Here is a 55,863-nt window from a genome sequence, read left to right as displayed (position 1 = left end):
CGCCTAATTCTGCGTCTCTCTCCAAGATGGAACCCGCCAGTCCCAAGCCCCATGCGGTATCCGCAGAGGGTGTTCGGGACGGCGGGTTTTTCTTTGTGGCGGATGCTTCTAACCGGGGACGTTTCTAACCGGGAAAGTGGCAGGCCACTCCGTTTTCCAATTGGGGGCGTTTTTCAGTGCATAAGGCTGCCGCTTTGGGGCATCTTTGTGCAAAAGCGCAGCCGAGGGGCGGGTTGATGGGGCTTGGTGGGTCGCCCGAGATGTTCAAAGGCCGTGTGTATCCTTGGGATTTGCGCCGTTTCAAAGAGGGCGCCGCCGATAACAATGCTTGCGTGTAGGGGTGTTGCGGCGCGTCAAACAATTGCTCGACCGGAGCCTGCTCGACGATTTTTCCCAAATACATCACGGCCACATCATCACAAACGTGGCGCACGACGCCCAGATCGTGGCTGATGAACAGATAACTTAATCCCAAATCACGTTTCAGCTTTGCCAAAAGGTTCAGGATTTGCGCTTGAATGGCCACATCCAATGCGGACACCGGTTCGTCGCACACCAAGAGTTTGGGGTTGGTGGTCAATGCCCGTGCGATTGAGATGCGCTGACGTTGTCCGCCGGAAAACTGGTGTGGAAACAGGCTAAGCTGGTCTTCGCGCAGGCCCACCAATGCAAACAATTCGCGGACACGGTCCATCCTGTCCGCAGGGGTGCCGATGTCCAGAAGGTCCAAGGGTTCGCGCACAATGTCACCGACGCGGGCGCGCGGGTTCAGTGACGAATACGGGTCTTGAAAGATCAACTGCACATCGCGTCGCCGCGCACGCATGTCTTCGTCGCTCAGCCCCAACAGGTCGTCGCCTTCAAACAACACTTTGCCGGACGTGGATTGTGTCAGCCGGATTGCCGCCATCGCGGCGGTTGTTTTGCCTGATCCGCTTTCGCCGACGATGCCAAGGGCGCGGCCTTTTTCCAAGGTAAAGGAGACTGCGCGCACCGCCTCAAGATGGGGGCGCGGTGCGAACATGCGGGGGCGGGGCAGTGCAAAGCGTACTGTCAGGTCTTGGACGTCCAGCAAAGTGGTCATAGCCGTGCCTCCTCGACGCCGTGGCAGGCGGCGGGGTGATGGCCATGATCCAGAAGGGCCGGTTTTTCGCGCAAGCATCGCGCATCTGCATGCGCGCAGCGTGCTGCAAAAGCGCATCCATCGCCCAGAAGATGCAAGGGCGGCACGACGCCGGGGATTTCCTTTAACCCGCCGTCCGCTTTGCCCAAAGCGGGAATGCAGTCGATCAAACCCCGTGCATAGGGGTGTTGTGGCGTGTCCAGCACGGCATCGGCGGTGGCGGTTTCAATGACACGACCTGCATACATCACAGACACGCGGTCTGCCATTTCCGCAATCGCGCCCATATCGTGGGTGATCAAAAGGATCGCCGCGCCAAAATCACGTTGGATTTCGTTCAGAAGGTCGAAGATTTGCGCCTGCACGGTAACATCCAGCGCGGTTGTGGGTTCATCCGCAATCAGCAATTTGGGACGGCAAGACACAGCCATGGCAATCATAACCCGTTGGCGCATGCCCCCTGAAAGCTGATGGGGATAGTCACGTGCGCGTTTGTCAGGTTCGGGGATGCCGACACGGTCCAACAGGGCCACGGCGTCTTTCATGGCCTGATCGCGTGTGGTGTTTTGATGCAGCATGATCGCTTCGGCGATCTGGGCGCCAACAGTGAACACAGGATTCAAAGAGGTCATGGGTTCCTGAAAAATCATTGCCGCTTCACCGCCGCGCATCTGGCGCAATCGGGCCTGCGGGGCGCCGACAAATTCTTCGCCTGCCAGTTTGATTGACCCGGCTTTGATGCGGCCCGGTGGCTGTGGGATCAGCCCCATAATCGACAAGGCTGTAATAGATTTTCCACAGCCGCTTTCACCGACGATACCCAGTGTTTCGCCTTCATTGACGTGCAGGGATACGGAATCAAGGGCCGTCACTTCGCCGTGCCGCGTCGCAAAGGTCACGGCCAGATCGTTGATTTCCAGAAGCGGGCTCATCGTTGTCTCAGTTTCGGATTAAAGGCGTCGTTCAGCCCGTCGCCCACAAGGGATACAGCGAAGACTGTTAGAAAAATGGCAAGGCCGGGAAAGGTCACCGGCCACCATGCGTCAAGGATGTATTCGCGGTTTGCGCCGATCATCAGCCCCCATGACATCACATTGGGATCGCCAAGGCCCAAAAAGGACAGGCCCGCTTCAAACAAAATGGCGACGCCGATGGTCAAAGTGGCCGAAACGATCAAGGGGGGTGCCGCGTTGGGCAAAATTACCTTCCAGATGATGCGCTTGTTGCGTGCGCCAATGGCGCGGGCAGCTGTGACATATTCCAGTTCCTTGATTTTGAGAAACTCGGCCCGCGTCAATCGCGCGGTTTGGGGCCAACTTACAACACCGATGGCGATGGCAATGGTCCACATCGAGGGCGAAAAGAGCGTGACCAAAACCATCGCAAACAGCAATGCTGGCAAGACCTGAAAGAATTCGGTGAAGCGCATCAAAAGGTTGTCGATCCAACCGCCATAGAAGCCCGCCAAAGCCCCTAGCGAAATGCCAATGACCATGGTGATCGCCGCTGCCACAGCCCCCACCGTCAGTGTCGGCCCGCCGCCTGTCAAAATGCCTGCCATCAAATCGCGCCCGAGATAGTCGGTGCCCAATGGAAATTCAGGTGTCGCGCCGGGGGGCTCATGGGGGGCCCAGACAATGTCGAACGGGTCGCCGCCATAAAGCAATGCGCCGTAAAGCGTGGCGAGGATAATGGCAATCAGCAGAACCAGCCCGAACACCGCAGGGATATTGCGTCGGAACATCCGCCATGCTTCTAGCCCGGGGCTTTCGGCTGTGAATTCGGTATTTTCAGTCATGGTGTCATCGTCCCCGCAAGCGTGGATCAGCCCAGCGATAGCTGAGATCGGTGATCAGGTTGGCAATCACAACCATGGCGGAGGCAAAAAACAACACACCCAGAATGGTCGGATAGTCGCGCCGCAGAATGCTGTCGAACGCCAAGCGCCCCATTCCGGGCCAGTTGAAGACTGTTTCTACCAGCAAAGCGCCAGAAATCAGATTGCCAAATTGCAAACCTGCAACCGTCAGGATGGGCAGGGCCGCATTGCGCAGGGCATGTTTGAACAAAACGCTGCCTTCGGATGCACCTTTGGCACGGGCGGTTCTGATATAGTCTGAACTGAGCACCTCAAGCATAGAGGCCCGTGACAGCCGTGCGTATTGTGCCAAATAGATAATCGCCAGCGTGAAGGCGGGCAGAACAAGGTGGTGGGCGATATCCAGTGTCTTGATCCAAAGGCTGGCATCGCGCAGTTTCACCGACTGCATGCCCTCCACAGGGAAAACGGGCAAGACGGAAGCAAACAGGATGATCAGCATGATCCCTGTCCAGAACACCGGCACGGCGTATCCGATGGTGGCAAAAATCGACACAAACCCTGACAGGATACCATTGGGTTTCCGTGCAGCGATGACGCCTAGAAAAACGCCCAATGCGATAGACAGGATTTGCGCCGTAATCACCAGAAGTATGGTTGGTCCGACGCGCAATGCGATCAAGGACGATACAGGCTGGTTGAAGAAGAAACTATCCCCAAGATCGCCAGTGGCGACGCCCGAGATGTAGATCCAAAGCTGTGTTGATAGCGGTTTATCAAGGCCGTAGTCGGCGCGGATGCTGGCCAGCACCTCTTCGGTTGCGCCGCCCATTTCGCCCGCGATGACAACGGCTGGATCACCTGGTGCCAAACGGATCAGAAGGAAATTCAAAACCACGACGCCCAGCATCAACAAAAGTCCGTATCCGACGCGGCGTAGGATGTAAGAGGCAGTCATGGGGTAAGCTTTCTAGCCGGGGTGCGTGTTGCAGATGCAAGATGCCTCCGGCGGAGGTTTATTTCGCGAGATGAAGGGATCGGGCGGCGCTTTGGGTCCGCCGCCCGACTGATTTTAATGGCCTATTCGCCCCATTCGATCATATCCATCGGGTGCATTGTGCCCCAGATGCCTGTCGGCACGTTCTTCAGCTTGCTGTTGTAGGCCGTGTGGTAAGGCAGCGCGTTGATCCAATAGACGGGCAGATCTGTAGCCACTTGTTGTTGGAACTCTGCATACAAAGACGCGCGTTTGGCATCATCCAATTCGACCGCAGCCGCATTCAGCAATTCGTCAACTTTTGCGTTGCTGTATTGCTGTGTGTTTGACCAGATCACGCCTTTTTTGATGTTGTCGCTTAGGTATGAGCGGTGCACACCGATCACCGGATCCCCCCAATTGAAGACGATGTCCATCGAAAGTTCAAAGTCATGTCCGCCAACGCGGCCTGCCCATGTCGGGAAATCAGGTGCCGCCCGAACGGTCAGCGCGATACCGATCTTTTTGAGCTGCGACTTCATATATTCCGCAATGGATTGCTGTTGTTCTTTTGGTCCCGGAATATAGTCGATTGTCAGCTCCATCCCGTCGCCGAACCCTGCCTCTGCCATCAAGGCTTTGGCCTTGTCGAGATCGACATCGTAGCTTGGGATCGTCTCGTCAAAGTAGGGCGAGCTTTCGATGATTGGACCACGCTGGGCCGTTGAAACACCGCGGTGCAGCGCTTTGGTGATAAAGTCGCGGTCCACCGCATAGGAAATGGCCTGCCGCACGCGCACGTCGCTCAGTTTTGGGGACGCCGTATTGAAGGCCAGCCAGTTGATCGGACCAACCGCTGCATACCCGTCGGTTGTGATGGACAGCGCATCAACCTTTTCCAGCCGTTTGATTTCCTGGCTACCTGCCATGAACGGATACATATCCGCATCGCCGTTTTCCATTGCGATCAGCAGGGCGGATGGGTCTTTGATGATGCGGATGATGATCTCATCCAGTTTTGGGCGTCCGTCGATGAAGAAGTTGGGGTTCTTCTTCATGATCACAGCTTCGCCGGGCGTAAATTCTTCCAGCATGAAGGGGCCGGACCCGACAGGCGCAGAATTGGCTGGATGCGATTTCGCGTCCTGGCCGTCGCCGTAGATGTGTTTGGGCAAAACCGGCGCCAATGCAGGCGACAGGGCCAAAAGCAACGCGGGGTGCGGTTTATCAAGGTTGATGACAACGGTGTGCGCGTCGGGTGTATCGATTGTGGACACGGGCGCGAACATGGATTTGAAAGGGTGGTTTTCCTTGGTTGTCATGATGGAAAACGCAACGTCTTCGGATGTTACAGGCTTACCGTCGTGGAAGGTCGCGTTCTGCACAAGGTTCAGCGTCACGGACATGCCGTCCTCTGCTACCGTCCAGCTTTCGGCCAGATAGGGCTGTGGTTCCCAATTTTCGTCGTAGCGCAGGGGAGATGCAAAAATCTGAGTCGAAGGCACGGCCGTCGCGATCCCGGACTGAACTGCACCATTAAGATGGCGTGGAACCTGGGTCGAGGCGATCACCAAAGTTCCCCCTTCGGCATGGACAAGCGGGGCAGATGCCATGCCTGCCACGACGATCGCGGCTGCGCCCAGAAGGCGTGTCATTACTGTCATGTTGGACTCCCTTAGAATTGTTTTTTTGGTGTTATTGATTTGAGGCTAGCCAAATCTGATCATTTGGGAACAGTTTTTTTACGTAGGCGTTACAGTTTTTCGCCTTCCGTAGGAAAATGAAATGTATTTCCAGGCCCCCAGAGAGGCGTAAGTTATTAGTTTATATGTTAAATACTTTGTGGCTGCCTTGTGAAAGGCGCTTTACCGCTGCCCATTCCTGATCCGCTGCGCACCACAACACCATTTATCGGTGCATCGTCTTACGTTACTGAATTATGCAACGAAGGGGAGGGGTGCATGACCCAAATTACTGTTTTCAAAGCGAAAAAGATTATCACAATGGATCCGAATCGCCGCGATGCCACGCATGTGGCTGTGCGTGAAGGTAAGGTTTTGGCTGTTGGTGGCGCAACCTGCGCCGATCAATGGGGCGCTGTGACCCATGACGATAGTCTTGCCCACGCGACCTTGATGCCCGGCATGGTCGAGGGCCACGCGCACATGATGGCGGGGGCCATGTGGCGTTATGCGTATGCGGGCTATCACGACCGTATTGACCCGCAAGGCAAGCTTTGGACAGGCATGACAGACATCGACGCGGTGGTGGACGGGTTGACCACATATGCGCAGGGTCTTGGCCCTGATGACCCACTTGTCGGCTGGGGATTTGACCCGATTTTTCTGACGTCCGAGAGGTTAAGCGCCAAGCATTTGGACCAGATCAGCACCGACCGCCCCATCGCAATTATCTTTTCCAACTTCCACTTGATGTGTGTGAATTCCAAGGCCCTGGAAATGGCAGGGTATGACGCTGGCACAAATGCAGAAGGCGTCATAAAAGGCCCGGACGGTGCGCCCACCGGAGAGCTACAGGAAATGGCGGCCATGTTTCCTATCATGCGCCGTTTGGGTATTGATTTCAGGGGGTTGTCACAGACCCCGGAAGCGATTGCCGACTTCGCGGAGGTGGCGCAGCGCGCGGGCGTGACCACGATTACGGATTTGTTTTCATCCATGGAAGATGATGATCTGAAAGTGATGTTGGACATAACCGGCCGCGACACGTTTCCGTTGCGTATTGTGCCTGTGTTGGGGGCGATGGGCGAACCGGTTCAGGTCGCTGACAGGGCTGAAACCCTTGCGAAATCTTCCACCGACAAGCTTCGGTTGGGGGCTGTGAAGTTGATGACAGACGGGTCGATCCAGGGGTGGACGGCTCGGGTGAAATGGCCCCATTATGTTGGCGGTCAGCCCAATGGCATTTGGAACACAGCGCCGGAACAGATTTATGCATTGTGTGACGAGATGCAAAAGCGTGGCATCCAAATGCACATCCACGTCAATGGGGATGAGGCCGCCGAAGTGTCCATCGCCGCGATTGAGGCGGCTTTGCGCAACCATCCAGCACCGGGCCATCGCCATGTTTTGCAACACTGCCAGATGATGGGCCGCGACCAGTATCAGCGTGCCAAGGAACTTGGGTGCTGCACCAACATCTTTGCCAACCACATATGGTATTTCGGCGATCAGCACGTTGAACTGACGTTGGGCCGCGATCGCGCTGAACGTATGGACGCCGCCCGCACAGCTTTGGACGAAGGTGTTCCTGTAGCCCTTCACTCTGACGCGCCTGTGACCCCATTGGGACCGTTGTTTACGGCGTGGTGTGCCGTGAACCGTCAAACGATGACGGGCCAGACCTTGGGGGCTGCGCAGTGCATCACCGTGGATGAAGCGCTGTATGCGATCACGATGGGGGCCGCGTATACGCTGAAACTGGACGCCGAAATCGGCAGCATCGAAGCGGGCAAACAAGCCGACTTTGCCATTTTGGGTGATGACCCCACGGCGGTTGATCCGATGGCTTTGAAAGATGTACCTGTGTTGGGCACGGTGCATGGCGGTCAGGTGCATTTGCTGTGAACCGTTTGCCTTTAACGGTTATCGGGGGCTACCTCGGGGCTGGAAAAACCACTTTGATCAACCGTTTACTGGCGGAAGACCACGGACAACGCGTGTTGGTGATGGTCAATGATTTCGGGGCCATCAACATTGACGCCGCTCTGATCGAAAGCCAAAGCGACGATATGGTCGAGCTGTCCAACGGCTGTGTGTGTTGCACCATGGGGGCGGATTTGTTCATGGCTGTGGGTGATGTTCTGGACCGTCACCCGCGCCCCGATCATCTGGTGATCGAGGCGTCGGGCATTGCGGACCCTGCACGCATTGCTCAGGTGGCCATGGCGGAACCGGACCTAAGCTATGGCGGTGTGGTGACGGTGGTTGATGCGCAAAACTACGACGCCTTGGCGTCTGACATTCAAATCGGGGCGCAGTTGCGCGGGCAGGTGGATGTGGCGGATCTGGTGTTGATCAGCAAGGCAGACGCAGGCCAAGTGCCTGCCGCTTTGGGGGTGCCTGAGGCGCAGGTTCTGGATTTGGCAAGCTTGGATGTAACAGCGCCTTTGATATTGGGTGACGCGCTTGGGTCAGGTCCCAAGGCCGCGGCAGAGGTGCACCCTGCCTATGTGTCGTGGAACACACGAGAGGATCGGGTGTTGTCGCGGGCGCAACTGGATGCGTTGATCCGCAACAGGCCCGCAAAAGCGCTTCGGATCAAAGGGTTCGTGGCCAGCGAACGCGGAATGACCGAATTGCATTGCGTAGGCCCAAGCCACAGCCTGAAACCGGTTCCGGCATCCAAAAACACCCAAACGCAACTGGTGGGCATCGGGCTAAAAGGCCACATCACCCGCGATGATTTTCAAGACTGGTGGGCCAGTGTCTAGTGGCTGCGTCTAGGGCGCGTCCCATGTGACGGTCGCGTCGCCCGCTTGCATGGGACCCTTCGCGCGATCAAAGCGCAAATAGGCGATGGCCAAACCCCCTGCGCGGCTTAACAAGGTGCCAACGGATTTGCCGTTCGCCGTGATTTCTGTACCGGGCGGGGCGTCACCGGTGACTGTCACTTGCGCCAGCCCTTTGCGCAGTTCGGTTTTGTGCTTCATGCGGGCGGTCACTTCTTGACCCACATAACAGCCTTTTTTGAAATCCACGCCGTTCAACCGCTCAAACCCCGCTTCAAGAATGAAGGTGTCGGGGGTCAAATCAACGCCGGACTGCGGCACCAGATGGCCAACCTGAAGGGCAGTCCAATCCGTGTCGTCGCGCCATTCGGTGTCACGGTAGGCACGCCATCCCATCGCACTGTGACGCGGATCGGCGAACCCGTCTTCGGGGGTATCGCCTGTGCCACGGTGCAGGTGCAAAGGGACCTCTTGGATCGTCACGTCGGCCCGTAATTTATACATGCTTAGTCTTTGCACCAACGCATCCGCTTGGTCTGCATCCGCGTCCAGATGAATGTCACCACCTGACAGAAACACAAAAAAGTCAGCGATATACTTACCCTGCGGCGTCAGAAGGGCGGTGTAGACCAGGCCATTGTCTACCTTTGCGATGTCATTTGTGATCAAGCCTTGCAGAAAATCACGGGTGTCTTTGCCCGTTAGGCAAAAGATGCGGCGTTGGGTCATGTTATGTGGTCCTCATGGGCGCTTATCTGACATATAGCGTCTGTGAGAGCAGACAAAAGGGGCCAATGATGCGCGCACCGATATCCGTGGTGATTCCAACCCTGAACGCAGGCACATCCCTGCATGGGAGTTTGGCGTGTCTGATGGAAGGGGTCGAAGCCGGCGTGATCCGCGAGGTCATCGTCAGCGACGGTGGATCAACAGATCAAACGATAGCATTGGCAAAAGACTGGGGGGCGGAAATTGTGTCGGGACCGGCGTCGCGCGGGGGGCAATTGCGACGCGGATGTGCTGCGGCCCAAGGGGCTTGGGTGCTGGTTTTGCATGCAGACACGCAGCTGTCACCGGGATGGGTCGGACCTGTCATGCGGCACATGCAAGGGCGCAAGGCGGGTTGGTTTCAGTTGGCTTTCGACAAAGGCGGATTGCCTGCGAAAATTGTTGCGGGTTGGGCCAATTGGCGCAGCAGGCGCGGATTGCCTTATGGCGATCAGGGGCTTTTTCTGTCGCGGGACATGTACGCGGCGGTGGGGGGATACGCCGACCAGCCGTTGATGGAAGACGTCGCTATTGCGCGGGCGCTTAAGGGGCAATTGGCAGCGATTGATGCCGTGGCCACCACCAGTGCGCAAAAGTACCAATCCCAAGGGTGGATGCGCCGCGGTGGGCGCAACCTGTTGGTTTTGTTGCGATATTACCTTGGCGCCGACGTGGGAAAACTGGCCCGAAGCTATCGCAAATAGCATTGCATTCTAGCCGAACAAGCGTCCGCGTATCCGCGCCAAAAGACCAGCCCTTGGGCTGGGGGCCGCATCAAAATGGGGCGGGTTCGCGGCACTTGTGTCCAGATCGACCACGGCTTTGCCTTCCTTGAACTGCAGGCGGTATAGGTCGGCATACATACCGCCGCGCGCCAACAAGTCCTCGTGGGTGCCTTGATCCACAACGCGACCACGGTCCATCACAACAATCTTGTCGGCCTCGCGAATGGTCGACAATCTATGTGCGATCACCAAGGTTGTGCGCCCCGTCGAAAGCTTGTCCAAAGCTCGCTGCACCACGTTTTCAGATTGCGCGTCCAATGCGGATGTTGCTTCGTCTAGCAGTAAAATTGGCGTATCGCGCAGCAATGCACGTGCAATCACAACCCGCTGGCGTTGCCCGCCAGACAGGGCAGAGCCGCGCGGTCCGACGCGCGTGTCCAAACCGTCAGGCAGCTTGTCCAGAAAATCACTGACAAAGGCCGCGTCCAGTGCCTTGGTCAATTGTTCGTCTGTGACATCTTGGCGACCCAAAACGATGTTTTCGCGCAGGGTCTCGTCAAACAACAAGGCTTCTTGCGTCACCACTGAAAACAAGTCGCGCAAATCGTCCAGCGCCATGTCGCGGGTTTCAACACCACCCAACTTGACGGTCCCTGTCTGGGGATCAACCAAGCGGGTCAACAGGTTGAAAATTGTGGATTTCCCGGCGCCGGATGCACCGACCAAAGCCGTTGTTTTGCCGGGTTCAGCGACCAACGACAGATCGTGCAAAACAGCCGATTCACCATAAGATAAGCTGACGCCATCCAGCGCGATTTCAGGGGTGCCTTCGGGGGCTGGCACGGGGTTTTCGGCGGATGCCAAAACCAAAGGCGCATTAAGCAGCGCCTTGACCCGCTCCAACGCAGCAGCGGCCACTTGCCACAGTCCGCTGATACCGCCCAAACGGCGCAAGGGGTTAAAGGTAAACCCCATGGCTGTGAAAAACGTCATGAACTGACCAATGGATTTTTCGCCTGCGATAATCTCGGAGCCGCCGTACAGGATCACAGCCATAAAACCGATGCCGGACATGATGTCGATCATCGCGGGAATTGCCGCGCCACCAAAAGCTGTTTTGACTTCTGTGCGCACAAACATCTGGGTCAAATGGCGGTACTGGCGGGATTGGTACTGTTCCAGCGCGTTCAACTTGATCTGCACGATGCCGTGAAAAACCTCGTCCAGGCGGGTGCTAAGATCAGCCCCCAAATCACGGGCTTGTCGCGCCTGCACACGCACATACCGCTGTGCCATGGCCGCAGGCAGCACCAAAATGGGAATGCCGACACAGGCCAACAAGGCCCAGACCGGATCGACGCTGATGGCAACACCAAGCAGCACGATCAGCCCCATCAAGTCACGCCCGGCCCCCGTAATGATGGCACGCCAGACATCGCCCACCGCATTCACGTCCGATTGCACACGTTGGATCAAGAAGCCCGGCGGATGCGTTTGATGGAACGCCCCGTCTTGCTTCATCATATGTTCAAGGATGTCGATCCGTAGGGCAGCGGCGGTTTTCTGTGCAATTTGCGTCAGCAGCACCTTTTGCACCACAGAAGATACAGCACGGACCACAAACACCGAAATCAGAACCAGCCCGACCCAAATCAACATATCCGAACTGCCCGCGACAAAGACGTCATCGAACATAGGCTGCATCATGTAGCTAAGGGCACCCAATGTGGAGCCCTCCAGCGCCATGAATACGACGGCAATGGCCAAAACGGGCAGGTGTTTGCGCATATAAGTGCGCCACAGCCACCCCAGCAATTCACGCGAGCTGAAGGTTTCATCGTTGGACGACGGAACGGGGATGGTGGGGGTCTCGGGTGTCGGGGTGTGTTCTGTCACGCGGTGCGCCTGCGCCGTTGGGAAAATCAGATAGTTCGCCTATGTACGTTGCCGCAACAGTCAGAGCAAGTGTTAGGGCAGTTGACGTCGCATCCAAGGTCCGTAGGTTGCGTGCAAAGCGAAAGAGGTTTTCCATGTCATTGCCCCCCAATACCGCGCACGGCCGCGGATATTTGGCCATTCCCGGTCCTTCCGTCATGCCTGACGCTGTGTTGCAGGCCATGCATCGTGCGTCGCCAAACATTTATGCTGGCGCTTTGATTGACATGATGCCGGACCTGACGCGTGATTTGTGCAGGGTTGCGCGCACGCAGCATGACGTGGCGATTTATATCGGCAACGGGCATGCGGCGTGGGAAGCCGCGTTAAGCAACACGATCGCGCCGGGGGACCGCGTTTTGGTGCCATCCTGTGGACACTTCGCCCATGGCTGGGCCGACATGGCCGAAGGGTTGGGCGCACAGGTAGATCTTCTGGAATTTGGCAAACAAAGCCCGTTTGACGTGAACCGCATTGCAGAAGCACTGCAGGCCGACACAGCGCATGAAATCAAGGCGGTTCTCGCCGTGCATGTGGACACCTCCAGTTCTATCCGAAGCGATATCGCGGCAATCCGCAAAGCGATGGATGATGCGAACCACCCCGCATTGCTGATGGCGGATTGCATTGCATCGCTTGGGTGCGACACCTTCGAGATGGACGCATGGGGCGTCGATGTGATGGTTACGGCCTGCCAAAAAGGCTTGATGGTGCCTGCGGGCACGTCGTTTGTGTTTTTCAATGATCGGGCAGGGGCCGTTCGCGCGAAAATGCCAAGGGTCAGCCGCTACTGGGATTGGGTGCCACGGGCAAACCCCGACGGGTTCTGGCAGTACTTCAACGGAACAGCCCCGACCCATCATTTGTACGGGCTGCGCGTGGCGCTTGATATGATACATGCCGAGGGGATGGAACAGGTCTGGGCGCGGCACAGGCGTTTGGCGCGTGCCATCTGGGCCGCTTGTGATGTGTGGGCCAGCAAAGGCGGCTTGCGTATGAACGTCGCCGACCCTGCCCACCGCAGCACCGCCGTCACATCTTTGCGTTTGGATGCGCCGGATGGCACGCGGTTGCGCGATTGGGTGGAAGATAATCTTGGACTGACGCTGGGTATTGGACTGGGCATGGGCGAGGGCCGGGAATCAGATGCGTTTTTCCGGTTTGGGCACATGGGACATGTGAACGGTCAGATGATTATGGGGCTTTTGGGCGGTGTTGAAACGGGGCTGTGTGCTTTGGACATCGAACATGGAACGGGGGCATTGGATGCAGCCGCCAAAGTCATTGCCGGGGGCTGAAGCGTTCGAATTCTGCGGTGCGGCGCATGTCCAGCCAGGTCATCCAGCGGTTCAGGCTCCATCCCAGGGCCGCAACCGCGAGAAGACCCCATAAGGCCCAAAGCAGCAGAAAAACCCACGACAGGTTTACGCCAAACATCACGATGCAGGCTTTGGTGAAATCGGGCGCTGACGGCATGTTGTGGTGTCGCATGTGATCTCCATATCATGCGAAAGTTTACCGAAAATTTTGCCCCTGTCAGCCTTTTGCTGCAGCATCCAGTGCAATTGGCAAGGCTTTGGCAAACAATTGTAGTTGCGCGTCCGTGCCGCAACTGATGCGGATGCAGCGGTTTTGAGGGGCCGCGAAAGGCATACGCACAAACAAGCCGTGTGCAATTAACGCCTCTAGAACGCGTTTGGCAAAGGCGCCGTCCTGACCACAGTCAATCGCAACAAAGTTTGTTGCGGACGGCACGGCTTTCAGCCCGTTTTCGGCTGCTATGCTTGCGATGGTATCGCGGGCCTTGGCGATTTTTCCCAAAACATCTGCAGTGTAATCTGTGTCCAACAGGGCCGCCAATGCGCCAGCTTGTGCCGCGCGGTTCATGCCAAAATGGTTGCGCACTTTGTTGAAGGCCAGGATCAGATCCGGATGCCCGATGGCATATCCCACACGCGCGCCTGCCATGCCGTAAGCCTTTGAAAAGGTACGTAACCTGATCACGCGGGGATCGTCCGCGCTGATTTCTGGCGCAGTACCTGTTGGGGCACATTCGACATAGGCTTCGTCCAGAACCAACAGACAGCCATCCGGTAGGTGGTCTAATGCGTGGCTTAGGGTTGCGCCGTCGTGCCATGTGCCCATGGGGTTGTCGGGGTTGGCCAGATACACCAGCTTTGCACCGACATCGCGGGCTTTGTCGAACAGGGCTTTTGGGTCTTCATGGTCGTCGACATAACCTACTTTATGCAATGTCCCGCCAAAGCCTGCGACGTGATAGTTGAAGGTCGGGTAAGCCCCATCCGATGTGACCACAGCATCACCTTGTGCCACGAACAGACGCACTAGATATCCCAGCAACCCGTCGATGCCTTCGCCAACGACGATATGCTCTATTGTGCACCCATGGTGGGCGGCCAATGCGTGCCGCAGATCAAAGTTCTCTGGGTCGCCGTACATCCAGTGTCCGGCGTCGGCCATAGCCTGGATCGCCTTGGGGGAGGGGCCAAAGACGTTTTCATTGGCGCCAAGGCGGGCCTCAAACGCGCCGCCGCGTGCCCGTTCCTGTGTTTCGGGGCCTACAAACGGGACGGAGGATGGCAAGGTGGTGGTCAGCGGGGTAAAGCGAAATTCAGTCATACAAGGTGCGTACTGCATGGGACCAGAGTTTGCAAAGTGGGCGTTGCGTACATATATGAGAATCGTTCGCAACTGGAGGTGTGACATGACAAAACTGACACGACGCGGGTTTATGGCCAGTCTGGCCGCTGCAGGTGCTGTGCGGGCCGTTCCAATTGCGGGTGCCAAACTGGGAGGACGGCGGATTTTGACGTTGGTGTACGACAAGTCCATGGGGATGATGCGCGCGGTTGAGCGTTGGGTGCCGTAGCGTTTTGCTTTTCAAAGCGGGCATATTCAGACCAAATGTATCAAACATTTGGAGAACCCCATGGCCCGCGTTTCCGTTACCTATGAAGACCACATTGCCCACGTCCGCCTGACGCGCAGCGACAAAATGAATGCTGTTGATCAGGATATGATCACAGCCATTATCGCCGCAGGCGAAGAGGTGGCGGCCTCTGACGCACGGGCGGTGGTTCTGTCTGGCGAAGGCAAAGCGTTTTGTGCAGGTATCGACATTGGCAGCCTTGGCCAGATGGTGGGCGTTGATCCGGCGGGCCAATTGATGCCGCGCACCCATGGCGAAGGCACCACAAACCAGTGGCAAGAGGTCGCCATGGTGTGGCAACGCGCCCCGATGCCGGTTATCGCGGCCTTGCATGGCCCTGTGTTCGGCGCGGGATGCCAATTGGCGTTGGGCGCAGACATCCGCATTGCGGCCCCTGACACCCGGGTGGCTGTTATGGAAATGAAATGGGGCATCGTGCCGGATATGGGCGGCATGGTGTTATTGCCCAAACTGGTCCGTCCTGACGTCATGCGCCAGATGACTTACACGGCCACCCCTGTGGACGCAGCCCAAGCGCTGGCGTGGGGTTTGGTCACTGAACTGGCAGATGATGCACTGGCGCGGGCGACTGAGCTGGCCATGGAAATTGCCGGCAAAAGCCCATCGGCGATCCGCACCGCCAAGCGGTTGTGTGCCTTTGCCGAAACGGGATCAGAAGCTGAAGTTTTACTGGCGGAAAGCCGCGAACAGGCCGAGTTGATCGGCAAACCACACCAGATGGAAGTTGTCGCAGCCGCCATGCAAAAGCGAATCGCAGTCTTTAAGTAAGGCGGCGAAAAGGCGGCCCTTTGGAACGGTTCCGAGGATTCTAGAACAAAGTAGGCGGCCATCTGTGCCGTCAATTAGCTTGACGTGACGCCTTGGACGCGGCTTTGTCGTGGTTCAACGTTTGATCGTCTTTTATTTATTCAGCCCAAATTATTTTCGCAAAACCATTATCAGGTCAAACACACCGCCAAATTTTTTTAATTGATTGGAATACCATGTCTGACCCATCCATTTTTGACTTTAACGGCTACAAAATCAAAGTCCCACCAAAGGGTAAATTCAACCAAGACGTCCCGGCCATTGGCAATGTCTGGCCCAACGCGCAAGGCACGCCGATTGTGTCGTCCTATCTGGTCTATGATTTTGCCTATCCCAAAGTCACGCCGTTGGTTCTGGTCCAAAGTTACACTGGCGCTCAAGAGCCGGTTGGTGCTGCAGGTCATGTCGATGGCACTTTTCGCAAGGACTCAGTGTCACCGGTCAACAAGACCATGAGCGTGGTCCGTGAAATCGTGATGAGCTATCAGTGGCGCGCCGTGATTGTAGAATTGAACACCGCTGGCGGCTATGCGCAGGAAAAAAGCTTTGTGACCGGTGTGCAAACTTCGGAAGAGGCGTCTAAAACCTTTGGCCGTGTTCTGAGTGCCGAGGCCAGCACCAACATCCCGCTGTTTAAGGGGATCGATGTGAAGCTGACAGCGGCTTACAACACAGGCCATAGCACCCAAAGCAAAACAGTGCTGACCTCATCCTCGACCATTACGGAAAAGATCACAGCACCGGCAAATCAGACCTTTGTGCAATGGCAGCTTTTTATCGCACATACGATCAAAGCGCCGAGTTTAAGTGCCAATAATGTCAATCCGGATGATTTTAATGCCTATCAAAAATTGTTCGACACCTACGGTGGCACCGGTATTCCGGCACAATTTCCTCAGGTCTCGATTGAAAACGCGCCTCAATTGTCCGGTGGCGGGGCGATTTATTCGGCGACACTGTTTCCTGCGACCTAGGCTTAGGACCCTAATTCGGGCGACCTAATGTGTGAACGGTGTCTGGCGCAGCGCTAAGCTGCGCCAGAGTGTCACCCCAATTCTGCAAGGCGGGCAAACGCCTCTTTCAATTTGGCCTCTTCCGCTTCGCGTAGGGCAAGGTTGGCTTTCGTTTCCTCGATCACTTCTGGTGGCGCACTGTCGGCAAACTTCGGGTTTTTCAACCGCCCACGCAGCCCGCCCAGTTCTTTCCCCAGCTTGCCCAGCGTTTTCTCCAAACGGGCTTTTTCCGCCGCCACGTCAATCACCCCGTCCAAAGGCAGCCCGAAGGTCCCGCCGCTGGCCGCCAGCGTCACGGTGCCTTTCGGCATCCCGTCCACTTCTTCAAGGCTTTCAACCCGCGCAAAGCGTTTGATCAACGCCTCGTTTTGCGCCCAAGCGCTGCGGGCCGCACCGTCCATGCCTTGCACCACAAGCGGTATGAAATCACCTGCGTTGACGTTCATCTGGGCGCGCGCTGACCGGATTGCTTCAATCATTGCCACGGTCCACGACAGTTCCGCATCCGCTTCTGGCACCACCAGATCGGCAGCGCTGTATGTGGGCCAATCCGCGTGCGCCAACATTTTGGGCCGCTCTTTTGCGCCCCAGATTTCCTCTGTCACAAAGGGCATGATCGGGTGCGTCAGGATCAGGATCTGATCCAGCGCCCAAGCGTAGGTTGCTTTTGTTTCTGCGGCCGCATCTGCGTCGTCACCGTCCAGAACAGGCTTGGTAAATTCCAGATATTGCGAACAGAACGTGTTCCAGACAAAGCTGTAAAGCGTGCTTGCCGCATCATTGAACCGGTAGGTGTCCAGTGCCGCGTCCACGGCTTCGCGCGTCTTGCCGATCTCGCCTTTGATCCATTGGTTCAGGGGCAGTTTTGTGTCGGGGGCGGTATCGCTGTGGGCCACGTCAAACGTGCCTTTGAAGTCGCCGTAGGTCGCGGCGTTCCAAAGTTTCGTGACAAAGTTGCGGTAGCCCTCGATGCGTTTGGTGTCGAGTTTCAGCGCACCGCCAAGGCTGGCCATCGCCGCATTGGTGAACCGCAACGCGTCGGCGCCGTATTCGTCGATGATGTCGAGCGGGTCGACCACGTTGCCGACGGATTTGGACATTTTCTTGCCTTTGGCGTCGCGCACAAGGCCGTGCAGATAGACGTTTTTGAACGGGATGTCGTCAACCACGGCCAGCTGCATCATCATCATCCGCGCGACCCAGAAGAACAGGATGTCTTGGCCGGTGATGAGGTCGGAGGTGGGGAAGTATTTGTTCAGTTCAGGCGTGTTCTCGGGCCAGCCGAGCGTGCCGATGGGCCAGAGGCCAGAGGAGAACCATGTGTCGAGGACGTCGGGGTCGCGAGATAGAGTAACCTTTTGATGCTGCATGTTACCAGGTAATCCAACGCTAGAAGCAGCCGGGTTAGGCTTTTTTTCTTGACCCTCAACCGGCGGAAGATGGCCAAACTTGTCGAAAACAACTTCTAGGGTGTCACCGTAATACGCTTGGGCTTCTGACAACACGTCTTCTTCATTTGCCGCGCAAAATACCATTGGTGGGTTATTCGTGAGTTTCGTGTCGCCCTCGACTTTTCGAAGACCATACCAAACCGGTATCTGATGCCCCCACCATAACTGCCGCGAGATGCACCATGGCTCGATGTTGTCAAGCCAGTTGTAATAAACTTTCTCGCCGCTCTCGGGCATGATCTTGACGTCGCCGTTTCGCACCGCGTCCAGCGCAGGCCCAACGATCTGGTCTGTGTCCACAAACCACTGGTCCGTCAGCCGCGGCTCAATCACCACCTTTGAGCGGTCCCCAAAGGGCTGCATGATTGGCTTGTTTTCCACAAATGGCTCAAGCCGCACGTTTTCTTGGCCTTCGGCGTCCACACAGGGCACCAGTTTCAGCACGGCCAAGCCTTCGGCGGTGATGTCCTCGACCACCTTTTTGCGGGCCTCAAAGCGGTCCATGCCGCGGTAGTCGTCGGGGACAAGGTTCATGGCGGAAATCATGGCCTCGTCAAAGTCCAATTCGCCATTGGCGATCTTTTGGGCGATGGCGGCTTCTTCGGCATAAGGCTTGCCATCGCTGCGCATCGCGGCCTTTGTGTCCATCAGGTTGTACATCGGGATGCCGCCGCGTTTGGCGACCTGATAGTCGTTAAAGTCGTGGGCGCCGGTGATTTTCACAGCGCCGGACCCGAAGTCCTTGTCGGGGTATTCGTCGGTGATGATGGGGATCAGGCGGCGGTGTTCTTTGGGACCAACCGGAATTTCACAAAGCTTGCCCACGATCGGGGCGTAGCGTTCATCGGAAGGGTGCACGGCCACAGCACCATCGCCCAGCATGGTTTCGGGGCGGGTGGTGGCGATGGAAATGTAGTCGCGTTCTTCCGAAAGGGTCACGTTGCCCTCTTCGTCTTTCTCGACGTAGGTGTAGGTTTCGCCACCGGCCAACGGGTATTTGAAATGCCACATGTGGCCCGGTGTTTCGATGTTTTCGACTTCCAGATCAGAAATGGCGGTCTCAAAGTAGGGGTCCCAGTTGACCAGACGCTTGCCGCGATAGATCAGGCCTTTGTTGTACATCTCGACAAAGACTTTGATGACGGCGTCGTGGAAGTTGCCGTCTTCACCCTCAGGAGCGTTTGGCGCACCCGACATGGTGAAGGCATTGCGCGACCAGTCGCACGACGACCCGATGCGTTTGAGCTGGTCAATGATGCCGTTGGCGGTGCGGCCTTTGTAATCCCACGCCACATCCATAAAGGCATCGCGCCCGATTTCTTTGCGCCCCGGTTTGCCCTCTGCGGCCAGTTCTTTTTCAACGGCCAGCTGCATGGCGATGCCTGCGTGATCCTGTCCGGGCTGCCAAAGCGTGTCAAAGCCGCGCATCCGGTGCCAGCGCACCATGATGTCTTGCAAGGTGTTGTTGAAGGCGTGACCGATGTGCAAACGGCCGTTGACGTTGGGGGGCGGGATCATGATGCAATAAGCCGAGGCGCCGGGTTTGGCATTGGCACCGGCGACAAAGCACCCGGCCTTTTCCCAAGCGGCATAAAGCCGGGGTTCGGCGGTTTTTGCATCAAAAGATTTTTCCAGTGCCATGGCGTGCGGCCTCACGTTGAACAGAGTTAGGGTTCAGATACCCAAAGGGCACCCAAAGTGGAAGGGCCGTTGGATTTATGTTTCTTTTCGCTCAAAATATCCCGGGGGAGGTGCAGCGCACCGGGGGCAGAGCCCCTTCTTGAAACGTGCGATCGAAAAAGCTTAAGCAGTTTTGCTTTTTCACCCATTTTTGCAAACGTGTGCAAAAATGTCTTGCCAGATTGTCGCAGCGCCGTTTAGCCTAACTTTCAAGTTAACCGTGGGGGAATCATGGCCGAGATCCAATTGCGCAATCTGTCCAAACGCTGGGGCAGCTTTGTTGGTGTTCAAAACTTTGACCTGACCATCGGCAACGAAGAGTTTCTGGTGCTGCTTGGGCCTTCGGGCTGCGGCAAGACCACCACCATGCGTATGATAGCGGGGCTGGAAGACATCACCGAAGGCGAGATTATCATCGACGGTAAAGTTGTGAACGATCTGGAGCCCAAGGACCGGGACGTGGCCATGGTGTTCCAATCCTACGGCCTCTACCCGCACATGAATGTCTATGAAAATATCCGGTTCCCGTTGAAGGTGCGCAAAGTAGATCCTGCCACTCACGACGAACGGGTGCGCCGTGCCTCTGCGATGGTGGAGCTGGACGAATTTTTGCACCGCAAGCCTGCAGAACTGTCCGGCGGTCAACGTCAGCGCGTGGCATTGGCCCGTGCGATCGTGCGTGAACCCAACGTGTTTTTGATGGACGAACCGTTGTCCAATCTGGATGCCAAGCTGCGCGTATCGACCCGCGCACAAATCAAGAACCTGAGCCACGAATTGAAAGTCACAACTGTCTATGTGACCCATGACCAGATTGAAGCCATGACATTGGCCGATCGCGTGGTGGTTATGTCAAAAGGCATCGTGCAGCAGGTTGGCACCCCAACCGACATCTACGACATGCCGGCGAACACCTTTGTAGCCAGCTTCATCGGCTCACCCGCTATGAACCTTGTGGATGGCACGCTGTCGGGTGGTACATTTACTGCCAAAGACATTGAAATCAGCGGGCTGGCAGGCCCTGACGGCCCCGTGACTTTGGGGTTCCGCGCCGAAGACGCCAGCGTCAGCGACGGACCCGCGCAAGTGAATGCCAATGTGTATTCGATGGAACTGCTGGGCGATGCGACCATGGTCACGATCCGGGCAGGGGGGGCGATGCTCAGTGTCAAAGCCCACAAGGAATACCGGTCCGAAATCGGCGATGCTGTGTCCTACAGCGTTCCATCAGAAATTTGCCACCTGTTCGATGCAACATCAGGTGAGCGGATTGGGGACTAACCCCAAATCAACGACCCGTAACAGCGGGTCAAAAACGATGTGGCCTTGCAAGACACATCACTTAAATCAGGGAGAGACTTGAATGTTTCTGAAAAAAGTTGCGGCTGGTGTCGCACTCTCAATCGCAGCGTCAGCTGCAATGGCGGACGGTCACGCGAAATGTGACATCGCCGAAGGCCGCGTCAGCATCGTTGGCAACGAATTCCCAGCCATCCAGACTGTTGGTACGGGGGCGATTGCCTGTGCAAACGACAACGTCGAAGTGAAAACAAACCTTACTGCGGATCACCAAAAGATCAATCTGGCGGGCATGTCCACAACACCTGCTGAATACACGTCTGCGATCGTTGCAAATTCGTCCATTGTGGCGTTGATGAACGAAGATGTTGTGCGCCCATTGGATGATCTGGTCGCAAAATACGGTCAAAACCTGAAGAAAAACCAGCTGATCACGGTAAACGGCCAAGTGATGGCTGTGGCCTTCATGGCGAACGCGCAGCACCTTGTATACCGCGCAGACGTTCTGGAAAAAGCCGGCGTTGCTGTGCCAACCACATATGAAGAAATGCTGGCGGGCGCTGAAAAAATCAAATCCATGGGTTTGATGGAAAACCCGTTGGGTGGCGCGTACAAAGCGGGCTGGAACCTGGCGCAAGAATTCACGAACATGTACATCGGTCACGATGGTGAGTTTTTCAAAGCCGGCTCAGCCGAAGTCACAATCAACAACGACAAAGGCATCGCCACGCTGGAAATGCTCAAGTCGCTGACGGCTTACATGAACCCTGACTATCTGACACATGATTCCAACGCGACAGGCGCGGAATGGAAAGCTGGCAATGTGGCGATGATGAACATGTGGGGATCACGTGTTGGTCCTTTGCAAGATCCTGAGGGTTCCGCAGACGGTGTTGCAGACACAACAAAAGTCGCAGGCCCAATGACAGTGGCAGGTGGATCGACACCGGCAACAACACTGTGGTGGGACGGCTGGACAGTGTCCAAAAACATCTCTGATGCAGATGCGTCCGCAACATTCCAGGCGCTGACAGCCGCAATTGACCCAAGCATCCTGAACGAAGAAACGTCGTCTCAGGCGGTTTGGTTGCTGGACGGCTACGAGCCAACCGATCAGGCGGCAGGCGTCTTCGCAGCCGCGCAGTCCGGTTCAGTGCCTTACCCGATGTTGCCATACCAAGGCTTGTTGCACACTGCTTTGGGGGCGGAATTGCCTGACTTCCTGACGGGCAAAGAAGACGCGGCCAAAACGTTGGCTGATGTTGAAGCGGCATATGCGGCGGCTGCAAAAGAACAGGGCTTCTTGAAGTAAGACGCTTTACGCGGAGGGCTGTAACGGCCCTCCGTCCCCTCACTATGATTTCAACTGACCTTTGATGGAACAAGGCACATGAAGCACAAGACATTCTTTTGGTTCTTCCTGCCCACGGGCCTTGCGATGCTATTGTTTATCGCCCTTCCCATTGTGTCGGTGGTCCTGCAATCGCTGTTTGTGGAACACGAAGCCGTATTGGCCGTGGTCGAGAATTGCGGCCCGTTCGGGTGCAAGCAGGAAACAACAATTGATCAATCCGCAACCGAAGCTTTGCGCGCCGCCAGCCCGCTTGGGCAATTTGCGGGGTTGGATATTTATTTCAATCGCGGCCATCTTGCCACCGCCGAAGTCGCAGACGCATGGCGCACGCGTTCGGGTCTTGGCAGTTTTCTGGCCACGATCAACAACCTGCCATTCTACCGCGCGATGTCCTTCACGCTGGTCTATACGTTTACGGTGACGCCATTGCTGATCATGCTTGGATTTGCCATCGCCGTTGGGGTGAATTCCCTGCACCGCCACCTGAAAGGCCTTGTGATCTTCTTTTCGCTGCTGCCAATGATTGTGACGCCGCTGATCGGGTCACTGATCCTGTTCTGGATGATCGACAGCCGGGGCATTTTAGGCTCTGCCATCCAATGGCTTGCCGACGATCCGACGCTTTCGCTTAAGGCTTCCACGGGACTGACATGGGCCATGCTGATCGTTTACGGTGTGTGGCATTCAGCCCCCTTTGCCTTTGTTGTCTTTTACGCGGGCCTGCAGACGTTGCCCAAAGACACGCTGGAATCCGCCATGATCGACGGGGCGTCGCGTTGGGAACAAATCCGCTACGTCGTGATCCCGCATCTGATGCCGCTTGTCACTTTTGTGATGCTGATCCAGTTGATGGACAACTTCCGTGTGCTTGAACCCATTGTGGGGTTCAGCGCCGAGGCGCATGCCACCTCGCTCAGTTGGATCATTCTGAATGACCTTGGGGGCGAAACACGCCTGCTGTCCTCTGCCGCCGCGACATCCGTGCTGACCATCATCGGTGTGTCGATCCTGCTGTCACCTGTTCTTGTGCGCACATGGCGCGACTTTCATTCGAAGGCTGAATAAATGTCCTCAAAAGCCACACAACAACCGACATACATGCGTGTCCTGGTCTATGCCTTTGTGGCATTCTGGCTGATCATCGCGGCGTTTCCCTTCCTTTGGACGCTTTGGGGGTCCTTTAAGGTGGAATTGGATTTCTTTTCCATCGCGGATTGGACAAACGCGCTGACGGGGGAACGCACGCAAGAGGTCCATGGGTCTGCCTTCACGGGCGACGGTTATGAGGGCGCGTGGGTGCAAGAGAAATTCTGGAAAGCGGTTCTGAACACCTTCATCGTATGCTTCTTTGTGGTGACGATCTCGCTGACGTTTGGCACGCTGGGCGGCTACGCACTGTCGCGATCTGGCCACAACTATACGTTCTGGCTGCTGATGGCGGCATTGATTGCACGTGCGATGCCACAGATCACGCTGGTTTCGGGTTACCTTCTGCCGTTCTTTGAATGGAACCTTTGGGGGTATCTGCCCACATCCATCATCGTGCTTGTGGCCATCAACCAGCCCTTCACACTGTGGATGTTGCATTCCTTTTTCCAAAAAATCCCAAAAGATCTGGACGAATCCGCCAAAGTCGATGGCTGCACGCAATTCCAGGCCTTCCGCCATGCCATCATGCCCGTGATGTGGCCTGGCGTGATCACCACGGGGCTGTTCAGCTTCCTTCTGGCCTATAACGACTTTGCGGTCACCACGATGCTATTAAGCAAAGAAAACCAAACGATGGTGCCGAAAATCGCAAGTTTTCTGGGAACCACCCAAACCGAAGGCAACGTGATGTTTGCGGTTGCGGCTGTGGTGTCGGCGACGATACCGCTGTTCATTCTTGTCATGTTTTTCCAGCGCCAGATTGTGTCTGGCCTGACGGCTGGCGCTGTCAAAGGGTAATGAAAGACTTTTTGGTCATAGGTGCCGGCTCCGCCGGCTGTGTCCTTGCGGCTGAGCTTGCGCGGCGCGGGGCAGGGTCGGTGGCTGTGCTAGAGGCGGGCCCGTCTGAACGTCATCCGCTGGTGTCGATGCCTTTTGGTTTGGTCTGGCTGATGGGTGGCACGCGTGACTGGCGGTATAAATCCGCGCGGCTTTCGCATGCAGGAGGGCGCCAGATCAACATTCCACGCGGGAAAATGGTGGGTGGGTCCGGGTCGATCAATTCGATGGTTTGGTTCAGAGGGCGCAAAAGCGACTTCGACAATTGGGACATTTCGGGTTGGTCCTTTGCTGATGTGGAACACGCGTTTGAAGCGGTTGAAGCACGTCTGCAACCCACGCGCATGCACGGCGCACATCCGTTGGCGGAAGGGCTGGCCCCGATGCTTGGCTCTAATCGCGACGCGGTGCCCACCCCGGAATACGAAAGCGCAGGCGTTCTGGCCCACAACATGCTGCACACGCGACGCCATTCGGCAGCCGATGCCTATTTGCGGCCCTCCGGCGTTGAGGTTGTCACGGGCGTCGAAGTGGATCGTCTGGTTTGGGACGGCGATCATGCTGTTGGCGTCCTTTTGGTGGATGGCACGGAAATCCGCGCCCGCAAAGGTGTGGTTCTGTGTGCCGGGTCGTTGGCGACACCCGCAATCCTGATGCGGTCCGGTGTCGGGCCACAAGATGACCTGAACCAGCATGACATCGACACACGCGTGGACGCGCCAGAGATTGGCCAGAACCTGCATGATCATCCGGGCGTCGGGCTGCACTTTGAAGGGGCTGGCACAGGCTACGGGCTTGAACCGCGCCAATGGCTCAGTTGGGCTGTGGCCCCTTGGCGATACTACAACGGAAACGGTGGACGCCTTGCGTCCCCGACCTGCGAAGGCGGTGCGTTCTTCAATGCACGCGGCACGGGGGCGATGCCGGATGTGCAAAGCCATTTCATCCCGTTTCATCTGGACAGTCGCGGCAAACGCTATGGGTTGAAATCGGGCTATTTTGCTGACGTATGTGTGTGTCGGCCAAAGTCACGCGGGCAGCTTCGCCTGACGTCCAAAGATCCCAAGGCTGCGCCGTTTATCGATCTTGGGCTTTTGTCCGATCCGCGTGATCTCGATACGCTGGTGGCGGGCCTGACACGCTTGCGGGCTTTGCTGGCGCTGGCTGATTTTGGATCAAGACGTGGCCGCGAAGTACATCCGGGTGTCGACACGACAGGCGATGCGCTGCGCGAACACGTCCGTAATTCCGTGGGAACCGCGTATCACCCTGTCGGCACTGTGCGCCTTGGTGGTCCGGTTTCAAACCGATTGGCGGTGCATGGCACGCGCGGCCTATGGGTCGCTGATGCATCCGTGATGCCGCAAGTCACATCCGCCAACACAAATGCACCGTCGATGATGATCGGCTGGAAAGGTGCCAAATACATAAGCGAGGATGCCGCATGAAAGGCACAAGACCCGAACAAGCCGTGCTGACGCGCGACACTGACATGTCCAAAACGGAAGAAACCCGCGCTGTGATCGAAGGCATGGTGGATGGTTTGAACGATCACCGTATCGACGACATTGGGCAATTCTTTGCAGAAACGTTCCGTTGGATGGGAAACACAGGCTGCGGGTCTAAAACGGGTCTGCAAGAGTTTCAGGACAATTGGCAACGCCCGTTTCAGGCGGCCTTCAAAGACAAGGTTTGTGTCGATGAGGCACGACTTTACATGGGTGAGTGGGCTGCGGCTTTCGGGCGTCAGGAGGCAACTCATGGTGGTGACTTTATGGGGGTGAAAGCTTCGGGTAAGCGTATCGAAATCCGCTACATGGACTTTTGGAAAGTGGAAGACGGGCGCATCACGGACAATTACGTGATGGTCGATTTCCCACATGTGATGGCGCAGCTTGGCGTCGATGTATTCAACGGGATGGGCTGGGAAGCCTATGACCGCGGTGAGAAAACACCGCCCCGCCCCGAGGAGGTGTGAGATGACAATTCAACATTTGAAAACGGCGAAATCGGATGCAGAGCGGGCACAAGATGATGCCAAAACGCGCGCAACGGTAGAGGCGACATTGGCCGATATCGAGGCGCGAGGCGACGTAGCTGTGCGTGAGCTGTCAGAGAAATTCGACAATTATTCGCCGGCATCGTTCAAATTGTCCCAAACACAGATCGATGATCTGATTGCGCAACTGACACCACGCGAACTTGCGGATATCAAGTTTGCCCAAGCTCAGGTGCGAAACTTTGCGCAAGCTCAACGCGATTCCATGCTTGATATCGAAGTGGAAACGATGCCGGGCGTGATTTTGGGGCACAAGAATATTCCGGTACAATCCGTGGGCTGTTATGTGCCTGGCGGTAAATTCCCGATGGTCGCGTCTGCACATATGTCCGTCGCCACGGCGTCCGTTGCCAAGGTGCCGCGCATCATTGCCTGCACACCGCCGTTCAAAGGCAAACCAAACCCTGCCGTGATCGCCGCCATGCACATGGGCGGTGCCCATGAGATTTACGTGATGGGTGGCATTCAGGCGATTGGTGCTATGGCTTTGGGCACTGAAACCATTGATCCCGTGCATATGCTTGTGGGGCCGGGCAACGCCTTTGTGGCAGAAGCCAAACGACAGTTGTTTGGCCGCGTCGGCATCGATTTGTTTGCAGGCCCAACAGAAACCATGGTGATTGCCGATGACACCGTCGACGCCGAACTATGTGCTACAGATTTGTTGGGGCAGGCCGAACACGGCTACAATTCGCCTGCGGTTTTGTTGACCAATTCGCGCAAACTTGCAGATGAAACGCTGATGGAGATCGAAAGAATTTTGAAAATTCTTCCCACCGCCGATACCGCCCGCGTGTCTTGGGATGAATACGGCGAAGTGATCCTATGCGACAGCTACGAGGAGATGTTGGCCGTGGCCGACGATATCGCATCCGAGCATGTTCAAGTCATGACAGACCGCGATGATTGGTTTTTAGAGCATATGACCTGTTACGGGGCATTGTTTCTTGGGGCCCGCACGAACGTGTCCAATGGTGATAAAGTGATTGGCACCAACCACACACTGCCCACCAAAAAGGCAGGGCGCTATACGGGTGGCCTTTGGGTTGGTAAGTATCTGAAAACGCACAGCTATCAAAAGATCACAACGGATGAAGCTGCGGCGGAAATCGGCGCCTATGGATCGCGATTGTGCATGTTGGAGGGTTTTGTCGGTCATGCTGAACAATGCAACGTGCGTGTGCGTCGGTATGGTGGTGTGAATGTTCCATACGGTGAAGGCGCCCCTGCGCGTGATGCGGCGGAATGATACCCCAAGGGGGCTCTGCCCCCATTCGGGCCTGCGGCCCTCTTTCCCCCGGGATATTTTAGGCAAGAAGAAACCATGGATCCTGTGACACATCATAAAGACCTTATCGCGCCTTGGCGCGCGGCGCTTTATGATTTTGACTTGGTGGGTGCACGTGCGGCTTTGCACAGGCTTTGTGATGCTGATGTCGTGTTCAACCTGTCCTTTCCTTTTGAGACGATCCACGGTGTTGATGCCTTTTTCGATCGTGTGTTTGTTCCGTTGGCTGCAGCATTTGAAGGACTGGAAGCCCGCGACTATATTCGTGTGGGCGGCCCTACAGACGAAGGCGCACATTGGGTCGGGTGTGCGGGGTCTATTCTGGGGCGGTTTTGTCAACCTTGGCTTGATATTCCCGCCTCAGGGCATTTGGCCCATATGCGGTATCATGAATTCTACCGCTTCGAAGGTGGTAAAGTCGTTGAGGTGCAAGCGCTTTGGGATCTTCCCGAACTGATGATGCAAGCGCAGGCATGGCCCATGGCCCCGGGGTTGGGGCGTCATTGGCATGTGCCGGGTCCTGCCACGCAAGATGGATTAAGGCCTGGGCCTTATGTCCCTGAAACGTCCCAAGACAGCTGCCGTCATGTTCTTGAAATGCTTGAGTTTCTGGTGAAACACCCCAGTGAAGGCGGGCCAGAGGTTATGCAAGCCGATCGCTTCTGGCATCCAAATATAAACTGGTACGGGCCAGCGGGCATTGGGTCTTCACGGGGCTTTGACGCCTTTCGCAATTGGCACCAGATCCCGTTTTTGGCCGCCATGCCGGATCGCGGACAATACCCTGATGAGGCGCATTTTCACTTCTTTGGTGATGGCCCTTACGTGGCAGTGACCGGGTGGCCGAACATGGTGCAGACCCTGACTGGTGACGGGTGGATGGGAATTGCGCCTGCGGGCGCCAAGATATCTCTGCGTAGCCTTGATTTTTGGCGTATTGAGAACGGATTGATCCGTGAAAACTGGGTCTTGGTTGATTTGCTAAGCCTGTATGATCAGATCGGTGTAGATGTTTTTGCCCGCATGCGGGAATTCAACAAAGCGCGGATTGGATTTGATCCGCAGACAGGACGCAGCCTATGACCCATCTTCCCCGTACCCCTTCGTTCGATTTGACCGGCAAACGTGCCTTGGTCACGGGCGCATCCTCTGGCATTGGTCTTGGATGCGCTGTGGCGTTGGCCGAGGCGGGTGCGCATGTTGTTTGTGCGGCGCGGCGCGCTGACGTGTTGCAAGCCTCTGTTGATGCGATGCGCACGCAAGGGTGGTCTGCGGAGGCCATGGCCTTGGATCAGGTCGATTTGGCGTCTTTGAGCGCGGCGATGGAAGATCCCTTTGATATTGTTCTGAACTCTGCCGGGCTGGCGCGTCATTCGGCGGCTGTCGATACCACCCCGGACGACTATGATGCCGTGATGGATGTGAACGTCAAAGCCGCGTATTTTCTGTCCAGCTATGCGGCCAAGGCTATGATCGCGGCGGACCGTTCGGGATCCATTATCCATATCTCAAGCCAGATGGGACATGTGGGTGGGCCGGAACGCGCCGTCTATTGCGCGTCAAAACACGCCATTGAAGGCATGATCAAATCCATGGCGATTGAATGGGGCAAACAAGGCATACGCATCAATTCGATCTGCCCGACCTTTATAAGAACCCCCCTGACAGCCCCCACCTTTGATGATCCGGACCGGTTGGCGTGGGTTATGTCAAAGATCAAATTGCCCCGCGTCGGCGAGGTGTCGGACATAATGGGGGCTGCGTTGTTTCTGGCGTCTGACGCCTCTGCCATGGTGACGGGCACTTCGATGTTGATTGATGGGGGTTGGACAGCCGACTGATGCCCGAAAAAGTCACCTCATTCGATGTTGCGGTTAAAGCGGGTGTGTCGCGGTCGGCTGTCAGCCGTGTCTTCACGCCCGGGGCTTCGGTGTCCAAAACAACGGCGGAGAAGGTGCGTCTGGCGGCCCGTGAACTGGGGTATCGCCCGAATGTTCTGGCGCGGTCCCTGATTACGGGGCGGTCGCGGATCATCGGGCTGGTGGTGGCCTATCTTGAAAACCAGTTCTATCCGGATGCCATTGAACGCCTAAGCCGCGCATTGCAGGAACGCGGCTATCATGTGTTGGTCTTTATGGCTGCAAACTCGGGCGCGGAAACTGATGAGGTGATGGAAGAAATCCTTGACTATCAGGTGGATGGCATAATCGTGGCGTCAGTTGGCATGTCCAATGATCTGACGCGCCGCTGCGAGGCCGCAGGCATTCCGATTGTGTTGTTTAACAGGGATCAGGACGATGCACGTTTGTCTTCGGTGACGTCGGACAACCATGCAGGAGGGCGGCGTCTGGCCGAGTTTCTTGTTGCAGGTGGGCACACCCGCATCGCCCATATCGCAGGCTGGGAAGAGGCATCCACACAGCGCGATCGCGAAGCCGGATTTCTGGCGGGACTTCAGGAGGCAGGGCAAAAACTGTTTGCGCGCAGTGTTGGCGGTTTCAATTTTGAACAGGCGAAAACCTGCGCCCGCGACATGTTCGCCCAAGACATATGTCCCGATGCGGTTTTTGTGGCCAATGACCACATGGCATTTGCGGTGATGGATGTATTGCGCTTTGAACTGGGATTGCGTGTGCCGGAAGATGTTTCTGTGGTGGGCTATGACGATGTGACGCTGGCGGCATGGCCCAGCTATGCGCTGACAACGGTGCGCCAACCCGCAACACGGATGGCCGAGGCCGCCGTGGAAATTTTGATGGACCGGCTGCAAGGCCATTCCGACACAGCGCGGCAAATCGTTTTGGACGGACCATTGCAGGTGCGCGGGTCTGCGCGCGTACCAAAAGGATCAAAAGCATGAGCTTGTTTGGCGGGAAATGTGCGGATGTACCGGACTATATTCTGGGCGCCACCAAAGAGATCTGGGAAGACCGCCACATCCACACGCCAGGCGCCTACTACGGGGCGGATATAGCGGCGGTTTCGCGCGAATACGACCGCGCCGTTATGTCATTTTATCCCGGTGGGGATGTGGGGTATGGCCGCGATCCTGTGGATCAATTCTGGATGTCTCTTCGTGCCAGTTTTCCGGACGCCATATTCAAAATCGACCACGCCATCGGCCGGCATGATCCGTCCATGCCGCCGCGTGCGGCGCTGCATTGGAGCTTGAGCGGAACCCATTCAGGGTGGGGGCTTATGGCGCACCAACAGGCGCGCAGGTCCACATAATGGGGATCAACCATGCAGATTTTGGCAGTCTGGGGGCCGCCGATTTGACCATCCGACAGGAACATACACTGATAGATGACACCGCGATCTGGAAGCAGATCCACTTGCACACAGGATTGCACGATGACTGAAAGTTTTGACGGGTTTTCCCAGCGCTGGGCAGATTTTCCTGACTATATTCTGGGGATCACTTCAGAAATCTGGGAAGGGCGCGGGATAGGCACTTTGCACGACTATTACGCAAAGGATGTGGTGATGCGCTTTCCCAACGCGTTGGTCACTGGGAACGCGGCCGTGATGTCGGGCACGATGGCCACGTTGGTGGAATTTCCCGACCGTGAATTGCTGGGCGAGGATGTGATCTGGTCGGGGGACGCGGACACCGGATATCTGAGCTCGCATCGCATCATCACCACAGGCACACATACCGGCCACGGCGTCTTTGGTGCGCCAACGGGAAAACGCTTTGCCATTTCGGTCATTGCGGATTGCGCTGCAAAGGAAAACACTATTTTCGACGAATGGCTGATCCGCGACTACGGCGGTTTGGTCAAACAGCTTGGATTTGATCAAAAGGAATTTGCACGTCAAAGCATCGAGGATGAAGGGGGGGCAGAGGATTGCGTCAAACCCTTCACGCCGGATCAGGACATTGACGGCGGCTATCATGGGCGTGGGAACGACAACGCCTATGGGGCACGATATGCCGACCTTTTGACGCGTATCATGGCATTTGATTTTAACGTGATCCGCGACGAATATGACCGTGCGGTTCTGGCGGAATACCCCGGGGCCACGACAGTGCGCGGCACAGGCGGGGTTGAGGCGATGTGGATGGGGCTGCGGTCCTCTTTTCCGGATGCCAAATTTGAAATTCATCACCAGATTGGCCGCGAAGACCCGATGATGTCACCGCGTGCTGCATTGCGCTGGTCGTTGACGGGCACCCATTCCGGTTGGGGGGCATTTGGCAAACCAACAGGGGCGCCGGTGCATGTCATGGGGTTAAGCCATGCAGAATTCGGCCCTTGGGGATTGCGCCGCGAAACAGCGCTTTATGATGAAATCTCGATCTGGAAACAGATCCTGATGCACACAGGGTAAGCTGGAATGTCACGCTACGACGAAATGATGTTCACCCCTGCCGTGGAAGCGCGGCAAGCCGGTATTGGTGCAAAAGGCAAGTTTGCATCGCGCTACCGGCAGCCGGAACGCTTCAATATCGGCGCGGATGAAATGGATTTTCTGTTGTCACGTACCACGCTTTACATCGCCACGGTCTCGGAGACGGGGTGGCCCTATATTCAGCATCGTGGCGGGCCGTTGGGGTTCATCAAGCAATTGGGGGACACACAGGTGGGCTTTGCCGATTACCGCGGCAATCGCCAGCTGGTTTCGGCGGGCAATCTCGACAAGGATGATCGCGTGTCGATTTTTGCCATGGACTATGCCCGTAAAAACCGTCTGAAGCTGCAAGGGCATGCGCAGATGCTGAGTATTGAAGACAACCCCGAACTGGCCGCGCAACTGACGTTGATGGATCACCCTGCGCCCGAACGCTTGATGGTGATCGACATCGCCTCTTACGACTGGAATTGCCCCAAATACATCACGCCCCGGTTTGACACAGGTGAGATGACACAATTGATCGGCCCCGAAATCAGCCGCCTTGAAACCCGTATCGCAGAGCTTGAGGCGGAAAACGCTGCTTTGCGCAATGAAGGACCCCAAAAATGACCCCAGCCGAAATGGAAACCCGCATCGTGCGTTACGGCGATCTGCAACCTTGCAAAACCGCCTTTATTGATGCGCATACGCCCGGGTCCGATCAAAAGGAAAACTTCACGATCATTGGCGGTGGGGTGTCGGAATCGCCGGACCAGCATGTGCACATCGGCATTCCGCACGGCTTTAACATCGGTGCTGCCGGCCAACCGCCCAAATGCCGCAATTCCCTACATGACCACCACACCGCCGAAGCGTTTTTTGTGCTAAAAGGCCGGTGGCGTTTCTTTTGGGGCCGGTACGGCGATGCAGGTGAGGTGACGTTGGAAGAAGGCGACATTTTTAATATCCCGACGGGCATCTTTCGCGGCTTTGAGAACATCGGCACCGACTACGGCATGATCATGGCCATCCTTGGCGGTGATGACGCGGGCGGCGGGGTTATGTGGGCGCCTCAGGTCATTCAGGATGCGGCTGAACACGGTCTGGTTCTGGGCGAAGATGGCAAACTTTACGACACCAAGCGCCAACAGAAACTGCCAGCGGGTGTGGCCCCGATGGCGGTGATGTCAGATGCGGAATTGGCCAAGCGCCCCGAACCGACAACACGCGATGTCTTGCCCAATCATGTGGCGCGCTATCTGGACATGATGGCGCTGGCGGACCGGAAACCGGTCAAAGTGATTGGAGAACACGGGCTGCTGCGTGACAAGCCGGGCTTTGAGGTCGATTTCATCACGCGCGGCTCCGCGACAGCGGCAAAGCACATGCATAAAATGCCATCCGTGTTGATGCCCATGCGCGGGCACTGGCGTGTGGACTGGGATGGGGGCAGTGCGACCTTGGCCCCCGGCGACACGATGAGCGTTCCGGAAAACGTGGCACATTCGGTTGTGCCGTCCATGACGGGCGAAGCATCCTTGTATCACATTGTGGCCACCGGTGATCCTGCGGGGCTGACATGGCAGGGATAGACGCGGATCCAAACGACACCCACGGCGTCTACGAACGGCAGGCGGCGCTCTATGATGCGCAGCGCTCAAAGGCGTTGTTCGAGGCGCGCTGGCTGGCGCGATTTACCGCAGCTTTGCCTGCGGGCGGGCAAGTTCTGGATCTTGGGTGCGGCACGGGCGAGCCGATTGCCCGTTGGTTTATGGCTGAAGGGTTTGATGTCACCGGCGTGGATTTTTCCAACGCCATGCTGGACATCGCCAAAAAACGCTGGCCCGACGGTGACTGGCGCACCGGCGATTTGCGCAGTTTTGAATTGGCGGAACGCTTTGATGGAATCGTGGCGTGGGACAGCTTTTTCCACCTGACAGCAGACGACCAGACCGCCTGCATCGCGCGTATGGCCCGACATTTGAAACCGGGCGGCACGTTGATGCTGACTGTGGGGCCAGATGTCGGCGAAGCGTCAGGAATGGTGGGGGGCGAAACCGTCTACCACGCGTCGTTGTCCCCGGCAGGTTACGCGACCTGTCTGGAAGACAATGGCCTCAGATTAACCGGATTTCTGGCAGAAGACCCAGAAACGAACCGTCACACTGTATTGATGGCACGCAAGACTTGAAGGACACACCATGACAATTCTTACAACTTCCGTAGGGTCCATGCCGCGCGAACAAGAGGTGGTGGATTTCATCTTCGCCCGCGAAAATGGCACAGCCTTTGACCAAGGTGCATTTGACGCCTGTATGACCCGCAACGTGTCGGCCACTGTGGGCCGCCAAGTGGCATCTGGCGTGGATATCGTCAGCGACGGCGAAACGTCCAAGATCTCTTATGCGACCTACGTCAAGGACCGCTACACAGGTTTTTCCGGTGACAGCCCCCGCAACGCGCCTGCCGACCTCAAACAATTCCCGACCTTTCTGAAACGTCTGGCCGATGATGGTGGCACCCCCCAATACGCACGCCCGATGTGCACGGGGGATGTCGTGTCCAAGGGGCAGGACGAGCTGAACAAGGACATCGCAAACCTGAAAGCTGCTATGGCAGAGCACGGGGCAGGGCGCGGCTTTATGAATGCGGCCTCACCTGGCGTGATTTCGCTGTTTTTGCAAAACGATCACTACAAAACGCGCGATGCGTATTTGGCCGCCTTGGCCGATGCGATGAAACAGGAATATGAAACGATCGTGGCGGCGGGCCTTGATTTGCAGTTGGATTGTCCGGATCTGGCCTTGTCACGCCACATGCTGTTCAACGACCTGTCGGACGCGGAGTTCTTGAAAATCGCCAACGGTCATGTCGAGGCCCTGAACCACGCCCTGCAAGACGTGCCGGAAGAAAAAGTGCGTATTCACATCTGCTGGGGCAACTATGAAGGGCCACATGTTTGCGACATTGGCATGGACAAAGTGTTCGATACCCTGATGTCCGCCAAGGCACGCTATGTTTTGTTTGAAACGTCGAACCCGCGCCATGCGCACGAATGGACTGTGTTCCGCGACCGCAAAGGCGATATTCCCGATGGCAAAGTGCTGGTGCCGGGCGTCGTCGACACCACCACCAACTTCGTGGAACACCCAGAAGTCGTGGCCCAACGCATCGAGCGCTTTACAGGCATCGTCGGCAAGGACCGTGTGATTGCAGGCTCTGACTGCGGTTTTGGCACATTTGCAGGATACGGTGCGGTTGATCCAGAAATCGCCTATGCCAAGTTGAATTCATTGTCCGAAGGGGCGGCCTTGGCCGCCGCCCGCTGATGGACGCCGCACTGGTTGAGCTTTTGCGCTCTGTCGATACGCCGACGGTGTGTAATGCAATTGAAACGGCCCAGGGCCAGCGCGGGTTCAACGCGTTCACACGGGGCACAATGCTGGCGTCCGATCCGTCTGGCGTCATGGTCGGTTACGCCCGCACCGCCCGCATTCGTGCTTTGGCCCCACCGCAAGAGCCAGCGGATGTCATCAGGGAGCGGCGCATGGCCTATTACAAATACATGTCCGAAGGACCACGCCCCGGTGTCTGTGTTGTGCAGGATCTGGACGTGCCCGCGGCCATCGGCGCCTATTGGGGCGAGGTCAATACCAACGTTCACAAAGCGTTCGGGCTGTCGGGCACATTGACAGACGGTGTCATGCGCGACCTTGGCGATGTGGCCGAAGGTTATCCTGTGGTGGCGGGGTCCATCGGACCAAGCCACGGGTTTGTGCATGTGGTGGATTTTGATGCACCGGTGCGCATCCACGGCATGGATGTGGCCCCCGGCGATCTGGTCCATGCCGATCGCCACGGTGGTGTAGTGGTGCCAACAGATGTGATCCCAAAGCTGGCCGATGCAATTGCGTCTATGATGCGGGCGGAAAAGATCGTGTTTGATGCTGTCAAAGGCAAACAAATCACCTTCGCAGAGTTTGAAACCGCTTGGGCTGCATTTGAAGCCGCACGCACGTAATGCTTTGGGGCTAAAGCCATGCACATAACGCGTCGCGCACTGTTGTCACTAGGTTTGGCTGCCAGCGCAACATGGGTCACAGGACAGGAGGCCACAATGAACATCGATGCAGATTGGGAATATGTGGCTGACCGTGTGATGGGTGGGGTCAGCGCAGGGGCATTGCAGGTTGATGATGTGGGTGGCCGCCGTGCGCATCGTTTAACAGGGGACGTATCGACACAAAACAACGGTGGCTTCATTCAGATGGCGTTTGACCTCGGGGATGCGGAGGTGTTCGACGCAAGCTCGTGGACTGGAATAGAAATCGACGTTTTCGGAAACGATGAAGTCTACGACATACGCTTGCGTACGGATCAATTGACGCGGCCATGGCAGTCGTTTCGCGCCACTTTCAACGCACCACGGCAATGGACAACTGTGCAGGTGCCATTCACTTCGTTTGAAGCCAACAAAACGGATGAGATTTTTGATCCGGCACGTTTGCGCCGGATCGGTGTGCTGGCGTATGGGCGTGACTTCAAAGCGGATGTTGCGGTGTCGCAGATCCGCTTTTATCGCTAGTCGCGCGGTGCGGGGGCACCGCCCTCGAAATTGTTCCCGTTGGTGTAATCACAGGGGTCCTCACGCATCTCCAGATGAAGATGATCGCCAGTATAGGGATGTGCACGCGCCAGATCTTCGTCCACATCAATCCCCAACCCCGGCGTCTGTGGTGGGGTAATGTACCCGTCTTCCACTCGAATAGTTCCTTTGATCAGTTGATCATGAAAGTCCGTTTCGATGGTCTCGCACATCAAAATATTGGGAATGGATGCGGCCAAATGGACATTTGCAGCCCACTCAACGGGACCTGCATAAAGATGCGGCGCCATTTGGGCGTTATACACCTCGGCCATGGCCGCTACTTTTTTCATTTCCCAAATGCCGCCAGCGCGACCTAAAGCGGGTTGCAGAATCGTGGCGGCGCCAGAGCGCAAGACCGGAGCGAATTCTGCCTTGGTGGTCAAACGTTCACCAGTGGCGATGGGAATGGACACTGCGCCGGCAACCTTTGCCATCTCGGCGACATTGTCCGGGGGAATGGGCTCCTCATACCAAAGCGGCGCATAAGGTTCTAGGGCTTTGCCCAAGCGGATGGCGCCTGCGGTGGAAAACTGACCATGGGTGCCAAACAGCAAATCGGCTTTGTCGCCGACTGTGCCACGAATGGCCGCGCAAAAAGCCACGGACTGGGAAATATCAGACATAGCAGGCATATGACCACCGCGCAGGGTGTAAGGGCCTGCGGGGTCAAATTTGATGGCGGTAAAGCCTCGGGCCACGCAATCAGCGGCGGATTCAGCGGCCATTTCAGGGGACGACCAGAACTCTGCCAGATCATGATGGGGCAGTGGATAAAGGTAAGTGTAGGCCCGTATCCGGTCGTTCATGCGTCCGCCCAGCAGGGCATAGACTGGACGATCACGGGCCTTGCCCAATATGTCCCAACAGGCGATTTCAAGACCTGAAAACGCACCCATAACGGTCAAATCGGGACGTTGTGTGAAACCGGAAGAATATGCCCGACGAAACATTAGTTCGATGTTTTCTGGATTTTCGCCACGCATATGACGGTCAAATACATCCTCGACGACAGCTGTCATCGCAACAGGCCCAATGGAGGATGCGTAACATTCACCCCAACCAACAATACCGGTGTTTGTCGTTACCTTGACCAATATCCAATACCGCCCGCCCCAACCGGGGGCAGGGGGGGCTGTTACAATCACGTCCAGATCAACAAGCTTCAAAACAAATCCCTTTTCATCTCGCTAGATAAACCTCGGGGGTTTGGGGGCAGAGCCCCCATGATAAAAATAGTGTGGGGGCTTGCCCCCGCGGATCGGACGCGTCAGCGGTCGAAGACAATGACGTTGCGCCGCGCAGCACCGGTTTTTGTGTCGGCGATGGCCTCGTTGATCTGATCCAAAGACCAGCGCCCCGAAATCAGTTCATCCAACTTCAGACGCCCCTGCAAATACAGATCGACCATCCATGGAATGTCGCGTTGAATAACGACGTCTCCCATTTTCGATCCGATCATGCCCTGGCCAACAGCGGCCAGCATGACGGGTTCAAATTCAGCTGTAGCACCGGAATGGGGCATGCCAACCATAATGACTTTGCCGCCTCTGCCCAAATATTTGGGCGCGTCATTATAGGCCGGTATCGCGCCAACGGTCACAATCACAGCATCGGCGCCACGCCCGCCAAGGGCTTTGTAGGAGGCACGCCAAGGCTTGCTTGAGGTCGCCAAGATGCCATGGGTTGCCCCGAATTCCGTGGCAACGTCCAGTTTCTCTTCGGACATATCAACGGCGATGATGCGCCGCGCACCGGCAATGCGCGCACCTTGGATGGCGTTCAGCCCTACGCCGCCTGCACCAATGACAACCACATCCTGACCAGCCCGCAGGCCCGCAGAATTGACGACAGCACCTACGCCTGTGATGACGCCGCAGGCAATCAAGCTGGCAGTGTCTTTGGGAATGTCAGGCGAGATTTTAACAACTTGTCTTTGATCCACCACAACTTTTTCCGCAAAGCCACCGGTGGCCATAGCCTGATGCAGTTTGCCACCATCAACGGTTTGAATGGGCCCATGGTCACCATCATAGGGCGTTTCGCAATTGGTGGGGGCACCGCCTGCACAGCTGGGGCAAGTGCCGCAGGCGCGGATCAAGGTGACGACGACGCTGTCGCCTTTTGAAAGCCCGCTGATGCCATCACCCAAGCCTGTAACAATGCCCGCGGCCTCATGGCCATAAACGGCCGGCAGCGATCCCCCCCACGCGCCGCCCGCAAAGGAGATATCGGAATGGCAAATGGCCACAGCATCCAAAGTGACTTCGACTTCACCCATTTGGGGCGCGCGAATGTGGATGTCTTCTACGGTCAGTGCTTCGCCAAATGCGTGGCACACGGCGGCTTTGATCTTTTGCATGTCAGGTCCTTTGTCTGCGTTAGACTTAGGCTGGCCGTACTGGGTGTGTTCTGCAAGATGAAATTCGACAGGATGTGCCGTTAATCGTCTGTGACGCGGCGTGCCATGTTCGAACGCATGAAAACAATCAAAGCCAGCACCATCAACACAGCCGACAACAAGAAGGGCGCGCCAGGCATATACACGGGCGTGCCATCGCGGGTGAAAAAGGCGAATGTCGCGCTCATCACCGAATAGGACAAAATCATTGCAACCGCTGATGCCGACGTCAGCGCCCCTTGCAACTCACCCTGCTGGTCGTCGCCGACGGCTTTGGACATGATGCCCTGCAATGCCGGAGTGATCACCCCCGCAATCGACGCCAAGGGTGTCAGGATCAGTGCCAATGTGCCGGAGGTCACGAAAGCCAGCGCGGTAAAGGCCATGACGTCGAAGATATGGCCGTAAATCACAGTGCCCCGTTCCCCGAATATCCGCAAAATCGGACGGATCAAGCCGCCTTGAACAATGGCCAGCATGATCCCGAATAAGGCCAGTGACAGGCCGATCATGGCAGGGTCCCAATCAAAGCGGGCTTTGCCGAAATAGCTCCAGATTGCGGGGTAGACGCCGAAGGCAACTTGATAGATGAAATAGACAAACAACAGCTTTCGAATGCCCGGGAACTGCCCCAACGCTTTGAATGCGCCAAACGGATTGGCACGCGCCCAGCGAAAAGGGCGTCTGATCTTATCCGTGACCGTTTCCTTCAGCACAAAATACCCGAATGCAGCATTCAACGCCGCCAAAGCTGCGGCTGCGTAAAACGGTGCACGCGTCCCAAATTCTGCCAGCAGGCCGCCGATGATCGGTCCCAATACAAAACCGATGCCGAAGGCTGCACCAATCAAACCAAAGTTGGCAGCCTTGTCTTCAGGCTTCGAGATGTCGGCAATATAGGCGTTCGCTGTGGAATGTGTCGCGGCTGTAATTCCGCCCACAATTCGACCAACCAACAGCAACCAGATTGATCCAGCCACTGCCATAACAATGTAGTCCGCTGCCATCACCACCAACGACACCAGCAAAACAGGCCGTCGCCCGAAACGGTCGGACAACCCGCCTATGACCGGTCCAAACAAGAATTGCATCACGGCAAATGACGTGGACAAAACACCCCCCCAGATCGCGGCATTGGCCAACGATCCGCCTTGCACTTCGGTCAGAAGATCCGGCATGACTGGCATGATCAATCCGATACCCATGGCGTCGATGACAACGGTGATCATGATGAAAATAAGGGGCAGGCGCATATCTTACAAATCTCTCACAGCACGTGCAAAAGTCACGGCATCCGTCGGGGCCAACCCCAAATTCTCGTGTGGCGTGAACAAGGCTTTGTCCAGCTGCGGGTGGGCTTTGATTGCCAAGTCCCGCAACGGAATGTTTTGCGCACGCGCTGCGGTACATAGGTCTTTGGTCGCGGTTTGGGCTTCGGGTCGTGACATGTGGGCGGCCAACGCAAAGCTTAGGGCCTCTGCATGGATCAACCCGATGGGATCAAAATGCGACGCCATTGTCGCGACATCGGGTTCAAAGCCCTGCGCCATTCCTTTTGCCTGTGTTGCGGCCGAAGCTGTGCTGAGAACGATTTGCGGCAAAGCAAGCCATTCTGCAAACCAGGCCGCCCCATCGCGTTGATGCTGGTGCTGGGCTGCGGTTTGCATGGTGGCCCGCAACCCTGTGACATGGTGTGACAAGGCCACCAGCACAGACGGCACAACAGGGTTCTGTTTTTGCGGCATGGTTGAGGATGACCCGGCACCGCTCAAATGTACTTCACCCACTTCTGTGGCGGTCAATCCCAGCAACGTCTGTCCCATTGCCCCCAACGCCGCCACAACCCGCACCATCCAGTCCACGATCCGCAAAATTGGGGCGCGGTCTGTGTGCCAACTGCGACGCGGGTCTTGCAGCCCGAGTGCTTTGGCAAGATCAGCCCGCATTTGCGCGGCGTCCGACCCCAAGGCGCTGGCTGTGCCCGCCGCACCGCTTAACGACACCCAAAGCGACGTTGCGCGTAAATTGTCCAACTCTGCCAAGGCGTCCAACAGGGGATGGCCGAAGGCTGCAACCACAGCACCCCAACTGGTTGGCGTCGCGTGTTGACCATAGGTGCGTGCAGGCATTGGCGTCCGCGCGTGGGTCTCTGCGTGATCCGCCAAAGCGGTCAAAATGGCGCGTATGTCAGTTTCAATCACGCCAAGTGCCTGACGCAGGCGCAACATCAAACTTGTGTCGATGATATCCTGACTGGTGGCGCCCCAGTGGACGTAAGCACTGTGTTCGGGGGCCTGCATTTCGCTGCGCAACAATGCGACCAGCCCGGGTACACTGACACCGTTTTGGCCCGTGGCCTGCGCCAAAGCACCGGGATCCAGTTGGACTTCCAGACTGGCGCGGTGAATGGCAGCGCCGCTCAGTTCCGGTATCACGCCCATGGCCCCTTGAACCTTGGCCAATGCGCCCTCAACCAGAACCATAGCGCGCACGTCGGCGCTGTCGGTGAACAGGCGCCCTGCGTCCGCGCTTGGGAAAAGCTGCGCGTAAAGCGGGCTGTCGAAAACTGAAGCAGCCATTGTTCAGATATGCCCTGTGGCACGCATGAAGTCGGTCAGCACCTTGGCGAATTCTTCGGGCTTTTCGACACAAGGCAAGTGGCCGGTGCCTCGGATCAGGTGGAACTGGCTGCCGGGGATCAAATTCACGGTCTCGCGCACCATATCCGGGGGCGTCGAACCATCTTCGTCCCCTGCGATGCCCAAGGTCGGCAGGCGCAAACCGGAGGTCGGGGTGAAAAAGTCAGTGCCGGAAATCGCAGCAGAGCAACCGGCGTATCCGGTGTCACTTTGCTGGGCCAGCATGTTGCGCCACAACTCAACTTGTGGGCCTGCGCAAAAAGCACGGCTGAACCAGCGTTCCATCACGGCATCGGCAAGGCTTTCGACCCCGCCTTTTTTCACGGCATCAATGCGGTCTGCCCACATGTCTTTGGTGCCGATCTTCGCAGCCGTATTGGACAGCACCATGGCACGCATCAGGTCCAACCGTTTCACGGCCAGACCTTGCGCGATCATGCCGCCGATAGACAATCCGACGAACAGCGCGTCTTTAAAGCCATGCAAATCCATCAAGGCTTCGGTGTGCCGCACAAGCGATCCCATCGTGTAAGGCGCTGGCGGGCAGGAACTTAGCCCATGGCCGGGCTTGTCAAAGCGCAAAATCCGCAGCCCTTCAGGCAGCAAAGGCAGAATAGGATCCCACAGGCGCATGTCGGTGCCCAAAGAATTGGCAAAGACCACCGGTGCACCGTCTGCAGGTCCATCAATGCGGTAGTGCAGGCGCACATCGCCCAAGTCTGCCAGTTCCATAACCCGTCCCTTTCCGTGGTCGTATCGCATCCCGTTACAAACCAGTTATACGTCTTTCAAGAGCAACGAAAGCAGGTCGCTTTCCAAGTCGTCGCGTAAATGGCCTTTGCTGCGCCATGCGATGGACAATGCACATTTGACAGCGGCCCATGCGCGTAGATGATCTTCGGCCACGCCAAAAGCACTGGCCCAAGTCTGTGCCAAAAATGCGATGCGCTGGGGATCGCGTTGAATGGCCGCGGCACCTTTTGGATTGCGAAAACCGTTGGCCAGCTCATAGGCCTTGTCGCCGACGACGCCTTTGGCATCAAACGCACAATAGCCGCGTGATGTTCCGCGTATGTTGTCGTGATGCAGATCGCCGTGCAAAACGCATGTATCGCGGGGCGCCGACAGTAAGGTTCTGGCGATGGATTGGCATTTCAGCACATCGCTTTTCAACGGTGCGGGGCATTCGGAGGCGAATTTCAGTTGAAACAGCGCATCAAGCCAGTCTGACACCAAGGGCAACCCTTTGGCGGACATGCCGGATGCGCCGTGCAAACGCCGTGCAACGTCCACCAGATGATGTGCTGCGACGGCGTCTTGCCCGGACCGGGTTAGATCCCCCAGATGTGGCCCGCTTAACCATTCTGACAGGATGATACCGGGCGCTTCGTCGTAGATCATGGCGGCACCGGTGCCGTTCAGATGACGCAAAAACGCAACCCCGTGGGTTTCGTTGCCCATGCGGCCCTGATGATAGACTTTCAAAGCAGCCTGATCGCCGTTGGCCCGTGTCACGCGCCAAATTTTGGCAATACCTGTTTCCGTGACAAACATCGGATTTTTGAGCCGGAACCGCCGTAAAAGCGCAGGATCGACAAGGGCGGGGCGTGGCTTAGCCACGCGAATCCTCCGCAGGGCCAATGCGCATATGAGCGATGATTTGGCCGTGATCCGAGGCCAGTTTGTTGTAGGGTGCCTCTGGGTGGCTGCCGTCTGTCAGGTGGTCGTTCAAGACGCTGAAATACTCCATCTCACCGATGCTGCCTGGGGCGTCCGCCATAAAGTGGCGGGACATATAAAGCTGGTCGATGCTTTCGAACGTGCCGCCAAAGGCAGAGGTGTACACCATATCACGCGCGGATTTGCGCACGAATTGTTTTTCGGCCGAATGCAGGCGCACACGTTCGATATCTTCTGTGATTTGAAGGTTCTCGGCGTCAGAATAGCGGTCACGCGGGGTCTGCGCGTCATGACGCAGCATCCATGCATAGTTTTTGAATGGCACCTCGCCGCTGATAATTTCCGAACTGACGGCGTGTTCGCCATCATTGAAGTCGCCCATAACCATGACGGGATTGCCTGCGTGCAGTTCTTCAACGATCAAACGGCGCAAAACGCAAGCCTCTGCCATACGGCGCATGGCGGCACGCATCGCCCCCATGGCGCGACCCACAGGATCGTATTGCGTCAGGTCCGCTTCGGGCGGGAAAGATGCGCCTTCGGGGCGGTCAAATTCACCCAGCTTGGATTTCAGATGGCAGTTGAACACGGTAATCACCTGATCGCCCACAGGCACGCGCACCTTCAGGATGGGGCGCGACAGGCGGCGCAACACATAGGACCCTTCCTGAGACGACCCCGCCCAAGTGATCGGCGCATCTGACAAATCCTGAATGATCTGGGGTTGTCCAACAAACCCGAACCGCGACAGGATCGCGACGCCGGGGCGGCGCGCGCCAGGGCCGCCATCATTCAAATTTGGGGCCACAGCCAAAGCTGCATCGGTGTAGGGGGTGTAGGCCAGCTTGCGAAAAATGGCTTTGCGGCGATAGCGTTTGTTGCGCCCCGGAATATGGGCCGCGTTGCCTTCGATCCCTTCGGCGTCGGCCTCGGCAATCACATTGCGCAGCGACTTTTCGTCGAAGATTTCCTGAAAGCCCACAATGTCGGCGTCCATCGTTTGAAGTTGCTCAGCCAGCCAGTCTGCTTTCCAAGCGTATTCTTCGGGCGTGTATTTTTGAAAGCGGTAATATTCCTGATCAGGCCCGATCAGATTTTTTACATTGAAGCTGGCGATGGTGAATTGAGTCATTTCAAGATCCGAACTTGGTAAGGGCAGATTGGAACATAGCGGCATCGACGTTGCCGCCCGAGATGGTGACGATCACGTCATCGCCTTCAATTTGGTCAGTGCGAAAGAGGGCCGCAGCAAGGGCGGCTGCCCCCCCGGGTTCCGCCACAACCTTCAAACGGGAAAAGGCCAAAGCCATCGCATGACGCGCTTCGTCTTCGCTGATGACAAGGCCGGGACCGCACAAACGCTGCATGATCGGAAAGGTGATGTCGCCCGGTTGTGGCGTGATGATGGCGTCGCATATGTTGCCGGACATTGCGGTGTTGCGCTGAATGGCACCTGTGTTCAGCGATCGTGTAACGTCGTCAAATCCTTCGGGTTCGGCAGGGCGGACACGCATTTGTGGCGCGTCTGCCTCCAGCGCCAAAGCGATGCCGCTGGTCAGGCCCCCGCCGCCGCAACACACGATAACGTCTGCCTGTTCCACACCAACTTGCGCGGCTTGGGCAGCGATCTCTAGGCCGCAAGTGCCTTGGCCAGCAATGACTTGCGGCTCATCAAAGGGTTTGATCAATGTCAGGCCGCGTTCTTTGGACAGGCGCGCCCCGATCTCGTCGCGCTCCTCAGTGGCGCGGTCAAACAAGACCACGTCCGCCCCCAGCGCTTTGGTGTTTTCGATCTTGAGGGCAGGGGCATCCGCAGGCATCACAATAACGGATGAAATGCCATGTTCGCGGGCGGCCAAAGCCACGCCTTGGGCGTGGTTGCCGCTGGAAAACGCGATGACACCGCGTTTGCGCACATCCGGGTCAAGCGCGGAAATAGCTGACCATCCGCCGCGAAACTTGAAGCTGCCAGTATGTTGCAGGCATTCGGGTTTCACCCAAACGCGACGGCCCGCAATGTCGTCCAGAAACGGGGAATTCAGCAGCGGGGTGCGTCGCGCCTTGCCTTCTAGACGTTTGGCCGCGGCGCGGATCATCTCGATGTTCATTGTAAAGTCTCCAGCCATGCGTGCAATGCAGTGACGCTTTCGGGTTCGTCCAGAAACGGGATATGGCCACGTCCGGGCACAGTGTGTGCCATCATCTCAGGATTGCGGGTCTGCATCTTGTCAAAGGTCTGTGCACTTAACAGGTCCGAGCCGCTGCCGCGCAGGCACAACAGCGGTTTGCCTGCCAATGCATCAAAGAAAGGCCAAAGATCGGGAATGTCGCCGCCAGCCTCCACCGCGTCCCGCAGTTTGGGATCGTAGGTGATGTGCAGTTGGCCGTCGCGCATGACGTAGTGCTTGTGGGCTTCCTCTTGCCAGCGGCTTTCTGGCACATTCTCAAAGCCTTTGAGAACATGGGGCAAAGCTTTGGCGATGCTGTCAAATGTGGCGCCGACCGGGTTGCGGCCCAAATAGTCCATGATGCCACTTAGGCCGTCGGGGTCCAGTTCGGGGCCTACGTCATTTAACGCCACACCCAGCAACCGATCGGGTGCAGTTGCGGCCAATCCCATGGCGTTCAATCCCCCGCGGGAGGTGCCCAGTATCGCCACAGCGTCCAAGCCCAGATGATCCAGCAATTCGATCACATCGCGGCATTCCACCGGCAAAACATAGTTCTGCCAGTTCGGGTCCCAGTCAGACTGGCCGCGCCCACGATAGTCCATCCGGATCAGGCGCACAGACTTCAAGTGCGGTGCGACATAGTCAAAGTCGGCGCCGGTGCGGGTCAGCCCCGCCAAACACAGCAGCGGCAGGCCTGTGCCTTCATCCGTGTAATGCAACGACAGGCCATCGGAGGTGGTGAACTGTGCCATCTACAGACCGCTCAGCTTTGGAATTGTAATCAGGTCAGGCAGTACGTGTTGCGGTGTCCATGGCAGCCGGTCCATAGGTTCGCCTGCGCGGTTGACCCACGCGGTGGTAAAGCCGTACCCCGCTGCACCAGCCGCGTCCCAACCGTTTGAAGACACGAATAAAACCTCGTCTTTTGCGCAGCCGAAATGCGCCCCAACAAGGTCGTACACCCGCGTATCAGGCTTGAAAATGCCGACGCTTTCAACAGACAAACAAATGTCCAAGACGTTTCCGATACCTGCCGATTGCACCGCGCCCTCCAGCATTTTGGGCGACCCGTTGGACAAAATGGCGGTGTTCATGCCGCCGGCCTTCAGGGCGGTTAACATGGCAGGAACCTCTGGATAAGCCTGCAATTCCCAATAGAGGTTCAGCAAACGCGTGCGCAAAGCAGGGTCATCGGCGACGCCCATCTTTTCCAAAGCCCAGTCCAAACCGTCTTGGGTGACCTCCCAGAAATCGGTGTGGGCATTAGAAATCGCGCGCAACCATGTGTATTGCAATTGCTTCTGGCGCCAATGGTCTGCCAGCTGCGGCCAACTGTCTTTGATTTGCGAAAAATCCGGTTCGATTGCGGCTTGGCGGGCTGCGGCTGCCACATCGAAAAGGGTGCCGTAGGCGTCAAAGACGCATGTTGTGATTGCCATCGTTATGCTCCTGTTTGCGAACACAGTTGCATGGGGCGAGGCTGGCGAAAAGGGGTAAGGTGGGGTTTACCCCGCCTGCGCGAACAGGCAAACTGTGCGCAATGACCAGCGGCATCGCAGACGGTGGGCGGAAAGAAACGGGGACACGGGAACCATGGCAGCAATCAAAGACGGCGACACAGTGCGCATTCACTATACAGGCACATTGTTGGATGGATCTGTGTTCGACAGCTCCGAAGGGCGTGACCCGCTGGAATTTGCTGTAGGGTCAGGCCAGATCATCCCGGGCTTGGACGAAGCGTTGCCCGGTATGGACATTGGCGACACCAAAAAGGTGCAAATACCGGTCGAAAAAGCGTATGGGCCAATCAACCCCGAAATGCAGCAGGCCGTACCGCGCGAAGGTATTCCTGATGATATTCCGCTGGAACTGGGTCTGCAGCTGCATATGCAAACGCCAAACGGTCAACCGATGCCAGTGACCGTGGTCGCGATGGACGAGGCGACCGTGACGTTGGACGCCAATCATCCTTTGGCGGGCAAGGATTTGACCTTCGATATTGAAATCGTCAGCGTTAACTAACGCGTCTGGGCGCTGTTTGCGTCAGGAATGGCTTGGATCAAGTGTAAGCTGTGCCTTGGCACGGCTTCACCCACCCACCTTCATCTGCTTCAAAGCGCGGCCAAGCGCGTCGGCTTGCCCTTGTGCCGTTGCACCTTGTGACGGGGTTTGAGTGTTGCGGACACCTCCGCGGTTCACCGTCACCTGGTCCAATGGCATCGTGCGCACTTTTGGGACGCGCAGGTCGGCGTGGCGGGTGGACTGCATCGAACTTTGTTGCACCCACGCCATAATTTGTGCCGTCGCCTCAGGTTGCGTACGTATGAACAACGTAGCCCCTAAGCCCAATGCAAAAAGCGTAACTTTTGACAGCCAACGCGACCGTCTGGCACGCGCGGCGCGGCGGGCCAAAACTTTGTTTTTATAATCATCAGAACCAAACATGCAGAAACTTTGCACCGGCTTTTGGGCCTGAGCATGAAGGGATCATGACAACTTTTTGACAAGGTTAATGGCAGGGCGGACAATTGGCCCGTTGCGTCGAATGGCTCAAAGGTGCTCTTGCTGTGGCATGCCAAGCACGTGAAACCCGCCATCCACGCGAATGATTTCGCCCGTCGTGCAGGCCCCTGCATCAGACGCGAGATAGACAGCCGTGCCACCCACCGCCTCAAGGGTTGCGTTGCCGCGCATGGGGGCGTTCTGGTCCGTGTGTTTGTACGTCTTGCGCGCACCGCCAATCGCCGCACCAGCCAGTGTTTTCATCGGGCCGGGGGAAATGGCGTTGACGCGAATGCCCTCTGGTCCAAGATCATTGGCCAAGTAACGTGTGGCACTTTCAAGGGCGGCTTTGGCCACACCCATGACGTTGTAGTTTGGCACAACGCGGTTTGACCCCAGATACGTCAGCGTCATCAGCGTGCCGCCGTTGTCGATCATCAAAGGATGGGCGCGGCGGGCCACTTCGATGAAGGAATAGGCCGAAATATCCATCGAATGTTTGAAATTCGCGCGGCTGGTGTTCAAAAACCGGCCCGTAAGCTCTGATTTGTCTGAAAACGCGATGGCGTGCACAACAAAGTCGATCGTTGGCCAACGTGCGCCCAAAGCATCAAAAGCCGCATCCAGCGATGCGTCGTCTGTCACATCGACATCAACCATAAAGTCAGATCCAACCGAGGCTGCCAACGGTTCAAGCCGTTTGCCAAACGCTTCGCCCTGATATGTGAACGCCAGTTCCGCACCCGCTTCGGCCATAGCTTTTGCAATGCCCCAAGCGATGGACCGGTCATTGGCGACGCCCATAATCAGGCCGCGTTTTCCTGCAAGTTGGTTCGACATGTTGTGTTCTCTTACCCGTGATATTTCGACAAGATCATGGACCCGTTCGTGCCGCCGAACCCGAAAGAGTTCGTCATCACAGAATCAAGGCCCGCGTTCAGGACGGTTTCAGTTGCAATCTCGGACGCGTCCAGCGCGGGATCGAGCGTTTTGACGTTGATGGAGCCTGCAATAAAGTCATTGTCCAACATCAACAGGCTAAAGATGGCTTCCAACGCACCAGCGGCCCCTTGGGCGTGACCGGTCATTGATTTGGTCGAGGACACCGGTGGTGTGCTGCCTTGCCCGAAGACACGCCGTACCGCTTCGATTTCACCGACGTCGCCCACGGGCGTTGATGTGCCATGCGCGTTGATATAGCCCACTTTGCGGCCCTCTGGCAGGGTTTGCAGCGCAAGGCGCATCGCGCGTTCGCCGCCTTCGCCCGAAGGGGCCACCATATCGTGGCCATCGGACGTCGCGGCGTAACCTGTAACTTCCGCATAAATTTTGGCGCCCCGCGCCAAGGCGTGGTCAAGGTCTTCCAACACAACCATGCCGCCGCCGCCTGAAATCACAAACCCGTCGCGGTCTGCGTCAAACGCGCGTGAGGCTTCGGTTGGTGTGTCATTGTATTTGCTGCTCATTGCGCCCATCGCGTCGAACAGGCAGGACAATGTCCAATCCAGTTCTTCCCCGCCGCCGGCAAACATCACGTCCTGTTTGCCCATCATGATCTGTTCTGCCGCGTTGCCGATGCAATGCAGCGATGTGGAACAGGCCGACGTGATGGAATAGTTGATGCCTTTGATCTTATAGGCCGTCGACAGGTTCGCCGAAATTGTGGACGACATGCATTTTGGCACAGCGAACGGCCCGATACGTTTTGTGGCACCGGTCTTTTCAACCACGTTGTGTGCCGTCAGCATTGCAGATGTGGATGGTCCGCCAGATCCGGCAACAAGCCCGGTGCGTTCATTGACAACCTGATCTTCGGTCAGACCCGCATCCGCGATGGCTTGCCCCATGGCGATATGGGCATATGCGGCACCCGCGCCCATGAACCGCAACGTGCGTTTGTCGACATGTTCGGTAACATCTATCTTGAGTGTGCCTGCAATTTGGCTCCGGAAACCATGCTCTGTCATAGAGGGTGCGGCTTCAATCCCACTGGTTCCGGCTTTCAAAGAGGCGAGGACTTCTGTCGCATTGTTTCCAATCGATGAAACAATGCCCAATCCTGTCACAACAACACGGCGCATGAGCAGTCTCCTTTACGTGGCTTCCAGACTTATAGGACGGCCCTTCATAGGACGGGGCGGGCAAAAGGCGCAAGCTGATAAACCAAGGCGGGAACACGGGTTGGCGTATAAATGGGCGGCACAGCCGAAAAGAGGTGTCGTGCGTTGCGTCAAATATGCACGAAAAACGGTCCTTGAACTGGGAAAGACAGATGTGGGGCGCAGTCATGGGTAAGCCCCCCTCCAAAAACTGAGGGTCCATCCCCTATATGATGTGTTTCAGACCAGCCGTAGCGCAATATCTCTTTTCATGCAGCCAGCGCAGGGATAGGGTCCGGCCAATTAAAGGTATTAAAATGGAACTGGGGGGTTCAATGGAACAAGCGGATACAGCTTGGGTACTGGTCGCGACGGTGCTGGTGTTCTTCATGTCATTGCTGGGACTGGCACTGTTTTATGGCGGCATGGTGCGGTCACGCAATGTGATCAGTGTCTTTATGCAATGCTATGCCGTGGCCTGTGTTGTGGCGATTTTGTGGTATCTCATTGGGTATTCAATCGCTTATGGCGATGCAAATGCCGTGTGGGGTGGTGTTGGCAAAGCCCTTTTGTCTGGTGTGACACTGGACAGTGAAGTTGGCACGCTGCCGGAAATCCTGTTCTTTGCGTTCCAGATGATGTTTGCCATGATCACACCGGCTTTGATCATCGGGGCTTATGCGGAACGGGTGAAATTCGGTTTTGTGATCATGTTTTCCGGCCTTTGGATGATTCTGGTTTACGCGCCTGTGGCCCATTGGGTCTGGGGCGGCGGCTTTTTGTCGGACGGTGGCATCTTTGGCGCGGTTGGTGTCCGGGACTTTGCAGGCGGACTGGTGGTGCACGAAACAGCCGGGATTGCGGCTTTGATCATTGCCATCATCATTGGCCCACGCCTTGATCGCACGCGCGGACCACACAACCCCGGAATGGTGATGATCGGGGCTGCGATGCTTTGGATGGGTTGGCTTGGTTTCAACGGTGGATCACGTTTGGCTGCCGATTCAAGTGCGGCCATGGCGATGACAGTGACCGTGATGTCTGCTGCTGCGGCGTCGCTGACATGGATGTTCTGGGAGACGTGGAAGTTCGGGAAATTCACGCTGGTGGGAATGGTCACAGGCACCATTTCGGGACTGGCCGCGATCACACCTGCATCCGGATATGTCGGGCCGGGATATGCTTTGATGATTGGGTTTGTCGCCGGTATCTTGTGTCAGGAAACAGTGTACTTCTTGCGCGACAAGCTGAATGTCGACGATTCACTGGATGTCTTTGCCGTGCATGGGGCAGGGGGGATATTTGGATCCTTGATGATGGCGGCTGTAGGCGCCGCGTCTTGGGGTGTTCAATTGGGTGGCATCGCCATCGTCGGCGTATACACCATCGCTATGACGCTGGTCGTTGTGTTCTTTTGCAAGGGTGTGACGGGCATCCGCGTCGATGAAGCGACTGAATTGGAAGGCTTGGACACAGCGGTGCATGGGCAGCGTGGGTACGAGCTAAATTCGTAACACCGGTTTGATGTCCAAGACAGTTTTCATCAAAAAGCCCCCGCCGAGGTATCGGCGGGGGCTTTTTAAAGTGTTGCTGGGTGCTGTGCGCAATTAGCTTTCGCTGAGCGCGACCTTCATGTCTGTCACCTGATAGATCACTTCGCCATCAGCTTCGACGATACCGTCTGCCACACCCATCGTCAGGCGGCGCGTCTGGATCGCTTTTTTGAAATCAATTTTATAGGTCAACATTTTGCGTTCGGGGCGCACCATGCCGGTGAGCTTCACTTCGCCCACGCCTAGCGCGTAACCGCGGCCCTGCCATCCGCGCCAGCCCAAATTGAAACCGGTCAATTGCCACAGACCATCAAGGCCCAAGCAACCGGGCATAATCGGGTTGCCAGGGAAGTGGCAGTCGAAGAACCACAGATCGGGTGTGATATCGAATTCGGCCAGCACGTGGCCCTTTCCGTGTTCCCCACCATCTTCAGAGATATCGGTGATCCGATCCATCATAAGCATAGGAGGCATGGGCAATTGCGCATTGCCCGGACCAAACAACTCGCCGCGCGCACATTTCAGTAGGTCGTCCTTGTCAAAGCTGCTGGGGTATTCGGCCATTTTGGCGCGTCTCCTGATCGAAGTTTCGTTAATTCCCTCTAGCATTTGCGCTTGGCGCACTGCAAGGGCGCGCCCGTTGCAGGATGCATAGGATACGTGACGTTGTCGTAGTGTGGCTTTGCCGTGTCGCGCCTTAGTGCATGTTCGTCACAGTGCGGGGGTTTTGAATTGAAAATCAGTCGCAACAGTTCTACATATGCAAATAACGCACTTGGAAAGGTGAATTGAAATGTCGCATCAACAGGTTGGCTCTGACTGGTTGGCTTCAGCCGGACTACGCCCCACACGTCAGCGTGTGGCTTTGGCGGCGTTGCTTGTGGGTGACGGCCAGAATCGTCACGTCACGGCGGAAAGCCTGTTTGAAGCGGCCAAATCCAAAGGCCATCCTGTATCCTTGGCGACTGTGTACAATACTCTCAGCGCGTTCTGCGACGTGGGATTGATGCAAGAGGTGACTGTGGATGGTTCAAAAAGCTATTTTGACACCAACACACATGATCACCCCCACTTCTATTGGGAAGACGAAGCGGTTTTGACCGATGCACCGTCGGATCAACTGGTTATCTCGCAATTGCCAGACGTCCCTGCGGGTGCCGAAATTGCATCCGTGGATGTGGTCATCCGTTTGCGTCGCAAGTAACGCGGCCCTCACCCTAAAGATCTTTCGAAAGCTCTGGACTGCTCCCATGCGTACCCCGTCAGACCAGGGGGAATTAACCGCAATCGTAGGTTAGGTGTAGAGTTACTCGTTACCTGAGTACGCCCGCGCCAACAACTGCGCGACACCGGTGTATTGGCCTGTGACGCACCTTGCTTCAAGGTAAGGATTTCCACCAGTGTACATGATTGCAGACTGTGCCGGACCTGTCGAATCACGCTATTGTCCCGCTTAAATGACATTCCCAAGAGAAGATGCCGCAATGCCTGCACAATCCAGCGCCATCATGGCCACCCCTGAAATGATTGCCACCTATCAAGCGGACGGCGTGGTTTTGATTCCGGGTTTGTTTGCGGACCATGTGGATACATTGCGGGACGGGGTTGCACGCAACATGGAACGCCCTGGTCCCTATGCCTCCAACAACGATCGCAAAGGGGAAACGGGGCGGTTTTTTGATGATTACTGTAATTGGCAGCGCATCGAGGAATTCGAACAGGTCATTCGGACGTCGGGGGCGGCGGATGTTGCCGCGGACTTGATGGGGTCAAAGACTGTGCAATTGTTTCATGATCATGTTCTGGTCAAGGAACCCGGTACGTCCATGGCGACGCCGTGGCATTCGGATGGACCATATTACTTTGTGCAAGGTCAGCAGACCGTTAGCTTTTGGTCGCCTCTGGACGAGGTAACGGATGCGTCTTTGCGGTGTGTTGCAGGGTCACATCTTTGGGACAAAGATGTGTTGCCGACGCGCTGGGCAAAAGGCGACCCTTTCTTTGATCCGGCCCCCTATATCCCTGCACCTGACCCCGAAGCAGAAGGCATGCGCATCGTCGAATATGCGATGCAGCCAGGCGACGCCGTGGCGTTTCATTACCGGACATTGCATGGTGCGCGTGGCAACACGTCCCTGTCGCGCCGACGTGCGTTTTCGTTGCGCCTTATTGGCGATGATGCACGTTACGTAGAGCGGCCGGGGCCCACGTCACCGCCCTTTCCGGGCCATGACATGGTGGCCGGCCAACGGTTGCGTGAAGATTGGTTTCCGATGTTGAAGGGCAATTGACGGCCCGATGCAGCCCCCACGGGCAGCACCGCCTACGCGTATTGCGTGCATAGCACTTGATCGCTTGGGCGAAGGCTGACAAGCTGTATGCAGTCGACACCCCGACATTTTTGGGTGTTTTCGCTAAGTATTTTAGCTTTCGCGCCGCTTTTCAGACGCGCCCTTTTTCAGGAGACAGACTATGCCCACAGTCACACCAGCATCCTTTACAGCCCGTGGTTGGCGGGAACATTATTCCGGATTTCCAGCCGACTTGTTTTTTGCAGCGGGTGTGGGTGAGCCGTGGGCTTTGACCCCGCATTTGCACGTAAATTACGCGATTGGCGGCGCATTGCAGTCGATGACTTACAAAAATGCCGTCGGTCAAAACACTTATCTTTTTCAGAACGGCATGTGGAATGATGCGAATATCTCGCTGTTTGCGGCATCGCCTTTACAGCCCGAGATCGCATTTGCGCGTGCTTTGGCCTGACGGGATTTGCACGACCTGCAAGCAGGCTTAATCCACTGTGATCACCTGGCCTGTTTGTGCACCTTCCACGCTTTTGACAAAGGCACGTCCGACCCGGACTGAGGCCACGGGCGTGTGCCCCGCAAACCAAGCCCCGTAGCGTGCCGCCGATACATCCAGCATCCCGGGACTGACCACGTTGATGCGCAGCCCGCGTGGCATTTCAATAGCGGCACTTTTGACAAAACCGGCAAGGGCACCATTGGCCGTTGCGGCCCCAACCCCTTGGACAATCGGATCGCGGTCCAAAATGCCGCTGGTTAGGGTGAAAGAACCGCCATCAACCAGATGTTCCAATCCCCCCAGTACCAGATTGATTTGCCCCATGACCTTTTGGTGCAGTCCCAGCACCATCGTGTCGCTGGTTTGATCGGCAAGCGGGGCAAAATGTGCGTCACCTGCCGTGCAGACCACAGCGCCCAATGTTCCGAAGGTGTTTGCCACACGCGCATACATCGCATCCACAGACGCGCGGTCCGATATATCGACGTGAACGTCACCGCCCGAACGCCCGGCCCGGATCAGCGTGTGATTGGCTTGTAATGCGGCGCAAGCTGCCTGTCCGATGTCACCTGCTGCACCAATGACAAGAATGTTCATGATGTTGCCCCCAATATATCGTCGTAGCGTTCCAGCTTATGTGCCAGCAAGGCGCGGCACGCGGCCAGTTTGATCTGTTGATCCTGAAGATAGGTATCATGGGCGGACAGAATGTCTTTGCGGTCTTGCACCGTCGCGTCGCCCTTGCGGTACAGCCCTGCAAAGTGGCGCATGGTTTTTAGTGGCATGCCAGTGTCGCGCAGCGATGCAAGCAGTGTCAGCCAATCTACGTTTTCCGGTGAAAACCGGCGATGCCCGTCCGTGCCGCGCAAAACACCCGGCAACATGCCCGACGCCTCGTAGTATCTGATCGTGTGGGTCGATAAACCGCTGGCGCGGGCTGCTTCCGAAATCTTCATATGCTGTGTTCCTTCAAACCCCTGATGGCGTGTTACCGGGTTGAAGCAACTCTAAGTCAAGACATCTTTGGATGTGTCAAAACCATTGCCCCGGTTCCATCAGTCCCAAATCCAGCAATTGCCGCGAATGCCATTCGAATGGGGCAGAGTTGTGCCATTTGAAGGTGTGGATATCAAAACGGCTGCCCGGATTGCGCTTTAGCGCTTTGGCAGTGCGGAACGAACAAACCGCTGCGGTGATGTTGTGGTGCCAAGGGCAGGCGTAGGTGTTGTATTCTTCGTCCGAGAACGTGTGATCTTCAAGCAGCTGCAATCCCGGTTTGGTGCGGAAAAGAGAAATCCGGTCAAT

At 56.7% G+C, this 55,863-nt stretch carries 57 protein-coding genes and 1 pseudogene (2 of these 58 only partly in view); 31 read left to right on the top strand and 27 right to left on the bottom strand.

The genetic code is table 11. From position 1 onward, the window contains the following. A protein-coding gene (gene efp, locus ABJL60_RS11890; protein ID WP_108827641.1) for an elongation factor P crosses the window boundary here: on the top strand, positions 1-7 show its 3' end. 557 nt of this gene lie to the left of the window's left edge; 7 of the gene's 564 nt are visible here — the last part of the coding sequence; the start codon falls outside the window, past its left edge; the stop codon is at positions 5-7. 117 nt (positions 8-124) lie between these two features. On the opposite strand, the gene ABJL60_RS11885 is transcribed toward efp, so the two are convergent. The 5 genes from ABJL60_RS11885 to ABJL60_RS11865 form a co-directional block, all read right to left on the bottom strand. Further along, on the bottom strand, positions 125-1,084 hold the full coding sequence (locus ABJL60_RS11885) for an oligopeptide/dipeptide ABC transporter ATP-binding protein (protein ID WP_348375581.1): 960 nt from the start codon (positions 1,082-1,084) through the stop codon (positions 125-127). Next, a complete protein-coding gene (locus ABJL60_RS11880) occupies positions 1,081-2,055 on the bottom strand; it encodes an ABC transporter ATP-binding protein (RefSeq protein ID WP_348375579.1) in 975 nt (324 codons plus the stop codon). Before ABJL60_RS11880 ends, ABJL60_RS11885 begins: the two co-directional genes overlap by 4 nt. Beyond that, positions 2,052-2,921: an ABC transporter permease gene (locus ABJL60_RS11875; RefSeq protein WP_108827644.1), complete on the bottom strand. Its 870-nt coding sequence runs from the start codon at positions 2,919-2,921 to the stop codon at positions 2,052-2,054. The genes ABJL60_RS11880 and ABJL60_RS11875 overlap by 4 nt, the downstream gene beginning before the upstream one ends. Positions 2,922-2,925: 4 nt before the next feature. Then, entirely contained in the window at positions 2,926-3,900 is a 975-nt protein-coding gene (locus tag ABJL60_RS11870; RefSeq protein ID WP_348375577.1) for an ABC transporter permease, read from the bottom strand. A 122-nt stretch (positions 3,901-4,022) separates the two neighbouring features. Continuing rightward, positions 4,023-5,582, bottom strand: a complete 1,560-nt coding sequence (locus ABJL60_RS11865) for an ABC transporter substrate-binding protein (RefSeq protein ID WP_348375575.1) — start codon at positions 5,580-5,582, stop codon at positions 4,023-4,025. A gap of 297 nt (positions 5,583-5,879) precedes the next feature. Here ABJL60_RS11865 and ABJL60_RS11860 point away from each other — a divergent pair, with 297 nt between their 5' ends. Beyond that, the gene (locus ABJL60_RS11860; RefSeq protein ID WP_348375573.1) at positions 5,880-7,505 is read left to right on the top strand and encodes an amidohydrolase; all 1,626 of its coding nucleotides are present in this window, start codon (positions 5,880-5,882) and stop codon (positions 7,503-7,505) included. Next, positions 7,502-8,371 carry a CobW family GTP-binding protein gene (locus ABJL60_RS11855; protein WP_348292226.1) on the top strand — a complete coding sequence of 290 codons (870 nt, stop codon included), beginning with the start codon at positions 7,502-7,504 and terminating at the stop codon, positions 8,369-8,371. The genes ABJL60_RS11860 and ABJL60_RS11855 overlap by 4 nt, the downstream gene beginning before the upstream one ends. A gap of 9 nt (positions 8,372-8,380) precedes the next feature. Here ABJL60_RS11855 and ABJL60_RS11850 read toward each other — a convergent pair whose 3' ends face one another. Next, the gene (locus tag ABJL60_RS11850) at positions 8,381-9,118 is read right to left on the bottom strand and encodes a folate-binding protein (protein ID WP_348375571.1); all 738 of its coding nucleotides are present in this window, start codon (positions 9,116-9,118) and stop codon (positions 8,381-8,383) included. A 68-nt stretch (positions 9,119-9,186) separates the two neighbouring features. Between ABJL60_RS11850 and ABJL60_RS11845 the strand changes: the two genes are divergently transcribed. After that, positions 9,187-9,861 (top strand): TIGR04283 family arsenosugar biosynthesis glycosyltransferase, encoded by a 675-nt coding sequence (locus ABJL60_RS11845; protein WP_348375569.1) that lies wholly within the window; start codon positions 9,187-9,189, stop codon positions 9,859-9,861. Positions 9,862-9,870: 9 nt separating this feature from the next. Here ABJL60_RS11845 and ABJL60_RS11840 read toward each other — a convergent pair whose 3' ends face one another. Next, positions 9,871-11,670, bottom strand: coding sequence for an ABC transporter ATP-binding protein (locus ABJL60_RS11840; protein ID WP_348375601.1), 1,800 nt, complete (start codon positions 11,668-11,670; stop codon positions 9,871-9,873). A 242-nt stretch (positions 11,671-11,912) separates the two neighbouring features. Between ABJL60_RS11840 and ABJL60_RS11835 the strand changes: the two genes are divergently transcribed. Then, positions 11,913-13,115, top strand: coding sequence for an aminotransferase class V-fold PLP-dependent enzyme (locus tag ABJL60_RS11835; RefSeq protein WP_348375567.1), 1,203 nt, complete (start codon positions 11,913-11,915; stop codon positions 13,113-13,115). Here the strand turns inward: ABJL60_RS11835 and ABJL60_RS11830 are convergent. Together ABJL60_RS11830 and ABJL60_RS11825 are read right to left on the bottom strand one after the other, a co-directional pair. Further along, positions 13,099-13,308 carry a hypothetical protein gene (locus ABJL60_RS11830; protein WP_108827652.1) on the bottom strand — a complete coding sequence of 70 codons (210 nt, stop codon included), beginning with the start codon at positions 13,306-13,308 and terminating at the stop codon, positions 13,099-13,101. The genes ABJL60_RS11835 and ABJL60_RS11830 overlap by 17 nt on opposite strands. A gap of 45 nt (positions 13,309-13,353) precedes the next feature. Continuing rightward, the gene (locus tag ABJL60_RS11825) at positions 13,354-14,457 is read right to left on the bottom strand and encodes a pyridoxal phosphate-dependent aminotransferase (protein WP_348375565.1); all 1,104 of its coding nucleotides are present in this window, start codon (positions 14,455-14,457) and stop codon (positions 13,354-13,356) included. Between the two features lie 85 nt (positions 14,458-14,542). Here ABJL60_RS11825 and ABJL60_RS11820 point away from each other — a divergent pair, with 85 nt between their 5' ends. From ABJL60_RS11820 to ABJL60_RS11810, 3 genes are all read left to right on the top strand, one after another. Continuing rightward, complete coding sequence (locus ABJL60_RS11820) at positions 14,543-14,707, top strand: Tat pathway signal protein (RefSeq protein ID WP_108827654.1); 165 nt, start codon at positions 14,543-14,545, stop codon at positions 14,705-14,707. 60 nt (positions 14,708-14,767) lie between these two features. Next, positions 14,768-15,556: a crotonase/enoyl-CoA hydratase family protein gene (locus ABJL60_RS11815; RefSeq protein ID WP_348375563.1), complete on the top strand. Its 789-nt coding sequence runs from the start codon at positions 14,768-14,770 to the stop codon at positions 15,554-15,556. A 215-nt stretch (positions 15,557-15,771) separates the two neighbouring features. After that, positions 15,772-16,569, top strand: coding sequence for a hypothetical protein (locus ABJL60_RS11810; protein ID WP_348375561.1), 798 nt, complete (start codon positions 15,772-15,774; stop codon positions 16,567-16,569). A gap of 71 nt (positions 16,570-16,640) precedes the next feature. On the opposite strand, the gene ABJL60_RS11805 is transcribed toward ABJL60_RS11810, so the two are convergent. Then, a complete protein-coding gene (locus ABJL60_RS11805) occupies positions 16,641-19,700 on the bottom strand; it encodes a valine--tRNA ligase (protein ID WP_348375560.1) in 3,060 nt (1,019 codons plus the stop codon). A gap of 270 nt (positions 19,701-19,970) precedes the next feature. On the opposite strand from ABJL60_RS11805, the gene ugpC reads away from it, so the two are divergent. From ugpC to ABJL60_RS11715, 18 genes and pseudogenes are all read left to right on the top strand, one after another. Next, complete coding sequence (ugpC, locus tag ABJL60_RS11800; RefSeq protein ID WP_348375558.1) at positions 19,971-21,020, top strand: sn-glycerol-3-phosphate ABC transporter ATP-binding protein UgpC; 1,050 nt, start codon at positions 19,971-19,973, stop codon at positions 21,018-21,020. An 82-nt stretch (positions 21,021-21,102) separates the two neighbouring features. Then, positions 21,103-22,350: a sugar ABC transporter substrate-binding protein gene (locus ABJL60_RS11795; RefSeq protein WP_348292208.1), complete on the top strand. Its 1,248-nt coding sequence runs from the start codon at positions 21,103-21,105 to the stop codon at positions 22,348-22,350. A 78-nt stretch (positions 22,351-22,428) separates the two neighbouring features. Next, positions 22,429-23,457 (top strand): sugar ABC transporter permease, encoded by a 1,029-nt coding sequence (locus tag ABJL60_RS11790; RefSeq protein ID WP_108827660.1) that lies wholly within the window; start codon positions 22,429-22,431, stop codon positions 23,455-23,457. Beyond that, the gene (locus ABJL60_RS11785) at positions 23,458-24,339 is read left to right on the top strand and encodes a carbohydrate ABC transporter permease (RefSeq protein WP_348375556.1); all 882 of its coding nucleotides are present in this window, start codon (positions 23,458-23,460) and stop codon (positions 24,337-24,339) included. Next, positions 24,339-25,826, top strand: coding sequence for an FAD-dependent oxidoreductase (locus ABJL60_RS11780; RefSeq protein WP_348292204.1), 1,488 nt, complete (start codon positions 24,339-24,341; stop codon positions 25,824-25,826). The genes ABJL60_RS11785 and ABJL60_RS11780 overlap by 1 nt, the downstream gene beginning before the upstream one ends. Continuing rightward, the gene (locus ABJL60_RS11775) at positions 25,823-26,356 is read left to right on the top strand and encodes an ester cyclase (protein WP_348292202.1); all 534 of its coding nucleotides are present in this window, start codon (positions 25,823-25,825) and stop codon (positions 26,354-26,356) included. The genes ABJL60_RS11780 and ABJL60_RS11775 overlap by 4 nt, the downstream gene beginning before the upstream one ends. A gap of 1 nt (position 26,357) precedes the next feature. Then, a complete protein-coding gene (gene hisD / locus ABJL60_RS11770) occupies positions 26,358-27,686 on the top strand; it encodes a histidinol dehydrogenase (RefSeq protein ID WP_348375554.1) in 1,329 nt (442 codons plus the stop codon). A 75-nt stretch (positions 27,687-27,761) separates the two neighbouring features. After that, on the top strand, positions 27,762-28,808 hold the full coding sequence (locus tag ABJL60_RS11765; RefSeq protein ID WP_348375552.1) for an ester cyclase: 1,047 nt from the start codon (positions 27,762-27,764) through the stop codon (positions 28,806-28,808). Next, on the top strand, positions 28,805-29,566 hold the full coding sequence (locus ABJL60_RS11760; RefSeq protein WP_348375550.1) for an SDR family oxidoreductase: 762 nt from the start codon (positions 28,805-28,807) through the stop codon (positions 29,564-29,566). The genes ABJL60_RS11765 and ABJL60_RS11760 overlap by 4 nt, the downstream gene beginning before the upstream one ends. Then, entirely contained in the window at positions 29,566-30,585 is a 1,020-nt protein-coding gene (locus ABJL60_RS11755) for a LacI family DNA-binding transcriptional regulator (protein ID WP_348292190.1), read from the top strand. Before ABJL60_RS11760 ends, ABJL60_RS11755 begins: the two co-directional genes overlap by 1 nt. A 101-nt stretch (positions 30,586-30,686) precedes the next feature. Beyond that, positions 30,687-31,087 (top strand): annotated as a pseudogene (locus tag ABJL60_RS11750) (nuclear transport factor 2 family protein); the annotation flags it as partial. Next, positions 31,080-32,060: an ester cyclase gene (locus ABJL60_RS11745; protein WP_348375548.1), complete on the top strand. Its 981-nt coding sequence runs from the start codon at positions 31,080-31,082 to the stop codon at positions 32,058-32,060. The pseudogene ABJL60_RS11750 and the gene ABJL60_RS11745, both read left to right, overlap by 8 nt. 6 nt (positions 32,061-32,066) lie before the next feature. Next, the gene (locus ABJL60_RS11740; RefSeq protein WP_348375546.1) at positions 32,067-32,693 is read left to right on the top strand and encodes a pyridoxamine 5'-phosphate oxidase family protein; all 627 of its coding nucleotides are present in this window, start codon (positions 32,067-32,069) and stop codon (positions 32,691-32,693) included. Then, positions 32,690-33,655: a cupin domain-containing protein gene (locus ABJL60_RS11735; RefSeq protein WP_348375544.1), complete on the top strand. Its 966-nt coding sequence runs from the start codon at positions 32,690-32,692 to the stop codon at positions 33,653-33,655. The genes ABJL60_RS11740 and ABJL60_RS11735 overlap by 4 nt, the downstream gene beginning before the upstream one ends. After that, complete coding sequence (locus ABJL60_RS11730) at positions 33,643-34,254, top strand: class I SAM-dependent methyltransferase (RefSeq protein ID WP_348375542.1); 612 nt, start codon at positions 33,643-33,645, stop codon at positions 34,252-34,254. The genes ABJL60_RS11735 and ABJL60_RS11730 overlap by 13 nt, the downstream gene beginning before the upstream one ends. Positions 34,255-34,264: 10 nt before the next feature. Further along, complete coding sequence (locus ABJL60_RS11725; RefSeq protein ID WP_348289140.1) at positions 34,265-35,392, top strand: cobalamin-independent methionine synthase II family protein; 1,128 nt, start codon at positions 34,265-34,267, stop codon at positions 35,390-35,392. Then, positions 35,392-36,084, top strand: coding sequence for an RraA family protein (locus ABJL60_RS11720; protein WP_348375540.1), 693 nt, complete (start codon positions 35,392-35,394; stop codon positions 36,082-36,084). The genes ABJL60_RS11725 and ABJL60_RS11720 overlap by 1 nt, the downstream gene beginning before the upstream one ends. Positions 36,085-36,180: 96 nt before the next feature. Further along, positions 36,181-36,648 (top strand): CIA30 family protein, encoded by a 468-nt coding sequence (locus ABJL60_RS11715; RefSeq protein WP_348375538.1) that lies wholly within the window; start codon positions 36,181-36,183, stop codon positions 36,646-36,648. Here ABJL60_RS11715 and ABJL60_RS11710 read toward each other — a convergent pair. The 10 genes from ABJL60_RS11710 to ABJL60_RS11665 all read right to left on the bottom strand — a co-directional run bounded on the left by ABJL60_RS11710 (position 36,645) and on the right by ABJL60_RS11665 (position 47,038). After that, the gene (locus tag ABJL60_RS11710; RefSeq protein WP_348375536.1) at positions 36,645-37,877 is read right to left on the bottom strand and encodes a mandelate racemase/muconate lactonizing enzyme family protein; all 1,233 of its coding nucleotides are present in this window, start codon (positions 37,875-37,877) and stop codon (positions 36,645-36,647) included. The genes ABJL60_RS11715 and ABJL60_RS11710 overlap by 4 nt on opposite strands. A gap of 101 nt (positions 37,878-37,978) precedes the next feature. Further along, the gene (locus ABJL60_RS11705) at positions 37,979-39,070 is read right to left on the bottom strand and encodes a Zn-dependent alcohol dehydrogenase (RefSeq protein WP_348318616.1); all 1,092 of its coding nucleotides are present in this window, start codon (positions 39,068-39,070) and stop codon (positions 37,979-37,981) included. Between the two features lie 80 nt (positions 39,071-39,150). Further along, complete coding sequence (locus ABJL60_RS11700) at positions 39,151-40,362, bottom strand: TCR/Tet family MFS transporter (protein ID WP_348291593.1); 1,212 nt, start codon at positions 40,360-40,362, stop codon at positions 39,151-39,153. A gap of 3 nt (positions 40,363-40,365) precedes the next feature. Beyond that, on the bottom strand, positions 40,366-41,688 hold the full coding sequence (locus ABJL60_RS11695; protein WP_348375535.1) for a lyase family protein: 1,323 nt from the start codon (positions 41,686-41,688) through the stop codon (positions 40,366-40,368). A 3-nt stretch (positions 41,689-41,691) separates the two neighbouring features. Next, the gene (gene pcaD, locus ABJL60_RS11690; RefSeq protein WP_348291598.1) at positions 41,692-42,480 is read right to left on the bottom strand and encodes a 3-oxoadipate enol-lactonase; all 789 of its coding nucleotides are present in this window, start codon (positions 42,478-42,480) and stop codon (positions 41,692-41,694) included. 45 nt (positions 42,481-42,525) lie between these two features. Continuing rightward, complete coding sequence (locus tag ABJL60_RS11685; protein ID WP_348375533.1) at positions 42,526-43,368, bottom strand: aminoglycoside phosphotransferase family protein; 843 nt, start codon at positions 43,366-43,368, stop codon at positions 42,526-42,528. Then, positions 43,361-44,560 carry an endonuclease/exonuclease/phosphatase family protein gene (locus ABJL60_RS11680; protein WP_348375531.1) on the bottom strand — a complete coding sequence of 400 codons (1,200 nt, stop codon included), beginning with the start codon at positions 44,558-44,560 and terminating at the stop codon, positions 43,361-43,363. The genes ABJL60_RS11685 and ABJL60_RS11680 overlap by 8 nt, the downstream gene beginning before the upstream one ends. 1 nt (position 44,561) lies before the next feature. Then, entirely contained in the window at positions 44,562-45,536 is a 975-nt protein-coding gene (locus tag ABJL60_RS11675) for a threonine/serine dehydratase (protein ID WP_348375599.1), read from the bottom strand. Then, the gene (locus ABJL60_RS11670; RefSeq protein ID WP_348375529.1) at positions 45,533-46,351 is read right to left on the bottom strand and encodes an alpha/beta hydrolase; all 819 of its coding nucleotides are present in this window, start codon (positions 46,349-46,351) and stop codon (positions 45,533-45,535) included. Before ABJL60_RS11670 ends, ABJL60_RS11675 begins: the two co-directional genes overlap by 4 nt. Beyond that, on the bottom strand, positions 46,352-47,038 hold the full coding sequence (locus tag ABJL60_RS11665; RefSeq protein ID WP_348375527.1) for a haloacid dehalogenase type II: 687 nt from the start codon (positions 47,036-47,038) through the stop codon (positions 46,352-46,354). It lies immediately after the preceding gene. Positions 47,039-47,192: 154 nt separating this feature from the next. Between ABJL60_RS11665 and ABJL60_RS11660 the strand changes: the two genes are divergently transcribed. Continuing rightward, entirely contained in the window at positions 47,193-47,621 is a 429-nt protein-coding gene (locus ABJL60_RS11660; protein WP_108827686.1) for a peptidylprolyl isomerase, read from the top strand. Positions 47,622-47,687: 66 nt separating this feature from the next. Here the strand turns inward: ABJL60_RS11660 and ABJL60_RS11655 are convergent, their stop codons facing one another. The 3 genes from ABJL60_RS11655 to fabB form a co-directional block, all read right to left on the bottom strand. After that, on the bottom strand, positions 47,688-48,044 hold the full coding sequence (locus ABJL60_RS11655; protein WP_348375525.1) for a hypothetical protein: 357 nt from the start codon (positions 48,042-48,044) through the stop codon (positions 47,688-47,690). Between the two features lie 105 nt (positions 48,045-48,149). Beyond that, the gene (locus ABJL60_RS11650) at positions 48,150-48,941 is read right to left on the bottom strand and encodes an enoyl-ACP reductase (RefSeq protein ID WP_108827688.1); all 792 of its coding nucleotides are present in this window, start codon (positions 48,939-48,941) and stop codon (positions 48,150-48,152) included. Positions 48,942-48,952: 11 nt separating this feature from the next. Continuing rightward, positions 48,953-50,182, bottom strand: coding sequence for a beta-ketoacyl-ACP synthase I (gene fabB / locus ABJL60_RS11645; protein WP_348291614.1), 1,230 nt, complete (start codon positions 50,180-50,182; stop codon positions 48,953-48,955). Between the two features lie 353 nt (positions 50,183-50,535). Here fabB and ABJL60_RS11640 point away from each other — a divergent pair, with 353 nt between their 5' ends. After that, positions 50,536-51,714 (top strand): ammonium transporter, encoded by a 1,179-nt coding sequence (locus ABJL60_RS11640; protein ID WP_348375597.1) that lies wholly within the window; start codon positions 50,536-50,538, stop codon positions 51,712-51,714. Between the two features lie 93 nt (positions 51,715-51,807). Here ABJL60_RS11640 and fabA read toward each other — a convergent pair whose 3' ends face one another. Next, positions 51,808-52,317 carry a bifunctional 3-hydroxydecanoyl-ACP dehydratase/trans-2-decenoyl-ACP isomerase gene (gene fabA, locus ABJL60_RS11635; protein ID WP_348290535.1) on the bottom strand — a complete coding sequence of 170 codons (510 nt, stop codon included), beginning with the start codon at positions 52,315-52,317 and terminating at the stop codon, positions 51,808-51,810. A gap of 229 nt (positions 52,318-52,546) precedes the next feature. Between fabA and irr the strand changes: the two genes are divergently transcribed. From irr to ABJL60_RS11620, 3 genes are all read left to right on the top strand, one after another. Beyond that, positions 52,547-52,957, top strand: a complete 411-nt coding sequence (gene irr / locus ABJL60_RS11630) for a Fur family transcriptional regulator Irr (protein WP_348290533.1) — start codon at positions 52,547-52,549, stop codon at positions 52,955-52,957. 304 nt (positions 52,958-53,261) lie between these two features. Further along, a complete protein-coding gene (locus ABJL60_RS11625) occupies positions 53,262-54,044 on the top strand; it encodes a phytanoyl-CoA dioxygenase family protein (RefSeq protein ID WP_348290543.1) in 783 nt (260 codons plus the stop codon). Positions 54,045-54,225: 181 nt separating this feature from the next. After that, the gene (locus ABJL60_RS11620) at positions 54,226-54,516 is read left to right on the top strand and encodes a hypothetical protein (RefSeq protein ID WP_348375523.1); all 291 of its coding nucleotides are present in this window, start codon (positions 54,226-54,228) and stop codon (positions 54,514-54,516) included. A gap of 27 nt (positions 54,517-54,543) precedes the next feature. On the opposite strand, the gene ABJL60_RS11615 is transcribed toward ABJL60_RS11620, so the two are convergent. From ABJL60_RS11615 to ABJL60_RS11605, 3 genes are all read right to left on the bottom strand, one after another. After that, on the bottom strand, positions 54,544-55,155 hold the full coding sequence (locus ABJL60_RS11615) for a short chain dehydrogenase (protein WP_348375521.1): 612 nt from the start codon (positions 55,153-55,155) through the stop codon (positions 54,544-54,546). Further along, positions 55,152-55,514 carry a MerR family transcriptional regulator gene (locus ABJL60_RS11610; RefSeq protein ID WP_348375519.1) on the bottom strand — a complete coding sequence of 121 codons (363 nt, stop codon included), beginning with the start codon at positions 55,512-55,514 and terminating at the stop codon, positions 55,152-55,154. The genes ABJL60_RS11615 and ABJL60_RS11610 overlap by 4 nt, the downstream gene beginning before the upstream one ends. 76 nt (positions 55,515-55,590) lie before the next feature. After that, a protein-coding gene (locus tag ABJL60_RS11605) for a hypothetical protein (protein WP_348375517.1) crosses the window boundary here: on the bottom strand, positions 55,591-55,863 show its 3' end. 600 nt of this gene lie beyond the right edge of the window; only the last 273 of its 873 coding nucleotides appear in the window; the start codon falls outside the window, past its right edge; the stop codon is at positions 55,591-55,593.

Source organism: Ascidiaceihabitans sp. (genome assembly GCF_039986515.1).
Classification (GTDB): domain Bacteria; phylum Pseudomonadota; class Alphaproteobacteria; order Rhodobacterales; family Rhodobacteraceae; genus Ascidiaceihabitans.
This window is presented reverse-complemented; position numbering and strand designations above follow the sequence as displayed.

Coding starts and splice junctions, on each gene's coding strand:
- ABJL60_RS11885 (WP_348375581.1), bottom strand. CDS start 1,084: ATGACCACTTTGCTGGACGTCCAAGACCTGACAGTACGCTTTGCACTG.
- ABJL60_RS11880 (WP_348375579.1), bottom strand. CDS start 2,055: ATGAGCCCGCTTCTGGAAATCAACGATCTGGCCGTGACCTTTGCGACG.
- ABJL60_RS11875 (WP_108827644.1), bottom strand. CDS start 2,921: ATGACTGAAAATACCGAATTCACAGCCGAAAGCCCCGGGCTAGAAGCA.
- ABJL60_RS11870 (WP_348375577.1), bottom strand. CDS start 3,900: ATGACTGCCTCTTACATCCTACGCCGCGTCGGATACGGACTTTTGTTG.
- ABJL60_RS11865 (WP_348375575.1), bottom strand. CDS start 5,582: ATGACAGTAATGACACGCCTTCTGGGCGCAGCCGCGATCGTCGTGGCA.
- ABJL60_RS11860 (WP_348375573.1), top strand. CDS start 5,880: ATGACCCAAATTACTGTTTTCAAAGCGAAAAAGATTATCACAATGGAT.
- ABJL60_RS11850 (WP_348375571.1), bottom strand. CDS start 9,118: ATGACCCAACGCCGCATCTTTTGCCTAACGGGCAAAGACACCCGTGAT.
- ABJL60_RS11845 (WP_348375569.1), top strand. CDS start 9,187: ATGCGCGCACCGATATCCGTGGTGATTCCAACCCTGAACGCAGGCACA.
- ABJL60_RS11840 (WP_348375601.1), bottom strand. CDS start 11,670: ATGCGCAAACACCTGCCCGTTTTGGCCATTGCCGTCGTATTCATGGCG.
- ABJL60_RS11835 (WP_348375567.1), top strand. CDS start 11,913: ATGTCATTGCCCCCCAATACCGCGCACGGCCGCGGATATTTGGCCATT.
- ABJL60_RS11830 (WP_108827652.1), bottom strand. CDS start 13,308: ATGCGACACCACAACATGCCGTCAGCGCCCGATTTCACCAAAGCCTGC.
- ABJL60_RS11825 (WP_348375565.1), bottom strand. CDS start 14,457: ATGACTGAATTTCGCTTTACCCCGCTGACCACCACCTTGCCATCCTCC.
- ABJL60_RS11820 (WP_108827654.1), top strand. CDS start 14,543: ATGACAAAACTGACACGACGCGGGTTTATGGCCAGTCTGGCCGCTGCA.
- ABJL60_RS11815 (WP_348375563.1), top strand. CDS start 14,768: ATGGCCCGCGTTTCCGTTACCTATGAAGACCACATTGCCCACGTCCGC.
- ABJL60_RS11810 (WP_348375561.1), top strand. CDS start 15,772: ATGTCTGACCCATCCATTTTTGACTTTAACGGCTACAAAATCAAAGTC.
- ABJL60_RS11805 (WP_348375560.1), bottom strand. CDS start 19,700: ATGGCACTGGAAAAATCTTTTGATGCAAAAACCGCCGAACCCCGGCTT.
- ugpC (WP_348375558.1), top strand. CDS start 19,971: ATGGCCGAGATCCAATTGCGCAATCTGTCCAAACGCTGGGGCAGCTTT.
- ABJL60_RS11795 (WP_348292208.1), top strand. CDS start 21,103: ATGTTTCTGAAAAAAGTTGCGGCTGGTGTCGCACTCTCAATCGCAGCG.
- ABJL60_RS11790 (WP_108827660.1), top strand. CDS start 22,429: ATGAAGCACAAGACATTCTTTTGGTTCTTCCTGCCCACGGGCCTTGCG.
- ABJL60_RS11785 (WP_348375556.1), top strand. CDS start 23,458: ATGTCCTCAAAAGCCACACAACAACCGACATACATGCGTGTCCTGGTC.
- ABJL60_RS11780 (WP_348292204.1), top strand. CDS start 24,339: ATGAAAGACTTTTTGGTCATAGGTGCCGGCTCCGCCGGCTGTGTCCTT.
- ABJL60_RS11775 (WP_348292202.1), top strand. CDS start 25,823: ATGAAAGGCACAAGACCCGAACAAGCCGTGCTGACGCGCGACACTGAC.
- hisD (WP_348375554.1), top strand. CDS start 26,358: ATGACAATTCAACATTTGAAAACGGCGAAATCGGATGCAGAGCGGGCA.
- ABJL60_RS11765 (WP_348375552.1), top strand. CDS start 27,762: ATGGATCCTGTGACACATCATAAAGACCTTATCGCGCCTTGGCGCGCG.
- ABJL60_RS11760 (WP_348375550.1), top strand. CDS start 28,805: ATGACCCATCTTCCCCGTACCCCTTCGTTCGATTTGACCGGCAAACGT.
- ABJL60_RS11755 (WP_348292190.1), top strand. CDS start 29,566: ATGCCCGAAAAAGTCACCTCATTCGATGTTGCGGTTAAAGCGGGTGTG.
- ABJL60_RS11745 (WP_348375548.1), top strand. CDS start 31,080: ATGACTGAAAGTTTTGACGGGTTTTCCCAGCGCTGGGCAGATTTTCCT.
- ABJL60_RS11740 (WP_348375546.1), top strand. CDS start 32,067: ATGTCACGCTACGACGAAATGATGTTCACCCCTGCCGTGGAAGCGCGG.
- ABJL60_RS11735 (WP_348375544.1), top strand. CDS start 32,690: ATGACCCCAGCCGAAATGGAAACCCGCATCGTGCGTTACGGCGATCTG.
- ABJL60_RS11730 (WP_348375542.1), top strand. CDS start 33,643: ATGGCAGGGATAGACGCGGATCCAAACGACACCCACGGCGTCTACGAA.
- ABJL60_RS11725 (WP_348289140.1), top strand. CDS start 34,265: ATGACAATTCTTACAACTTCCGTAGGGTCCATGCCGCGCGAACAAGAG.
- ABJL60_RS11720 (WP_348375540.1), top strand. CDS start 35,392: ATGGACGCCGCACTGGTTGAGCTTTTGCGCTCTGTCGATACGCCGACG.
- ABJL60_RS11715 (WP_348375538.1), top strand. CDS start 36,181: ATGAACATCGATGCAGATTGGGAATATGTGGCTGACCGTGTGATGGGT.
- ABJL60_RS11705 (WP_348318616.1), bottom strand. CDS start 39,070: ATGCAAAAGATCAAAGCCGCCGTGTGCCACGCATTTGGCGAAGCACTG.
- ABJL60_RS11700 (WP_348291593.1), bottom strand. CDS start 40,362: ATGCGCCTGCCCCTTATTTTCATCATGATCACCGTTGTCATCGACGCC.
- ABJL60_RS11695 (WP_348375535.1), bottom strand. CDS start 41,688: ATGGCTGCTTCAGTTTTCGACAGCCCGCTTTACGCGCAGCTTTTCCCA.
- pcaD (WP_348291598.1), bottom strand. CDS start 42,480: ATGGAACTGGCAGACTTGGGCGATGTGCGCCTGCACTACCGCATTGAT.
- ABJL60_RS11680 (WP_348375531.1), bottom strand. CDS start 44,560: ATGACTCAATTCACCATCGCCAGCTTCAATGTAAAAAATCTGATCGGG.
- ABJL60_RS11675 (WP_348375599.1), bottom strand. CDS start 45,536: ATGAACATCGAGATGATCCGCGCCGCGGCCAAACGTCTAGAAGGCAAG.
- ABJL60_RS11670 (WP_348375529.1), bottom strand. CDS start 46,351: ATGGCACAGTTCACCACCTCCGATGGCCTGTCGTTGCATTACACGGAT.
- ABJL60_RS11665 (WP_348375527.1), bottom strand. CDS start 47,038: ATGGCAATCACAACATGCGTCTTTGACGCCTACGGCACCCTTTTCGAT.
- ABJL60_RS11660 (WP_108827686.1), top strand. CDS start 47,193: ATGGCAGCAATCAAAGACGGCGACACAGTGCGCATTCACTATACAGGC.
- ABJL60_RS11655 (WP_348375525.1), bottom strand. CDS start 48,044: ATGTTTGGTTCTGATGATTATAAAAACAAAGTTTTGGCCCGCCGCGCC.
- ABJL60_RS11650 (WP_108827688.1), bottom strand. CDS start 48,941: ATGTCGAACCAACTTGCAGGAAAACGCGGCCTGATTATGGGCGTCGCC.
- fabB (WP_348291614.1), bottom strand. CDS start 50,182: ATGCGCCGTGTTGTTGTGACAGGATTGGGCATTGTTTCATCGATTGGA.
- ABJL60_RS11640 (WP_348375597.1), top strand. CDS start 50,536: ATGGAACAAGCGGATACAGCTTGGGTACTGGTCGCGACGGTGCTGGTG.
- fabA (WP_348290535.1), bottom strand. CDS start 52,317: ATGGCCGAATACCCCAGCAGCTTTGACAAGGACGACCTACTGAAATGT.
- irr (WP_348290533.1), top strand. CDS start 52,547: ATGTCGCATCAACAGGTTGGCTCTGACTGGTTGGCTTCAGCCGGACTA.
- ABJL60_RS11625 (WP_348290543.1), top strand. CDS start 53,262: ATGGCCACCCCTGAAATGATTGCCACCTATCAAGCGGACGGCGTGGTT.
- ABJL60_RS11620 (WP_348375523.1), top strand. CDS start 54,226: ATGCCCACAGTCACACCAGCATCCTTTACAGCCCGTGGTTGGCGGGAA.
- ABJL60_RS11615 (WP_348375521.1), bottom strand. CDS start 55,155: ATGAACATTCTTGTCATTGGTGCAGCAGGTGACATCGGACAGGCAGCT.
- ABJL60_RS11610 (WP_348375519.1), bottom strand. CDS start 55,514: ATGAAGATTTCGGAAGCAGCCCGCGCCAGCGGTTTATCGACCCACACG.